Origin of the sequence: Bradyrhizobium sp. AUGA SZCCT0158, assembly GCF_018130065.1 — a bacterium.
Classification (GTDB): Bacteria; Pseudomonadota; Alphaproteobacteria; order Rhizobiales; family Xanthobacteraceae; genus Bradyrhizobium.
The window spans coordinates 223,151-278,278 of the sequence record NZ_JAFCME010000008.1 but is presented as its reverse complement, the minus strand read 5'-3'; the positions used below and the strand labels follow the sequence as shown (position 1 = coordinate 278,278).

At 63.6% G+C, this 55,128-nt stretch carries 57 protein-coding genes (2 of these 57 only partly in view); 34 read left to right on the top strand and 23 right to left on the bottom strand.

The window, feature by feature from the left end:
- Positions 1–283: the beginning of a LysR substrate-binding domain-containing protein gene (locus JQ574_RS14455; protein ID WP_212207205.1), read on the bottom strand. 623 nt of this gene lie to the left of the window's left edge; only the first 283 of its 906 coding nucleotides appear in the window; it begins with the start codon at positions 281–283; the stop codon falls past the left edge of the window.
- 90 nt (positions 284–373) lie between these two features.
- On the opposite strand from JQ574_RS14455, the gene JQ574_RS14450 reads away from it, so the two are divergent.
- The 4 genes from JQ574_RS14450 (at position 374) to JQ574_RS14435 (ending at position 3,012) form a co-directional block, all read left to right on the top strand.
- Positions 374–1,135 carry a sulfite exporter TauE/SafE family protein gene (locus JQ574_RS14450; RefSeq protein WP_212207206.1) on the top strand — a complete coding sequence of 254 codons (762 nt, stop codon included), beginning with the start codon at positions 374–376 and terminating at the stop codon, positions 1,133–1,135.
- A gap of 32 nt (positions 1,136–1,167) precedes the next feature.
- A complete protein-coding gene (locus JQ574_RS14445; protein ID WP_212207207.1) occupies positions 1,168–1,404 on the top strand; it encodes a hypothetical protein in 237 nt (78 codons plus the stop codon).
- A 141-nt stretch (positions 1,405–1,545) separates the two neighbouring features.
- A complete protein-coding gene (locus JQ574_RS14440; RefSeq protein WP_212207208.1) occupies positions 1,546–2,253 on the top strand; it encodes a glutathione binding-like protein in 708 nt (235 codons plus the stop codon).
- A gap of 144 nt (positions 2,254–2,397) precedes the next feature.
- Positions 2,398–3,012 (top strand): glutathione S-transferase family protein, encoded by a 615-nt coding sequence (locus tag JQ574_RS14435; RefSeq protein ID WP_212383611.1) that lies wholly within the window; start codon positions 2,398–2,400, stop codon positions 3,010–3,012.
- Positions 3,013–3,033: 21 nt separating this feature from the next.
- Here JQ574_RS14435 and JQ574_RS14430 read toward each other — a convergent pair whose 3' ends face one another.
- Positions 3,034–3,825, bottom strand: a complete 792-nt coding sequence (locus tag JQ574_RS14430; RefSeq protein ID WP_212207210.1) for a crotonase/enoyl-CoA hydratase family protein — start codon at positions 3,823–3,825, stop codon at positions 3,034–3,036.
- 86 nt (positions 3,826–3,911) lie between these two features.
- Here JQ574_RS14430 and JQ574_RS14425 point away from each other — a divergent pair, with 86 nt between their 5' ends.
- Positions 3,912–4,511 carry a TetR/AcrR family transcriptional regulator gene (locus JQ574_RS14425; RefSeq protein WP_212207211.1) on the top strand — a complete coding sequence of 200 codons (600 nt, stop codon included), beginning with the start codon at positions 3,912–3,914 and terminating at the stop codon, positions 4,509–4,511.
- 127 nt (positions 4,512–4,638) lie between these two features.
- Here JQ574_RS14425 and JQ574_RS14420 read toward each other — a convergent pair whose 3' ends face one another.
- Together JQ574_RS14420 and JQ574_RS35100 are read right to left on the bottom strand one after the other, a co-directional pair.
- Positions 4,639–5,355, bottom strand: coding sequence for an HAD family phosphatase (locus tag JQ574_RS14420; protein ID WP_212207413.1), 717 nt, complete (start codon positions 5,353–5,355; stop codon positions 4,639–4,641).
- On the bottom strand, positions 5,352–5,555 hold the full coding sequence (locus JQ574_RS35100; RefSeq protein ID WP_249119331.1) for a cysteine-rich CWC family protein: 204 nt from the start codon (positions 5,553–5,555) through the stop codon (positions 5,352–5,354). The genes JQ574_RS14420 and JQ574_RS35100 overlap by 4 nt, the downstream gene beginning before the upstream one ends.
- 102 nt (positions 5,556–5,657) lie before the next feature.
- Here JQ574_RS35100 and JQ574_RS14415 point away from each other — a divergent pair, with 102 nt between their 5' ends.
- Together JQ574_RS14415 and JQ574_RS14410 are read left to right on the top strand one after the other, a co-directional pair.
- Complete coding sequence (locus JQ574_RS14415) at positions 5,658–7,214, top strand: DUF1800 family protein (RefSeq protein WP_212207212.1); 1,557 nt, start codon at positions 5,658–5,660, stop codon at positions 7,212–7,214.
- A gap of 5 nt (positions 7,215–7,219) precedes the next feature.
- A complete protein-coding gene (locus JQ574_RS14410; RefSeq protein ID WP_212207213.1) occupies positions 7,220–8,458 on the top strand; it encodes a DUF1501 domain-containing protein in 1,239 nt (412 codons plus the stop codon).
- A gap of 193 nt (positions 8,459–8,651) precedes the next feature.
- Here the strand turns inward: JQ574_RS14410 and JQ574_RS14405 are convergent, their stop codons facing one another.
- From JQ574_RS14405 to JQ574_RS14395, 3 genes are all read right to left on the bottom strand, one after another.
- Entirely contained in the window at positions 8,652–9,593 is a 942-nt protein-coding gene (locus tag JQ574_RS14405) for an aldo/keto reductase (RefSeq protein ID WP_212207214.1), read from the bottom strand.
- Between the two features lie 286 nt (positions 9,594–9,879).
- Positions 9,880–10,341 carry a GNAT family N-acetyltransferase gene (locus JQ574_RS14400; RefSeq protein WP_212207215.1) on the bottom strand — a complete coding sequence of 154 codons (462 nt, stop codon included), beginning with the start codon at positions 10,339–10,341 and terminating at the stop codon, positions 9,880–9,882.
- A 130-nt stretch (positions 10,342–10,471) separates the two neighbouring features.
- Entirely contained in the window at positions 10,472–11,287 is an 816-nt protein-coding gene (locus JQ574_RS14395; RefSeq protein WP_212207216.1) for a PAS-domain containing protein, read from the bottom strand.
- 268 nt (positions 11,288–11,555) lie between these two features.
- Between JQ574_RS14395 and JQ574_RS14390 the strand changes: the two genes are divergently transcribed.
- Positions 11,556–11,906 (top strand): DMT family protein, encoded by a 351-nt coding sequence (locus JQ574_RS14390; protein WP_212207217.1) that lies wholly within the window; start codon positions 11,556–11,558, stop codon positions 11,904–11,906.
- A 70-nt stretch (positions 11,907–11,976) separates the two neighbouring features.
- Here JQ574_RS14390 and JQ574_RS14385 read toward each other — a convergent pair whose 3' ends face one another.
- The 4 genes from JQ574_RS14385 to JQ574_RS14370 all read right to left on the bottom strand — a co-directional run bounded on the left by JQ574_RS14385 (position 11,977) and on the right by JQ574_RS14370 (position 14,788).
- Positions 11,977–12,474 carry a hypothetical protein gene (locus tag JQ574_RS14385; RefSeq protein WP_212207218.1) on the bottom strand — a complete coding sequence of 166 codons (498 nt, stop codon included), beginning with the start codon at positions 12,472–12,474 and terminating at the stop codon, positions 11,977–11,979.
- 69 nt (positions 12,475–12,543) lie between these two features.
- Positions 12,544–13,704: a PQQ-dependent sugar dehydrogenase gene (locus JQ574_RS14380; protein ID WP_212207219.1), complete on the bottom strand. Its 1,161-nt coding sequence runs from the start codon at positions 13,702–13,704 to the stop codon at positions 12,544–12,546.
- Positions 13,705–13,773: 69 nt separating this feature from the next.
- Entirely contained in the window at positions 13,774–13,950 is a 177-nt protein-coding gene (locus tag JQ574_RS14375) for a hypothetical protein (protein ID WP_212207220.1), read from the bottom strand.
- Positions 13,951–14,134: 184 nt separating this feature from the next.
- Complete coding sequence (locus tag JQ574_RS14370; RefSeq protein WP_212207221.1) at positions 14,135–14,788, bottom strand: glutathione S-transferase family protein; 654 nt, start codon at positions 14,786–14,788, stop codon at positions 14,135–14,137.
- Positions 14,789–15,402: 614 nt separating this feature from the next.
- Between JQ574_RS14370 and JQ574_RS14365 the strand changes: the two genes are divergently transcribed.
- From JQ574_RS14365 to JQ574_RS14355, 3 genes are all read left to right on the top strand, one after another.
- A complete protein-coding gene (locus tag JQ574_RS14365; protein ID WP_212207223.1) occupies positions 15,403–16,605 on the top strand; it encodes a pyridoxal phosphate-dependent aminotransferase in 1,203 nt (400 codons plus the stop codon).
- Between the two features lie 237 nt (positions 16,606–16,842).
- Positions 16,843–17,373: a DUF992 domain-containing protein gene (locus tag JQ574_RS14360; RefSeq protein WP_212207224.1), complete on the top strand. Its 531-nt coding sequence runs from the start codon at positions 16,843–16,845 to the stop codon at positions 17,371–17,373.
- A gap of 153 nt (positions 17,374–17,526) precedes the next feature.
- A complete protein-coding gene (locus JQ574_RS14355) occupies positions 17,527–18,009 on the top strand; it encodes a DUF992 domain-containing protein (RefSeq protein WP_212383609.1) in 483 nt (160 codons plus the stop codon).
- Between the two features lie 49 nt (positions 18,010–18,058).
- Here the strand turns inward: JQ574_RS14355 and JQ574_RS14350 are convergent, their stop codons facing one another.
- Positions 18,059–18,802, bottom strand: a complete 744-nt coding sequence (locus JQ574_RS14350; protein WP_212207226.1) for an outer membrane protein — start codon at positions 18,800–18,802, stop codon at positions 18,059–18,061.
- Complete coding sequence (locus JQ574_RS35700) at positions 18,705–19,211, bottom strand: hypothetical protein (protein ID WP_212207430.1); 507 nt, start codon at positions 19,209–19,211, stop codon at positions 18,705–18,707. Before JQ574_RS35700 ends, JQ574_RS14350 begins: the two co-directional genes overlap by 98 nt.
- A gap of 104 nt (positions 19,212–19,315) precedes the next feature.
- On the opposite strand from JQ574_RS35700, the gene JQ574_RS14340 reads away from it, so the two are divergent.
- From JQ574_RS14340 to JQ574_RS14325, 4 genes are all read left to right on the top strand, one after another.
- Complete coding sequence (locus JQ574_RS14340) at positions 19,316–19,759, top strand: helix-turn-helix domain-containing protein (protein ID WP_212207227.1); 444 nt, start codon at positions 19,316–19,318, stop codon at positions 19,757–19,759.
- Between the two features lie 281 nt (positions 19,760–20,040).
- Positions 20,041–22,089 (top strand): elongation factor G, encoded by a 2,049-nt coding sequence (locus JQ574_RS14335; RefSeq protein ID WP_212207228.1) that lies wholly within the window; start codon positions 20,041–20,043, stop codon positions 22,087–22,089.
- A 254-nt stretch (positions 22,090–22,343) separates the two neighbouring features.
- A complete protein-coding gene (locus JQ574_RS14330) occupies positions 22,344–23,186 on the top strand; it encodes a shikimate dehydrogenase (RefSeq protein ID WP_212295363.1) in 843 nt (280 codons plus the stop codon).
- 98 nt (positions 23,187–23,284) lie between these two features.
- Positions 23,285–23,863 carry a hypothetical protein gene (locus tag JQ574_RS14325; protein WP_212207415.1) on the top strand — a complete coding sequence of 193 codons (579 nt, stop codon included), beginning with the start codon at positions 23,285–23,287 and terminating at the stop codon, positions 23,861–23,863.
- Positions 23,864–24,072: 209 nt separating this feature from the next.
- Here JQ574_RS14325 and JQ574_RS14320 read toward each other — a convergent pair whose 3' ends face one another.
- Positions 24,073–25,209 carry an alpha-hydroxy acid oxidase gene (locus JQ574_RS14320; RefSeq protein WP_212207229.1) on the bottom strand — a complete coding sequence of 379 codons (1,137 nt, stop codon included), beginning with the start codon at positions 25,207–25,209 and terminating at the stop codon, positions 24,073–24,075.
- Positions 25,210–25,312: 103 nt separating this feature from the next.
- On the opposite strand from JQ574_RS14320, the gene JQ574_RS14315 reads away from it, so the two are divergent.
- From JQ574_RS14315 to JQ574_RS14255, 13 genes are all read left to right on the top strand, one after another.
- Entirely contained in the window at positions 25,313–25,492 is a 180-nt protein-coding gene (locus tag JQ574_RS14315) for a hypothetical protein (RefSeq protein WP_212207230.1), read from the top strand.
- 210 nt (positions 25,493–25,702) lie between these two features.
- Positions 25,703–27,049, top strand: a complete 1,347-nt coding sequence (gene glmM, locus JQ574_RS14310) for a phosphoglucosamine mutase (protein WP_212207416.1) — start codon at positions 25,703–25,705, stop codon at positions 27,047–27,049.
- Positions 27,050–27,312: 263 nt separating this feature from the next.
- A complete protein-coding gene (locus JQ574_RS14305; RefSeq protein ID WP_212207231.1) occupies positions 27,313–28,572 on the top strand; it encodes an MFS transporter in 1,260 nt (419 codons plus the stop codon).
- A gap of 278 nt (positions 28,573–28,850) precedes the next feature.
- Positions 28,851–29,666, top strand: coding sequence for an outer membrane protein (locus JQ574_RS14300; protein ID WP_212207232.1), 816 nt, complete (start codon positions 28,851–28,853; stop codon positions 29,664–29,666).
- 312 nt (positions 29,667–29,978) lie between these two features.
- Positions 29,979–30,800: an outer membrane protein gene (locus JQ574_RS14295; RefSeq protein WP_212207233.1), complete on the top strand. Its 822-nt coding sequence runs from the start codon at positions 29,979–29,981 to the stop codon at positions 30,798–30,800.
- A gap of 115 nt (positions 30,801–30,915) precedes the next feature.
- The gene (locus JQ574_RS14290; protein ID WP_212207234.1) at positions 30,916–31,506 is read left to right on the top strand and encodes a glutathione S-transferase family protein; all 591 of its coding nucleotides are present in this window, start codon (positions 30,916–30,918) and stop codon (positions 31,504–31,506) included.
- A gap of 17 nt (positions 31,507–31,523) precedes the next feature.
- Positions 31,524–31,994 carry a GNAT family N-acetyltransferase gene (locus JQ574_RS14285; protein WP_212207235.1) on the top strand — a complete coding sequence of 157 codons (471 nt, stop codon included), beginning with the start codon at positions 31,524–31,526 and terminating at the stop codon, positions 31,992–31,994.
- 175 nt (positions 31,995–32,169) lie between these two features.
- Positions 32,170–32,382, top strand: coding sequence for a hypothetical protein (locus JQ574_RS14280; protein WP_212207236.1), 213 nt, complete (start codon positions 32,170–32,172; stop codon positions 32,380–32,382).
- 79 nt (positions 32,383–32,461) lie between these two features.
- Positions 32,462–33,634 (top strand): phosphoserine transaminase, encoded by a 1,173-nt coding sequence (locus JQ574_RS14275; RefSeq protein ID WP_212207237.1) that lies wholly within the window; start codon positions 32,462–32,464, stop codon positions 33,632–33,634.
- A 229-nt stretch (positions 33,635–33,863) separates the two neighbouring features.
- Positions 33,864–35,453: a phosphoglycerate dehydrogenase gene (gene serA / locus JQ574_RS14270; protein WP_212207238.1), complete on the top strand. Its 1,590-nt coding sequence runs from the start codon at positions 33,864–33,866 to the stop codon at positions 35,451–35,453.
- Positions 35,454–35,672: 219 nt separating this feature from the next.
- Positions 35,673–37,646: a methyl-accepting chemotaxis protein gene (locus tag JQ574_RS14265; RefSeq protein ID WP_212207239.1), complete on the top strand. Its 1,974-nt coding sequence runs from the start codon at positions 35,673–35,675 to the stop codon at positions 37,644–37,646.
- Between the two features lie 213 nt (positions 37,647–37,859).
- Positions 37,860–39,533 carry a mucoidy inhibitor MuiA family protein gene (locus JQ574_RS14260; protein ID WP_212207240.1) on the top strand — a complete coding sequence of 558 codons (1,674 nt, stop codon included), beginning with the start codon at positions 37,860–37,862 and terminating at the stop codon, positions 39,531–39,533.
- Positions 39,534–39,790: 257 nt separating this feature from the next.
- The gene (locus JQ574_RS14255) at positions 39,791–40,627 is read left to right on the top strand and encodes an enoyl-CoA hydratase-related protein (protein WP_212207241.1); all 837 of its coding nucleotides are present in this window, start codon (positions 39,791–39,793) and stop codon (positions 40,625–40,627) included.
- Between the two features lie 173 nt (positions 40,628–40,800).
- Here JQ574_RS14255 and JQ574_RS14250 read toward each other — a convergent pair whose 3' ends face one another.
- The 5 genes from JQ574_RS14250 to JQ574_RS35095 all read right to left on the bottom strand — a co-directional run bounded on the left by JQ574_RS14250 (position 40,801) and on the right by JQ574_RS35095 (position 45,391).
- Entirely contained in the window at positions 40,801–42,156 is a 1,356-nt protein-coding gene (locus JQ574_RS14250; RefSeq protein ID WP_212207242.1) for an esterase-like activity of phytase family protein, read from the bottom strand.
- Positions 42,157–42,309: 153 nt separating this feature from the next.
- Positions 42,310–43,110 carry a heme ABC transporter ATP-binding protein gene (locus tag JQ574_RS14245; RefSeq protein WP_212207243.1) on the bottom strand — a complete coding sequence of 267 codons (801 nt, stop codon included), beginning with the start codon at positions 43,108–43,110 and terminating at the stop codon, positions 42,310–42,312.
- Positions 43,107–44,201, bottom strand: a complete 1,095-nt coding sequence (locus JQ574_RS14240; RefSeq protein ID WP_212207244.1) for an iron ABC transporter permease — start codon at positions 44,199–44,201, stop codon at positions 43,107–43,109. The genes JQ574_RS14245 and JQ574_RS14240 overlap by 4 nt, the downstream gene beginning before the upstream one ends.
- Positions 44,198–45,151: a hemin ABC transporter substrate-binding protein gene (locus JQ574_RS14235; RefSeq protein WP_212207245.1), complete on the bottom strand. Its 954-nt coding sequence runs from the start codon at positions 45,149–45,151 to the stop codon at positions 44,198–44,200. Before JQ574_RS14235 ends, JQ574_RS14240 begins: the two co-directional genes overlap by 4 nt.
- Positions 45,152–45,184: 33 nt before the next feature.
- On the bottom strand, positions 45,185–45,391 hold the full coding sequence (locus JQ574_RS35095; protein WP_249119330.1) for a hemin uptake protein HemP: 207 nt from the start codon (positions 45,389–45,391) through the stop codon (positions 45,185–45,187).
- A 262-nt stretch (positions 45,392–45,653) separates the two neighbouring features.
- Here JQ574_RS35095 and JQ574_RS14225 point away from each other — a divergent pair, with 262 nt between their 5' ends.
- The 6 genes from JQ574_RS14225 to JQ574_RS14200 all read left to right on the top strand — a co-directional run bounded on the left by JQ574_RS14225 (position 45,654) and on the right by JQ574_RS14200 (position 51,140).
- A complete protein-coding gene (locus JQ574_RS14225; RefSeq protein ID WP_212207246.1) occupies positions 45,654–48,014 on the top strand; it encodes a TonB-dependent hemoglobin/transferrin/lactoferrin family receptor in 2,361 nt (786 codons plus the stop codon).
- 140 nt (positions 48,015–48,154) lie between these two features.
- The gene (locus JQ574_RS14220; protein WP_212207247.1) at positions 48,155–48,490 is read left to right on the top strand and encodes an antibiotic biosynthesis monooxygenase; all 336 of its coding nucleotides are present in this window, start codon (positions 48,155–48,157) and stop codon (positions 48,488–48,490) included.
- A gap of 12 nt (positions 48,491–48,502) precedes the next feature.
- The gene (gene hutX / locus JQ574_RS14215; protein WP_212207248.1) at positions 48,503–49,030 is read left to right on the top strand and encodes a heme utilization cystosolic carrier protein HutX; all 528 of its coding nucleotides are present in this window, start codon (positions 48,503–48,505) and stop codon (positions 49,028–49,030) included.
- Positions 49,031–49,062: 32 nt separating this feature from the next.
- Positions 49,063–49,857 (top strand): tonB-system energizer ExbB, encoded by a 795-nt coding sequence (exbB, locus tag JQ574_RS14210; protein WP_212207249.1) that lies wholly within the window; start codon positions 49,063–49,065, stop codon positions 49,855–49,857.
- A 3-nt stretch (positions 49,858–49,860) separates the two neighbouring features.
- Positions 49,861–50,310, top strand: a complete 450-nt coding sequence (exbD, locus tag JQ574_RS14205; protein ID WP_212207250.1) for a TonB system transport protein ExbD — start codon at positions 49,861–49,863, stop codon at positions 50,308–50,310.
- 5 nt (positions 50,311–50,315) lie between these two features.
- Positions 50,316–51,140: an energy transducer TonB gene (locus JQ574_RS14200; protein WP_212207251.1), complete on the top strand. Its 825-nt coding sequence runs from the start codon at positions 50,316–50,318 to the stop codon at positions 51,138–51,140.
- Positions 51,141–51,148: 8 nt separating this feature from the next.
- Here JQ574_RS14200 and JQ574_RS14195 read toward each other — a convergent pair whose 3' ends face one another.
- From JQ574_RS14195 to JQ574_RS14180, 4 genes are all read right to left on the bottom strand, one after another.
- The gene (locus JQ574_RS14195) at positions 51,149–52,051 is read right to left on the bottom strand and encodes a carbohydrate ABC transporter permease (RefSeq protein WP_212207252.1); all 903 of its coding nucleotides are present in this window, start codon (positions 52,049–52,051) and stop codon (positions 51,149–51,151) included.
- Positions 52,044–53,009, bottom strand: coding sequence for a carbohydrate ABC transporter permease (locus JQ574_RS14190; protein WP_212207253.1), 966 nt, complete (start codon positions 53,007–53,009; stop codon positions 52,044–52,046). The genes JQ574_RS14195 and JQ574_RS14190 overlap by 8 nt, the downstream gene beginning before the upstream one ends.
- A 162-nt stretch (positions 53,010–53,171) precedes the next feature.
- Positions 53,172–54,512 carry an ABC transporter substrate-binding protein gene (locus tag JQ574_RS14185; protein ID WP_212207254.1) on the bottom strand — a complete coding sequence of 447 codons (1,341 nt, stop codon included), beginning with the start codon at positions 54,510–54,512 and terminating at the stop codon, positions 53,172–53,174.
- Between the two features lie 157 nt (positions 54,513–54,669).
- Positions 54,670–55,128: the end of a C-terminal binding protein gene (locus JQ574_RS14180; RefSeq protein ID WP_212207255.1), read on the bottom strand. The gene runs 585 nt beyond the window's last position; the window shows 459 of its 1,044 coding nt (coding positions 586–1,044); its start codon lies beyond the right edge, outside the window; its stop codon occupies positions 54,670–54,672.

Sequence of the window (55,128 nt, the reverse complement as noted above, 5' to 3'; positions counted from 1 at the left end):
GCACGCGGACGGTGGAAGGCGCCGTGACCTGCGCGGTCAGGCTCGCCAGCGCGTCGAAGATCGGCGTCAGCCCGCTCTGATAGGCGCGCCCGGCCGCCGTCGTCACCAGGCGGTTGGCCTTGCGCTCGAACAGCGCCACCCCGAGCCGGTCTTCCAGAAGATGCACCATTCGGCTGACCGCCGCCGCCGATACGTTGAGCTCGCTACCTGCCGCCGCAAAGCTGCCGCTCCGCGCCGCAGCCTCGAACGCCTTGATGCCGTTGAGGAAGAGCAGCCGCCGCATTCGAACCCTCAGGAAAACTGATGCCAGGGCAAGATAACTCAGTTTGCACGCGCCGTCCAAGCGCGGCAGAAGTACGTTCGGAGATTCAAGATGACGCCGCTTTTGATCGCAGCTCTGGGTTTGCTGATGGTCGCGACAGCTTTCCTGTCGGGCCTGTTCGGCATGGCCGGTGGCATGATCCTGATCGGCGTGCTGCTGGCCCTGATGCCGCTGCCGACGGCGATGGTGCTGCATGCGATCACGCAGATGGCGTCCAATGGCTGGCGCGCCTTCCTGTGGCGCGCGCATATCCGTTGGCGGCCGGTCGCGGTCTATCTGATCGGCTGCGCGCTGGCGCTCGGGCTCTGGTCGCTGACCCGCTACGTGCCGGACAAGCCGATCGCGCTGCTCTTGCTCGGGGTCACGCCGTTCATGGCGCGGCTGATGCCGGCGAATTTGAAGCCGAACCCCGACAGCATCTGGCAGGGCAGTTTCTACGGCTTCATCTGCATGGGCCTGATGCTGATGACCGGCGTATCGGGTCCGCTGATGGATACGTTCTTCCTCGGCGGCAAGTTCGACCGCCGCGAGATCGTGGCCACCAAGGCGACCTGCCAGGTCGCGAGCCATCTCGTCAAGCTGGTCTATTTCGGCGGCATCATCGATCAGGCCGCGTCGCTCGATCCGGTGCTGGCGGCGGTTGCCATTGCAGCCTCGATGCTCGGCACCACGCTGGCGCGGCGCATCCTGGAAGCGATGAGCGACGCGCAGTTCCGCACCTGGGCCGGACGATTGATCACCACGGTGGCCAGCTATTACATCCTCTATGGCGGCTGGCTCCTGGTCACGCGCTCCAGCGCGATGGCATTTTGATAGCGACGGCATTTCGAACGACGGAGGGCCCGATGACGGAGACGACCGACGCACTGGTGCTCGATCTCGTCGAATGGGTAGGGCGCGAGCCGCGGCTTTATGCCGACGTGATCGAGACCTGGCGCACCTCATGCCCGCGGCTGACGATCTGGGAAGATGCGGTCGATCGCGGCTATGTCGCACGCCAGCACGTGGCCGGCCTCGGCGTGCGCGTCGCGATTACCGAAGGCGGCAAGAATTTCCTGCGGGAGCACGGCCGGGCGAATTGATCGTTTCGCGCGCGTGCGGGAAGTCATCACATTCGCTCGCGCGGGACCAATTCCATTGACTTCACGGCGTGACCCGACCACATTCATGCATCCGCATCCTTTTTGCGATGCGTGCAATCTCCTTAACGCGGGACCGTGCCAATGATCGACCTTCATTACTGGACCACGCCGAACGGCCACAAGATCACGATGTTCCTCGAAGAGACCGGGCTGAAGTACAAGATCTTCCCGGTGCAGATCGGCAAGGGCGAACAGTTCAAGCCGGAGTTTCTGGCGATCGCGCCGAACAACCGGATTCCGGCGATGATCGATCATGAGCCGAAGGGCGGCGGCAAACCGATCTCGGTGTTCGAGTCCGGCGCGATGCTGCTCTATCTCGCCGAGAAGACCGGAAAGTTCCTGCCATCAGGTCTCTATGGCCGCTATGATGCGATCCAGTGGACGTTCTGGCAGATGGGCGGGCTCGGGCCGATGGCCGGCCAGAACCATCATTTCCGCAACTACGCCCAGGAAAAAATCAAATACGCGATCGACCGCTATGTGAACGAGACCAACCGGCTCTATGGCGTGCTCAACAAGCGCCTCGCCGACCGCGAATTCATCGCCGGTGATTACTCGATCGCCGACATGGCGAGCTATCCCTGGATCGTGCCCTACAAGAACCAGGAACAAAACATCGACGACTTCCCGCATCTGAAGCGCTGGCTAGAAACCATCCGCGCGCGGCCCGCGACCGAGCGCGCCTACGCGCTGGCCAAAGAGGTCAATCCGAATTTCGGCCAGCCGGTCAACCGCACCGAGGAAGAGCGCCGGGTGTTGTTCGGGCAGACCGCTGCAGTGGTGCGGTAGGCTTGCGCGCCACTCCATCCACGTCATTGCGAGCGCAGCGAAGCAATCCATATCTCCACTCGGGGATAGATGGATTGCTTCGTCGCTTGCGCTCCTCGCAATGACGGTTAGTCTGGCAGCTGTGTTTCAAACCGGCGCGCAAGCATGACTCTCAAACTCTTCGAACTCGTCGGCACCGATCCCGCCCGCCCGTTCAGTCCGTACTGCTGGCGGACGCGGATGGCGCTGGCGCATAAGGGGCTTTGCGCGGAAACCATCCCGTGGTGTTTTACGGAAAAGGACGCGATCGCGCCGCACGGATCCGAAAGGGTGCCGGTGCTGTTCGGCGGCGAGGGCGGCCGCGCGATGGCGCGCATGCTGAACTGGTGGGGCGATGTCACCGTGATCGGCGGCATGTCTCCGATGATCGTCGCTGACATCCCCTTGAACCTGAAGCCGGTGGACGCCGCCTATTTCCGCAAGTCACGGGAAGTGCGCTTCGGCAAGCCGCTGGAAGAGGTGGTGGCGGGCCGCGACAAGGCGGTCGAAGGCTTTCGCAAATCGCTCGACCCGTTGCGGCTGACCTTGAAGACGCAATCCTATCTCGGCGGCGGGCAACCGAACTATGCGGACTACATCGTGTTCGGCGGGTTCCAGTGGGCGCGCGTGGTCAGCCCGTTCAAGCTGCTGGGGGAAGACGATCCGGTCTATGCCTGGCGCGAGCGGCTGCTCGACGCTTTCGACGGCATGGCGCGCAAATCGCCGGGATTTGCGGTGTAGGTACGCCGTCGAATCAATTGGTCACCGCCCGCGATAGCTCGGCGGCCGCCGCCCGATCCAGGCGGCCAGGCCTTCGCGGAGGTCGCTTGTCGGCACCATGGCGGCAAACTGCTCGCTCTCGACTTGCAGCCCTTCGCCGATGGTCATGTTCAAGCCGCGGGTAACTGATGTGATGATGCTGCCGACCGCAAGCGGCGAGTGACGCATGATGCGGCTTGCCAGTTCGCACGCCGCCGGCAGCAATTCATCATGCGGCACGACTGAATTGACAAGCCCGATCTCCAGCGCCCGCGCGGGCGAAAAGGCATCGCCGGTCAACAGCAGCTCCAGCGCGCGCTTGCGCCCGGCCAGCCGCGGCAGGCGCTGGGTTCCGCCGAAGGTCGGCGGCATGCCGAGATTGATTTCCGGTTTTGCAAATTGCGCCCGGTCGCTGGCGATGGCCAGATGCACCGCCTCGGTGATCTCGCAACCGCCGCCGAATGCCAGGCCATTGACCGCGGCGATCATGGGTTTTCGGAATGCTTCGAGGCGCGCGGTCATCGCCTGTCCGCGCCGGACGAAGTCGCGTATCGCCGCGTTCGGGCCCTGCCGAACGCTGCCCGAAAACTCCTTGATGTCGGCGCCTGCGGAGAACGCCCGCTCGCCGGCGCCTGTGAGGATCACCGCGCCAATGCCGGCATCGGTCTCGATCGTGTCGAGCGCGGCCATCAGGCGATCGATCAGATCGTAATTCAGCGCGTTGAGCCGGGCGGGCCGGTTGAGCGTGATCTGCGCAATCCCGTTTTTGATATCGAGCAGCACGGCGTCGGACATGATGGTCTCCGCAAATGTCGGTGTCGGTGGCACCTTAGGCGCGGCATCACATTGTGTATATTCACTGGTCGGTATACATTTAAGACATGGCGAAATCGGAAACTCCCACCCGCGAGCGGATCGTTTCGGCGGCAAACGCGCTGTTCTACGCGGACGGTATTCGCGGCGTGAGCGTCGACGCCGTGGCGGCGAAGGCCGGCGTCACCAAGCGGACGCTGTACTATCATTTCAAGAGCAAGGATGACCTCGTGGCGGCTTATCTCGCCGGCCGCGACCAGCCCAATCTCGCGCTGTTCAAGCAATGGTTCGCCGAGGCCGACGGCGGCTTGCCGGTTAAAATCGAACGGATTTTCCGCAATCTCGCCCGCTCGGCCCGGCATCCCAAATGGAAGGGGTGCGGCTTCCTGCGCACCTCGGCGGAGCTGGCCAACATGCCCGGCCATCCCGCGATGAAGATCGGCGCCGCCCACAAGAAGAAATTCGAGCACTGGCTGCGCGCCACGTTCGAGGCCGCCGGAATCGCCGAAGCATCACAGCTCGCCCGGCAGACATTGCTGTTGCTGGATGGATCGTTCGCCGTCGTCCTGCTGCATCGTGATCCCAGCTACATGGAGACCGCAGGTCAAGCCGCGCATGCGCTGACCAAGGCGGCGCTCCGGGGGCGGGGGAAGCCGCGAGCGCGGTAGGGGCCCCGCACCCTCACCGAGTCGTCCCAGCGAAGGCAGATGCGCAATTGCGCATCGGGGGATCCATACCGCGTGATCTCTCGATAATGCAGAGTGGCCGACGCCTTTCGCAAATAAGCGTTGGTGGCTATGGGTCCCGGCCTTCGCCGGGACGACGCAAGAATTTCGAACGCAACACGCCTCGTGTTCGCAACATCTCCACCACCTTGCCGAGATCGTCCACCACCGCCGCGCATCGCGCGCGAGACTCTTCGGTCGGCGGCACCATGTCCGGCACCATGACGGTGATCGTGCCCGCGGCATAAGCTGCGGCCACGCCGTGGTTGGAATCCTCGACGGCGACGCAGAATTCCGGGCGCACGCCAAGCGTTGACGCCGCCAGCAGATACAGATCAGGGCTCGGCTTGCCGCGCGTGACGTCGTCGCGGGTCAGGATATGGTCGAAACGGCTGCGGATCCCGGCCAGCGTCAAATGCGCGTCCGCCGTGCGACGCGACGACGAGGTCACGATTGCCATCGGACATTCGCTGCCCTGCAGCGCATCGAGCAGTTCGATGGCGCCGCGCTTCAGCGGCAGGCCGGCGCCAAGAATTTCGTCGCGCCGTGCGATGAAGGCCTCGTTGATCGCGGGCAGCGGAAAGCCCTCGCCATAGCGGGCATGGAGCATGGCCTCGCAATCCGGACCGGGCAGGCCGACCATCGCGTGGCACAGCGTCTCGACATCGTCGGTATAACCGAACGCGCCGAGCGCCGAAACCAGGCTGTCGAAGTAAACCCGCTCGGTGTCGAGCAGCGTTCCATCCATGTCGAGCAGAACGGCCCGGACGTCCCACCTCTCGGTCACGTTGCGGCCGCGCTGGAGGCACGCGCCGCCGCCCTGCGCAGGCAAGCCGGACACAGGCAATCGCTGCCGTCCAGCGGCATCGGCATACGGAAAGTTTCCTCGCTGCACCAGCACGGCCCGGACAGGCTGCAGGAGAACTCGGTGCCGCAGCCGGCGCAGGCGAGGCGCCGCGAGGGAGGATTGTCTGACCGATTTGTCATGAAACGAGGCGTTTTCTAACCGGGTTTTAATTCGGGCTTCATCCCGAAAGGCGTTATACTTGCCGGCAAATCATATACCGGGGACGTGCTGAGGGAAATCCGATGGCCCGCGATTCGCAAGCCGCATTGGTGGCGCTTAATCGCTTCGGATTCGGCGCGCGCGGCGGCGCATCGGGCGATTTCGTCAACGCGGCCTCCGATCCCAGAGGTTTCGTGAAGGCGGAAATGAGCCGGCCCAACGGCGTGCTGCTTGAGGTGCCGGGTTTGCAGTCGACCGCGGCGCTCGGCAAGGCGGTGTTCGACTATCAGTTCGAGATCCAGCAGGGCCGCGACGCGGCTGCCAAATCCGCGCCGGCAGCCGCGACCGAGGGACCGCAACCGCCTGTCGAGGCGAAAGGGCAACGGCGAAACCTGTCGCTGAACAGCATCGCCATGGACATGGCGCCGAAGGAGCCGCCGGCAAAGCCGCAGGAAAACGCCAATGCGTCGATGACGCCTCCCGAGACGATGCAGCCTGCCGCGCCGAGACCGCCGCCGCAACCGCTCAACATCATCCAGAAGACGTTTCGCGCCGAAGCGCTGGCGCGGCTGCAGCGGGCCGTCATCGCCGATTGCGGGTTCACCGAGCGGCTGGTCGTGTTCTGGTCCAATCATTTTTGTATCTCCGCCAACAAGGGCGGAGTGGCGCGGATGTGGGCGGGCTCGTTCGAGCGCGAAGCGATCCGGCCCTTCGTGCTCGGGCGCTTCGCTGACATGCTGAAGGCGGTCGAGCAGCATCCGGCGATGCTGTTCTTTCTCGACAACCAGCAATCGCTGGGGCCGGATTCGCGCGCCGGGAAAAACCGCAACCGCGGCCTGAACGAAAATCTCGCGCGCGAAATCCTGGAGCTGCATACGCTCGGCGTCGGCGGCGGCTATTCGCAGGACGACGTGACGTCGCTGGCGCGCATCATCACGGGGTGGACCTATGCCGGACGGCAGGGCCAGCTCGGCGCCCCCGGCAGCTTCGTCTTCAACGCCAATGCGCACCAGCCCGGCGCGCATGCCGTGATGGGCAAGATTTACGACGCCAATGGCGTGGCGCAGGGCGAGGCGGTGTTGGCGGATCTCGCGCGGCACCCCTCGACCGCAAAGTTCATCGCCAGCAAGTTCGTCCGTCATTTCGTCGCCGACGATCCGCCGCCGGCGCTGGTGGCGCGGCTGGCCGATGTGTTCGGCAAGACCGACGGCGATCTCAAGGCGCTGGCGACGGCGCTGGTTGATTCCGACGAAGCCTGGAAGGCGCCGCTGACCAAAGTGCGCTCGCCGTATGAATTCCTGGTCGCGTCCGGCCGGTTGCTGGCGCAAATCCCCGGCGACCCCGGCCGCTATCTTAACGGCCTCAACGTGCTGGGTCAGCCATTATGGGCGCCCGCCGGCCCGAACGGTTTTCCCGACAGCAATGCGGCATGGGCCGCGCCCGAAGGCATGAAGTTGCGGCTCGATATATCGGCGCAGATCGCCTCGCGCCTCGCCGATAGCATCGATCCGCGCGATCTGCTTGAACTCGTCGCTGCGGACGCAGCGTCGATCGAAACAAGGCGCACGGTCGAGCGCGCGGAATCGCGGCAGCAGGCGCTGGCGCTGCTATTGATGTCGCCGGAATTCCAGAGGAGATGACGCCAATGGAAACGACATTAGCGAAAACGGATTGCTGCGAAAGCCCGACATCTCCCTCGCGCCGCGCGCTGTTGCTCGGTGGCGCGTCCTTTGCGGCCTGGGCTTATTTGCCGAAATTCGCCCGTGCTGCCGATGGACGCGATCCACGTCTGGTCGTCGTCATCCTGCGCGGCGCGCTGGACGGCCTTGCGACAGTAGCCCCGATCGGCGACCCTGATTATGCCGGCCTGCACGGCTCGATCGCCCTGACGCCCGGCGGACCCAACGCCGCGCTGATGCTGGATTCGTTCTTCGCGCTGCATCCGGCGATGCCTGAATTCGCGCGGATGTACCGCCAGAAGCAGGCCGCGGTGATCCATGCGGTCGCGACCTCCTATCGCGAGCGCTCGCATTTCGACGGCCAGGATGTGCTCGAAAGCGGCTTTGCCGGACCGGGCCGGGTGCAATCCGGCTGGCTCAACCGCGCGCTGGAAAACTTGCCGAAAGGCGAACGCGTGACGAGCGCGCTCGGCGTCGGCCCGACCACGCCGCTGGTGCTGCGCGGCGCGGCGCCGACCGTCGGCTGGACCCCGGTCGCGTTGCCGCAGGCCGCCGAGGACACCGCAATGCGCCTGATCGAACTCTATCGCCACCGCGATCCGGCGCTGGCGGCGGCGTTGACACAGGGCCTTGCGCTCGACAAGGCGGCGCAAGGCGACGACATGAAACCAAAGCCGGGCACCAATGGTGTTGCCGCGATGCGGCTGGTGGCGCGCGGCGCGGCCAAGCTGATGGCGGCCGATGACGGTCCGCGGATCGGCGCGCTCGCCTTCGACGGCTGGGACACCCACGCCAATGAAGGCGGCCCGGTCGGCCGCCTGGCGCAGCTGTTGTCGGGCCTCGACGGCGCGCTCGCCGAGTTCGAAAGCGGGCTCGGCGCACGCTGGCGCGACACGGTCGTGGTGGTCGTCACTGAATTCGGCCGCACCGCGCGCATCAACGGCACCGCAGGCACCGACCATGGCACCGGCACCGTGGCGCTGCTCGCCGGCGGCGCGGTGAAGGGCGGCCGGGTGATCGCGGACTGGCCCGGCCTGAAGGTCGCCAATCTCTATCAGGCCCGCGACATCGCCCCGACCACGGACCTGCGCGCGGTCATGAAGGGTGTGCTGCAGGACCAGTTCGGGCTCGCCGAGCGCGTGCTGGCGGAGACGGTGTTTCCGGACAGCGCGTCAGTGAAGCCGATGAAGGGGCTGGTGGGGTAGGTGTGGCCCCACCGACAGTGTCGTCCCGGCCTTGAGCATCTAGCACTCGTCGTCCCGGCCTTGAGCCGGGACCCATACGCCGCGGCCCGCGTTGTTGGAAAAGGAAGACAACGTCCAGCGCGCAAAAACAATTACTGCCGGTGGCTATGGGTCCCGGCTCAAGGCCGGGACGACATCGTGGATATTTCGCGGCTCACCCCTTCGTAATCGCATCGATCTCCGCGAGCTCCTGCGGGCTCAACACCCAGCTGATCGCTTTCACGTTCTGCTCGACCTGTTCGACGCGGGTGGCGCCGGCGATGACGCTGGAGACTTGCGGGTGCGAGGCGAGCCAGGAGAAGGCGAGCTCGAGCATGGTGTGGCCGCTCTTGTCGGCGAAGGCCTGCAGCTTCTCGACGATGTCTTCATTGCGCGGCGTGACGTAACGCTCCTTCAGCGCCGGGGCTTTTGCAAAGCGCGTGTCGTCGGGCGCGGCGGCGCCGCGTTTGTATTTGCCGGTGAGCAGGCCGCTTGCCAGCGGGAAAAACGGCAGCAGGCCGAGCTTGTATTCCTTGGCTGCGGGCAGCAGATCCTGTTCGATGCCGCGCACCACGAGGCTGTATTCGTCCTGGCAGGAGACGAAGCGGTTGACGTTCATCTGCCGTGCGACCAGTTCGGCTTCCGCGATGCGCCAGGCCGGAAAATTCGAATTGCCGATGTAGCGGACCTTGCCCTGGCGCACGAGCTCGTCGAGCGCCCGCAGGGTCTCCTCGATCGGCGTCAAGGGATCGTAATCATGCTGCTGGTAGAGATCGATGTAGTCGGTCTTCAGCCGCGTCAGGCTTGCCTCGACCGCGGACATGATGTAGCGGCGCGAGGCGCCCTGCTTGGTGCCGTCCGTGCTCATCGGCTTGGAATATTTCGTCGCCAGCACGATGTCCTTGCGGCGGTCGCCGAGCACGGTGCCGAGCACGGTCTCGGAGCCGCCCATCCCGGCATAGATGTCGGCGGTGTCGAACAGGGTGATGCCGAGGTCGATCGCCTTGTGGATCACCTTGCGCGAAGTTTCGAGGTCGGTGCGCTGGCCGAAATTGTTGCAGCCGAGGCCGACGGCGGAAACGCGCAGGCCGGAGCCGCCGAGATTGCGAATTTGCATGGGAGATCCTGTGGGTGGGCGAGGAGGCCGCATTGTGGCCCGCGCACCCCAGAGCCCGCAAGATGCGGATTGACCGCGCACGGCATGCCTGAGCAGCGGTTCCGGCGTAGCTCGGCGTAAAGGGTCTGAAAGTGCTGCGAAAAAGATGCGGCCCCGGTCAGACGCGGCGACTGACGGGGGCCGCTTGGGGGCGCGTGATCTGAGACGGGGGGCCTGATCAAACGCAGGCGCAACCTAACCGGGCTTTGTTACGCCCCGGTGACATCTGGATTTATCCACAGGCCAGTCAGAACACCTTGCGATAGACGACAATCCCGGTCTTCTCCGCCACCTTGTCGTAAAGCTGCATCGCGGTGTGATTTGTGTTGTAGGTGAACCAGTACACGCGCGGCGAACCGGCGAGCCTGGCCTGTTCGTAGACGTCGTTGATCAGCGCGCGGCCGACTCCCTTGCCGCGCGCGGCTTCGCTGGTGAACAGATCCTGCATGTAGAACGTCGGCTCGATCGCGGTGGTTGAGCGGTGAAGCAGGTAATGCGCCAGCCCGAGCAGTTCGCCGTCGCGTTCGGCGACCAAAGCGTGCACCGGCTCGTAGGCATCGAAGAAGCGCGCCCAGGTCATCGCGGTGATGGCGGGATCGAGCGCGGTCGGTCCCGTCCGCTCGTAGAACGCGTTGTAGCCGTCCCACAAAGGCAGCCATTTTGCGTAATCCTGTCGTGTGACAAAACGAATCGTTACGTCGCCGGGCATGTTTGATTCCGTATTCGACAAGGGAGCTTCGGGAAGGGAGCGGCGTCGTCGACGCGCTGGCTGATGGCGCCAGCCTACAGGCGCCACCGCAACGGATCAATCGGGGAGGGGCGTTGCCGCGTCGCGGCTGCTATTCGGCGGCGCGCAGGTGCCGCGCCAGGCTGCGTTCGCCGCCGCCGCGCAGCGAGCGGTAATAATCGGCATTGCCGATGTCGTCGGTATGGCGGACGAGATCGGTGACCGGCGTATAGCTCAGCATGCGCCCGCCATCGGGCAGCGCCGTGCAGGAAAAGCGCAGCACCTGTCCGTCAGCCATCTTGATGTTGATCGGCGTGGAATCGCCGGCCCGCATCATCTCGGTGCGCTGCGCGATGAAGAGGCTCAATTCGTCTTCCGGCAGCTCGTAGGCGCCGGTGTCGCGGCCGTGATACATCAGCGCGATGAACGGCGGCTTGGCGTCGGCCTGCTCGTCGGACAGCGAAAAATAGTCGCGAAAGGCGCGGTTGATGAATTCGGCGCGGGTGTCGGAATCGAGCAGCACGATGCCGATATCGACCTGGTCGAGGGCTGCCGACAGCCGCATCGCGGTGGCATGGTGCTTCTGCTCCCAGGCGAAGGCGTCGATCCATTTTTGCCGCAGCATCCCGGTGATCACGGCGGTTCCGACCGCGGTCGCCGCCAGCAGCAGCATGCGCATCAGGTCGGAGGCGTCATAGCCCGGCACGGCGCGATGGTTGAGGAAGAACAGCGCCGAGGACACCACGGCAATCGCGGCGCTGGTCAGGCCGGAGGCGAGCCCGCTGACGGAACTGGCCAATGCCACGATGCAGACGAACAGCGGTGCGGGGTTCGGGACCGCAATGACATAACGGTCGACCAGGAAGGCGGCGAGCGCCGTCGCTGTCGTCAGAGCCGGACCGGAGATGGCGCGCCAGTCGAACTGCATGCCGATTCTCGCTGCCTCCCAAGGCGTTGACCAAGGCGTTGACCAAGGCGTTGATCGAGCGGCCGTTTGAGGCCGTTCCCGTTGCGTCGAGAATAAGGCACGCAGTGTGACGGATGTTTCGTTTTGCGGCGAACTATCTTTTTCTGTCGTTAAGACGGACTTGAGCGCGCACGCAGAGCTTTCGCGATTTTGAATTCAAATGCTAATCAAAACCGATGGAACGGGTTCTGCCCGGGTCGCTAGCGCACCAAATTCACAAGAGGACATCATGCCGACCGTCTCCCCGCAGATCCTGCCGATATTGATGCTGTTCGCCTCCAACGTCTTCATGACCTTTGCCTGGTACGGCCATCTCAAATTCAAGCAAAGCCCGCTGGTGCTGATCATTCTGGCGAGTTGGGGGATCGCGTTCTTCGAATACTGGCTGGCGGTGCCGGCCAACCGCTGGGGCAGCGCGGTCTATTCGGCGGCCCAGCTCAAGACCATGCAGGAAGTGATCACGCTGGTGGTGTTCGCAGGCTTCTCGACGCTGTACCTGAAGGAGCCGCTGGCCTGGAATCACGCTTTGGGTTTTCTCTTGATTGCCGGCGGGGCGTTTTTGATTTTTCACAAATGGTAGCAAAGCGTTTTCAAAGCGAAGTGGGCACCGGTTCGCGTCAAGAAAACGCGTCAAAACAAAAAAAGCAATCCTAGCCGCCGGTGATGCTTCGGTAATGATCGAGCAGGCTCTTGCCGGAATCATAGATGATGTTGGCAATGCGCCAATCGTCGTCCGGGCCGATGACGTGAACCAGGATCCGGTGCGGCTGGCCGCGATGCTCGATCTCGACGCGGATGGTGGCCGGCCCCATCTCGTCGCCGGAATGGTGCTCGACCTTGCCGACCTTGATCTCGGCGCCCGGCAGCACGCCCCAGCCGAAGAAGGCGTTGAGCAGCGGGCCGATCGTCTGGTTCTTCGGATATTGCCGCGGCGCCTGCATCAACCGGCGCATGCCGGGCGAGAACAGCGCGTAGAAGTCGTCGTTGCCGAGCGGCGTTCTGGCGGCGTGCAGGCGCGCCTGCTTGTAATAGGTGGTTTCGACGAATTCCCTGACGCTGAGGCCGCCGCATTCGGCGCGGCCGGGCCGCGTGGCGGCGAGCAGTGTCAGGGCCCCTGACAGGGCGAAAACAAACTGGCGCCGGTTCATGCGTTGCGTTTCCGAAAACGGGGAGCCCTGAAGCTTGGTCGCAGCTTTCCGTTCACGCGTTCATTTCATTCACTTTGCAGAAGGCGTCACCCGCAGGATCCGTCCGTTGGAGCTGTCGGTCAGCAGCCACAGGGCGCCGTCCGGGCCTTGCCTGACGTCGCGAATCCGCTCGTGCAGATTTTGCAGCAGGCGCTCTTCGCCCGCGACGCCGTTGCCGTTCAGCGACAGCCGCACCAGCATGCTGCCGGACAGCGCGCCGACGAACAGGCTGCCGGACCATTTTGGAAACAGCTTGCCGGTATAGAACAGCATGCCGGACGGGGAGATCGACGGCACCCAGTATTTGACCGGCTGCTCCATGCCGTCCTTGGCGGTGCTTTCATGGATCTTGCCGCCGCTGTATTCGAGGCCGAAGCCGATCACCGGCCAGCCGTAATTCCTGGCCGCCCTGATGATGTTGAGCTCGTCGCCGCCGCGCGGGCCGTGCTCGACTTCCCAGACGTCGCCCGACGCCGGGTTGATCGCCAGGCCCTGTCCGTTGCGGTGGCCGTAACTCCAGATTTCCGGCTTGGCGCCGGCGCGGCCGATGAACGGGTTGCCGGCGGCGGCCGATCCATCCGGTGCGATCCGGATCACCTTGCCGAGATGATTGCCGAGCTCCTGGGCCTGCTCGCGATGTGAACCATGGTCACCCAGCGTCACGAACAAATTGCCGTCGTCGGCCTGCACGATGCGGCAGCCATAATGAATTCCTGACGACAGCGGCCCTTCCTGGCGGAAGATGATTTTGGTTTCGTCGAGGCGGCCGCCGCTGTCATTGAGTTTGGCGCGCGCGATCGCGGTGCGGCCGCCGCCGCTGGTCCGCTCCGCAAAGCAGAAATAGATCGTCTTGTTTTGCGCATAGGATTTATCGATCGCGACGTCGAGCAGGCCGCCTTGGCTGGACGCCCACACGTCGGGCACGCCCTTGAGCGGCGGCGACAGCTGGCCTTCCGCGGACACGATTCGGATTCGGCCGGGCCGTTCGGTCACCAGCATCCTGCCGTCGGGCAAGAACGCCAGCGACCACGGATTGGCCAGACCCCTTGCGAAGGTGCGCACTTCGAGTCCGCCGGCGGATGACGGAAACTCCGTCTCTTCGCCGCGGGTGCCGGTGGCGATCACCAAGGTCGCGGTCAGCAGGATCGCTGCCGTCAGCGCCACGGTTACAAGTCCGACAGGTGTCTTCATCTTCGTCCGCCCGCGATGCCAATCATCGCGCGTTGCGCTCGGAAAAGGTCCAATCAGGAAATGCCGGAGTCACGCCGGAATCGGCATGGCCATGGTCACCTTGATCGAGAGCACTGTCAGCGCGACGACAAGGCACAGCGACAGCGTACCGATCGCCAGAGAGGCGGCAATGGCGTTGGTCAGTCGGGCGGAAGCGACTGGCGCTGGGCGGGTTTCGAAGCCGGCCGTGCCGGGCGACCGTGTCATGGGTCTAAATCCTTCAGGACGCGGGCGAATCACCCGCGGCATCCGGGAATTTCACAATCGTGGCCGGCAATATTGGGGCACGCGAGTGCCAAAAATGGCGAAATCACGGCAAAGGTTAACGTTATTCCCGCTGTCCTTAACCTTTGGACGCCTCTTCCAGCGAACGTGAATCGCGACCCGTGCCTTAAGCTCCGGCGGCGACGCTGGCGGGATCATCGACCTCGGCATCCGGCCGCCAGTCCATGGTCACGAAACCGGGGGTCTGTTCGACCCGCCGCAGCCAGGCGCGGATCGCGGGGAAGGTCGCGAGGTCATAGTCGCAGCGGTCGGCGACATGGGTGTAGCCGTACAGCGCGATGTCGGCGACCGTGAGCTGGTCGGAGGCGAAATAGGCCCGGGTCTTGAGATGGTTTTCCATCACCTGAAGCGCGGCGTAGCCACGCTCCATCCAGTCCTCCAATGCGTGGGTCTGCAGGTCGCGGCCGCCCTTGACCAGCGACAGCCAGAAATAGGCCGCGCCGAGATTGGGCTCGAGCGCATGCTGTTCGAAGAACATCCACTGCAGCGCCTCGGCGCGTTCGACCCGCGACTCCGGCGCCAGCGAGGTGCCGCCGGCGACGTACCAGAGGATGGCGTTGGACTCGGCGAGGTAGCGTCCCTCGGCGACTTCCAGCAGCGGCACCTGTCCGCTCGGATTCATCGCCAGAAAATCCGGCGTCCGGCTTTCACCGCGCAGGATGTCGACTTCGATCGCGCAATACGGCGCCTTGAGCAGCGACAGCGCAAGGCGGACCTTGTAGCTGTTGCCGGAGCGCTGCATCGAATAGAGCTTGTACATCGTATGAATTTCAATCGATCAGTTGCACGTCTTTCGCGCGCGGATCGCCGCAACGCGGTTAAACAATGATGCCGTTAGGGTTGCGTCGCAAGACCCGCATTATGGAAAAAGTCGAAAACCTCTACCGCACTGCACGCGCGCAGAACGTCATGCCTCGACGCAGGGATCACGTGGTCGGGATTTGTGATCAAAACGCTTCAAGCTTTCGCGATGTCGTCGATACGTGCAGGCCCGGATTTTGAAATCTCTGCGAGATGGATCGACGTCTATTCTGAATTGACCTCGGAGCAATCCATCGCGGCACCTGATCGCGTCGGAGAGCCAGATCCCGGCGCGGCGTGCGGGCCGGGGATGATCGCCGTCAACACCATCGCGGCCGCGCCGGTTTCCGTCGCGGGTTTCCTTGGCCAGATATGAGTCATTTCGGCGTAGAATTTGTCCAAATATTGCGCCGGTCGCGCCTGCGGCCCCGTAAAATTTGAGCCTTTCGGGCCAAGCTTCTTGCGATGCGGCGCTGAGCGCTCTAGGGTGCGCCGATCCCAACATTGAGAATCGCGGATCATTCCCGAAACGGGCACCAGGTGTGCCCACACATGCCATTCCAGGAGATGATGATGCCTTTTCTGTCCGCTGCGCTCGACCGTGTGAAGCCGTCCGCGACGATCGCGGTCACGGATAAAGCACGCGCGCTGAAAGCGGCCGGCCGCAACGTCATCGGCCTTGGCGCCGGCGAGCCCGATTTCGACACGCCCGCCAACATCAAGCTGGCGGCGATCCACGCCATCGAGGCCGGCAAGACCAAGTACACCGCGGTCGACGGCATTCCCGAGCTGAAGGAGGCGATCATCGCCAAGTTCCAGCGCGAGAACGGCCTGACCTACAAGCCGAACCAGATCATCATCGGCACCGGCGGCAAGCAGGTGCTCTACAACGCGCTGATGGCGACCATCAATCCGGGCGACGAGGTCATCATCCCGGCGCCCTATTGGGTGAGCTATCCGGAAATGGTGGCGCTGGCCGGCGGCGTGCCGGTGTCCGTGGTGTGCACGGCGGAGCAGGGCTTCAAGCTGCAGCCCGACGCGCTGGAAAAGGCGATCACGCCGAAGACCAAATGGATCATCCTGTGCTCGCCGTCGAACCCGACCGGCGCGGCCTACTCGCGCAGCGAGTTGCAGGCGATCACCGACGTGCTGGTGAAGCACCCAAGCGTCTGGGTGATGACCGACGACATGTACGAGCATTTGGTCTATGACGACTTCGTGTTCACCACGCCGGCGCAGATCGAGCCGAAACTGTACGACCGCACGCTGACGGTGAACGGCGTGTCGAAGGCCTATTGCATGACCGGCTGGCGCATCGGCTATGCCGGCGGCCCGGCCGAACTGATCAAGGCGATGGCGACGATCCAGTCGCAGTCGACCTCGAACCCGTCGTCGATCTCGCAGTGGGCGTCAGTCGAGGCGCTCAACGGTCCGCAGGACTTCATCCCCGCGAACAACAAGGTGTTCAAGGAACGCCGTGACCTTGCGGTGTCGATGCTGAACCAGGCCAAGGGCATCGAATGCCCGCGGCCCGAGGGCGCGTTCTACGTCTATCCGTCCTGCGCCGGCACCATTGGCAAGACCGCGCCGTCGGGCAAGGTGATCGCAAATGACGAGGACTTCGTCACGGAACTGCTGGAGAGCGAAGGCGTCGCCGTGGTGCAGGGTTCCGCGTTCGGGCTTGGCCCGGCGTTCCGGATTTCCTACGCCACCAAGACTTCCGATCTCGAGGACGCCTGCAAACGCATCCAGCGCTTTTGCGGCAATCTGAGATAACGCGTTTTGAAGCGAAGCCTGTTCCGCTCATGATGCGGGACAGGTTCCGGTTTGTTTCCAAAAATTTCTGTCAAAGAAACGCGCAAAGAAAACGCGTCAGAAAAAAGGCGTGTCAAATCACATCACGCGTGAACCGCATGATGTTTTGAAGTCTTCTTTTTGCAAAGCGCCATGTTTTGGACACGGCGCTTCCTTCCTGTCCCCCCGCACATTCAGTTCATCAAGTGGGGACGACTCATGCTCTTCGGAAAACGTTTTACGACCTTCGGCATCGCGATCGCGGCGCTCGTTGCGCCGATCGCGAGCGCGGATGCAGCACCGGCGGTTCGCGCCGGCGTCCTGCAATGCCAGGGCGGCCAGAATGTCGGCTATGTCGTCGGCTCCGTGACCAGCCTCGAATGCGTGTTCAAGAGTGAAGGCCGTCGGCCGGAGCCTTACATTGCCACCGTGCGCCGCTACGGCCTCGATCTCGGCATCACCGCACAGACCCAATTGGCCTGGGCGGTGAACGCGCCGAACAGCCGCGTCAGCCGCGGCGATCTCGCCGGCAGTTACGGCGGCGTCGGCGCCAACGCGTCGGTCGGTATCGGCGGTGGCGGCAACTTCCTGGTCGGCGGTCCTGCCAATTCCTACGCGCTGCAGCCGCTCAGCGTGCAGGGCCAGACCGGGTTGAACGTCGCCGCCGGGATTGCCGACATCCAGCTGGAGCCGTTCCGCGGCTATGCCCCTCCGCGCCGTCACCACCGCCGGCATCATCGCCGCGGTTGAAGATAGTTCTTGTGAAAGAGGCCCGCGAGAGCGGGCCTTTTTTATTTAGGGCACGTCAATTGCTGTTATGCCATAGAATGGCTCGCGCGCCCTTGGTCCGTGCTTTTCTCGATCCTCTGCCCGCATTACATCGTTTCAGCTGGAGATTTCTTCATGCGTCGCTCCCTTCTCCTTGCCGCTGCCGTCATCGCCGTGTGGGCCAGCTCGATCGCCGGCGCCAATGCGCAGCAGGTGGCGCGGGTGCAGGTCGGCATTCTCGAATGCCGCGGCGGCGCCAGCATCGGCTTCATCGTCGGATCCGTGACCAATCTCGGCTGCGTGCTGCGTGCCGACGGCATGCCGGAAGACCGTTACGTCGCCACCATCCGTAAAGTCGGCCTCGATCTCGGCATCACCCAGGAATCCGCGCTGGCGTGGGGCGTGTTCGCGCCGTCGGCGCAACTTGGGCCGGGCGGCCTCTCCGGCAATTATGTCGGCGCGCAGGGCAGCGCCACGCTCGGCATCGGCGTCGGCGGCAACGTGCTGGTTGGCGGCTCGGCGAACTCGATCGCGCTGCAGCCGCTCAGCCTGCACGGCCAGGTCGGCGTCAGCATCGCTGCCGGATTGGAAAGCCTGGAACTTCGGCCGGGACGATAATTCGGTCAGCCGACGTAAAAAGGGCCCGTGCGCTGCGGGCCCTTTTTCTTCAGTCAGTATTTGGCGACGACGCCGTAATTGCCGAGCCTGTAATTGACGCCGAGCTTGACGGCATGAATATCCAGGTTCGTTTCGACGGGGATCCCGGCGGAATTTGACAGGGTGCTCGTGTGCTGATCGTCGTGGTGCTGTCAAACCTCATGAAATTGTACTCCGCTTTCCAAGACCAGTTGCCGAGGAAGGCGTTCTCGATGCCGGCGCCCACGGTCCAGCCGGCCCGGGTCGCATGGGCGTCGTTACGTATGCCGCGCACCGGAGCTGTCAGCCCGTAAGTCTCGCGCATCAGCGCCCCGCCGCCCTTGCCGTAAGCCATCCAGCGCTCCCAGGCGTAACCCACGCGCCCCACGAGCGTGGCGGTCCAGTCGACCTCGACATTGTAGGTGAAGGAGCCGGACTGGTTTGATTCGACGGAGGTTGTTGCACCAAGGTTTGCGCCTGAAACGTCTGCCTCTAACCCGACGACCCAATTGCCCGCCTGTCGATTGAAGCCGACCTGCCCGCCACCCACGAAGCCGTTGGATTTTTGCGCGAACGGCGGCATGACGATATTTTCGATCCCTGCGAAAGAAGTGGCATGGAAGTTCCGCTCGGCGCTTGCCCAGCCGGTGTGCCCGCCAACGTACAGCCCTGTCCAATCATACGCGGTTATTGCCGGAGCCTTGTGAGGCAGCGATGGCCGAACACCTGCAGCGGGGCCGCCAAACCTGTAGTTTATTCCCGCCTTGGCCGCCACCGGCAAAGCCGCTTGGATGCTGCGAAAAGCCGGGATTGATAACCACTGTGACCACCCCGTTGCCGATAAACGTTCGCTCGAACGAGCGGTCGGCGCCGGCCCAACCGGCGTGGGCACCGACGTACAGACCGGTCCAGTCATAAACGGTGGCGACCGGCATTGCCTTATAGGCCGGGCGCGGTCCGAGATCTGCCGCGAATGCAGCAGAGAGACTGCCCAATGAAATGGCTGCGGCTGCAAACGTCGTCCGCGATAGATGATACATGGTCGCCCCCGAACAATTCTGCGGATGAGTCTTGATCCCTGAATCGTCCGGTCCGGATTCATCAGGTCGTATTTCATCAAGTCCTGTTTCATCCTTACCAAGGCACGCCAAATTGGCTTGTCCCGGCTGGCCCTCGATTTGCACCGCGTGGCATCGCCTCGCGATTGCTGGCGAGCGTTGCAATCGCGCCACGGGTTGCGAAACTGGCTGGCACAATTGGTTTAACTGGCACTGTCTGGATCGTGCCGATGCAGCTATTTTGTCTTGATCGGGATCTGCTTGAAGCGAAGCGAGTTTTCAGGGCATCGCAGGCGATGGACGTTGACCAGTTGGGCATAAAGGCCGTTGGCGGGCGCGCGGCACGATTGCACGACGTTCTTGCGGCCATCAAATCGGGCTTTCACGACCCGGCGTTCTCGTCGCAGAACGTCGCGCAGCGTTTGGGCCTGTCGCGTCGTTACGTGAACGATTTGCTGGCCGAAAGCGGATCTGGTTTCGCCGAGCGCGTGCTTGAGATGCGGCTGCATGAGGCGAGGGTGATGCTGACGGATGCAGCCCACGATCGATTGAAGGTGAACGAAATTGCATGGACCTGCGGGTTCAACGAGGTCCCTTACTTCAATCGCCGCTTTCGCCGCCGTTTCGGCACGACGCCGACCGAACTGCGCGAAGCGTCGCGACGAACAAAATAAGGTGACGAGCCACCGTTCCGCGAATTTCGATCGCGCCACCGCCGTTGAGCTTACGCTACCCAAGCCGGCACGGCATCGTTGGGTTGGAAAGCCTGGAACTCGCGCCAGGAGCGTTAACTTTTCTCGCTCGCCCGCTGCCGCGGGGGCGGTTGAGCCGGCCGCCGCCGCGCCGGTCACGATGCACCGCAGCAACTTTTTCTGACTTGCCAAATCGCACGCGCGGGCGGAGCATCTGATCCGCCGACCCAATCATGGGCCGAGCTCCAAACAAGGAGGCGGCAATGGGACAAGACGTCAGAAGTCCCCGAGGTCCACGGTGCATTGCGCTGGTGGGCCCTTTCCAGAGCGGTAAAACTACACTTCTTGAAGCCATATTGGCGCGTACAGGCGCCATCCACCGCGCCGGCAGCGTCGATGCCGGAACTTCGGTCGGCGATTCCAGCCCCGAGGCGCGGCACCACAAGATGGGCGTGGCCTTAAGTGCAGCCACCACCAGTTTCATGGGCGACAGCTATACCTTTATCGATTGTCCCGGCTCGATCGAGTTCGCGCAAGACATGCGCGCCGCGCTGCCGGCGGTCGATGCCGCGATCGTGGTCTGCGAAGCCGATGAGAAGAAGCTGCCGCAACTGCAGATCATCCTGCGCGAGCTCGAGGAAATGGGCATTCCGCGCTTTTTGTTTCTGAACAAGATCGACAAGGCCAACAAGCGCATCCGCGAAACGCTGGCGACGCTGCAGCCGGCCTCGCGCGTGCCATTGGTCCTGCGCCAGATTCCGATCTGGAACGGCGAATTGATCGAGGGTTTTGTCGATCTCGCGCTGGAGCGCGCCTTTGTCTACCGCGAACACAAGCCCTCGGAAGTGATCGCGCTGGACGGCGGCAATCTCGACCGCGAGAAGGAAGCGCGCTTCTCGATGCTGGAAAAGCTCGCCGATCACGACGACGTGCTGATGGAGCAACTGCTGGAAGACATCCAGCCGCCGCGCGACGCGGTGTTCGACGATCTCGCGCGCGAACTGCGCGAAGGCCTGATCTGCCCGGTATTGCTGGGTGCCGCAACTCGCGAAAACGGCGTGCTGCGGCTGATGAAGGCGTTGCGGCATGAAGCGCCCGGCGTGGCCGAGACCGCCAAGCGCCTCGGCGCGTCTTCGCCCAAGGATGCGCTGGGCTATGTGTTCAAGACCGTGCATCAGCCGCATGGCGGCAAGCTGTCGCTGGTGCGGCTGCTCGCCGGGCACCTCGATGACGGTGCGACGCTGCAATCCTCGTCTGGCGAGGCGGGCAGGGTCTCCGGCATCCTCGCGGTCAGTGGCGGGCACGACAGCAAACGGGCGGCGGCGGAAGCCGGCGAAACCGTGGCGCTGGGCAAGCTCGACGCCATCAAGACCGGCGACACGCTCTCGAGCGGCAAGACCGCGCCGGCCTCGCTCGCCCGCGTCGAACCGACGCCGCCGGTGCTGGCGATGTCGCTGGCAGCGAACGATCGCAAGGACGACGTCAAGCTCGGCCAGGCGCTGCTGCGGCTGAACGAGGAGGATCCGTCGCTGACGATGATCCACAACACCCAAACCCACGACATCGTCCTGTGGGGGCAGGGCGAGATGCATCTGCGCGTCGCGCTCGAGCGGCTCAAGGATCGTTTCGGCGTCAACGTCAAATCGCAGGCGCCGGCGATCGGCTATCAGGAGACCATCCGCAAATCGATCACGCAACGCGGGCGCCACAAGAAGCAGTCCGGCGGCCATGGCCAGTTCGGCGACGTCGTGCTGGAAATCAAGCCGATGCCGCGCGGCTCGGGTTTTGAATTCCACGAAAAGGTCGTCGGCGGTGCGGTGCCGCGCAACTATATCGGCGCGGTGGAAGAAGGCGTGGTCGACAGCCTCGCGCGCGGGCCGCTCGGCTTTCCCGTGATCGACCTCCACGTCACCCTGACCGACGGCTCCTATCACAGCGTCGATTCCTCCGATCTTGCCTTCCGCACCGCGGCGCGGATCGGCATGGGCGAGGCGCTGCCGCAGTGCCAGCCGGTGCTGCTGGAGCCGATCCACATGGTGGAGATCGTTTGCCCGACCGAGGCGACGGCGAAAATCAACGCCATCCTGTCGGCGCGGCGCGGCCAGATCCTCGGCTTCGACACCCGCGAGGGCTGGGCCGGCTGGGATTGCGTCCGCGCCACCATGCCGGAGGCCGAGATCGGCGACCTGATCGTGGAGCTGCGATCAGCCACCGCCGGCGCAGGCGGCTTTACGCGGCAGTTCGACCGCATGGCCGAAGTGACCGGCCGCGCCGCCGACCAGATCATCGCCGCGAACCGGGTCGCGGCGTGATGGTTTGATGCTCTGCTCCCTCGCCCCGCACTTGCGGGGAGAGGGTCGGGGTGAGGGGCTCTTCTATCCGCTGGCTCAGAATTCGCGACGGGTATGGTGCCATGCCCCTCACCCGGATTGCCTCGCAATCCGACCTCTCCCCGCATAAGAGCTGGGAGAGGTTAGTCGCACCAGTTGCTGCACTGGCCGCAAGCGACATCCCGGCACCCCGCCCCGGCATTGACTCGGCCGCCGGCATGGCCGAATTGACTGCGATGACCCGTGCAATCAGACCTCCCGCCGCATGCCTGATCGGATGGCCGGCTGCGCATTCGCGCTCGCCGTTGATCCATCATTACTGGCTGCGGACGCTGGGCATCGAAGGCGGCTACGTCATCGAGGCCGTGCCGCCCGACGAGTTTCAGGACTTTGTCTTTCGGCTTTCGCTGCGCGGCTTTGTCGGCGCCAACGTCACCATTCCGCACAAGGAGCGCGCGCTGGCGCTGTCGAAGCCGGATGACCGCGCCCGCGCGGTCGGCGCCGCCAACACCTTGTGGTTCGAGAACGGCGAGTTGTGTTCGACCAACACCGATGTCGAGGGATTTATCAATAATCTCGACGCCTGCGCGCCCGGATGGGAGCGTGCCGAGGAGGCGCTGGTGCTGGGCGCCGGTGGTGCGGCGCGCGCCGTGCTGTTCGGGCTGATCGAACGCGGCGTCAAGCGCGTGCATCTGGCGAATCGGACCGGGGAGCGCTCGCAGGCGCTGGCGGATCAATTCGGCGCGAGCGTGTTGCCGGTGGCGTGGGATGCATTGAGTGAGTTGCTGCCGCGCGCCGGGCTGCTGGTGAACACGACGTCGCTCGGCATGCACGGCCAGCCGGCGCTCGAACTCGATATCGCCCGGCTGCCGTCGAACGCCGTGGTTACCGATCTCGTTTACGTGCCGCTGGATACGCCATTGCTTGTCGCCGCGCGCCGGCGCGGGCTGCAGACCGCCGACGGGCTCGGCATGCTGCTGCACCAGGCGGTGCGCGGATTCGAATTGTGGTTCGGAAAGCGCCCCGAGGTGACATCAGAACTTCGTGCGATCGTCGAGGCCGATCTCAACAAAGTTTGAGTTGGAATATTGGGGGCAATGGCTATGTGGAGCTCCACCGGAGATCTCCCATGCCCCAGCATCGTTATCTGCTCATCCGCCCGCTGTTCGCCGCCGCGATGGTGGCCGCGTCCACCATCTATGCCATCGCCCAGCAGCCGCCCACGCCGACGCGGGTTCGCGGCACCATTGAAGGTGTCGAGGGCGACATACTTGCGGTCAAGTCGCGCAGCGGCGAAGATGTCAAGCTGCACATGACCGGCGATATCAGGGTGGTCGGGATTACCAAGATCTCGCTGTCCGACGTCAAGGTCGGCTCCTTCATCGGTGCCACCACGGTGCCGGGACCGGACGGCAGCCAGAATGCGGTCGAGGTGCACGTGTTTCCCGAGGCGATGCGCGGCACCGGCGAGGGCTCGCGGCCGTATGATCTGCGTCCCAACAGCACCATGACCAATGCGACGGTGGATCAGTCGGTAGCCGGCAATGACGGTCACACGCTGTTGATCAAGTACAAGGGCGGCGAGAAGAAGGTTGTGGTCTCGCCGGAGACGCCGGTCGTGACCTATGTCCCCGCCGACAAGTCCGACCTCAAGGCTGGCGCCAAGGTGATCGCGTTCATGAAGAAGCTGCCGGACGGCTCGTTCGAAACCAACCGCGTCAGCGTCGGCCGCGACGGGCTGACCCCGCCGATGTGACTTTCTTCCCTCTCCCCTTGTGGGATCGAGACGAGCGAAGTCGATGTGAGGGGTGGGCGAACTCTCAACGAGTCGTCCCGGCGAACGCCGGGACCCATAACCACCGTTGTCTGTTGTTACACCGAGCAGTAGCTCCAGCTGTGCCTTACAGGTCCGCCTGTGGTTATGGGTCCCGGATCGCGCTTCGCTTGTCCGGGACGACAGCGGGGCTAAATCGCCAGCACGTGATCGTCGATTTCGGCGATGGTGTTGACGCCGCACAGGCCCATCGTCACCAGCATTTCGTTGCGGATCAGATCGAGCGCCTTGGCGACACCCTGTTGTCCGCCGGCGCCGAGGCCGTGGACGAAGGCGCGGCCGATCATGCAGGATTTGGCCCCGAGCGCGAGCGCGCGCATCACGTCCTGGCCCGACCTGATGCCGCCGTCGAACATGATCTCCATCTTGTCGCCGACCTCATCGACGATCTCCGGCAGCACCTCGATCGACGATGGCGCGCCGTCGAGTTGGCGGCCGCCATGGTTGGAGACCACCATCGCATGCGCGCCGGTCTTGACGGCCTCCTCGGCGTCCTCGACGTCGAGAATGCCCTTGAGGATCAGCTTGCCCGGCCAGATCGAACGGATCCAATCGACATCCTTCCAGCTCAGCGTGGTGTCGAACTGCGCGTTGGTCCATTGCGAGAGCTGGGTGATATCGTCGGTGCCTTTGACGTGGCCGGCGATGTTGCCGAAGGTGCGGCGCTTGCCGCGCATCACGCCGGCGACCCAGGCCGGCTTGGTCGCGAAGTCGATCAGTTTCGACAACGACCATTCCGGCGGAATCGTCATGCCGTTCTTGATGTCCTGGTGGCGCTGTCCCATCACCTGCAGGTCGACGGTCAGCACCAGCGCGCTGCATTTCGCCGCGATCGCGCGCTCGATCAGGGATTTGATGAAGCCGCGGTCCTTCATCACGTAAAGCTGGAACCAGAACGGCTTGTCGACATTGGCGGCGACGTCCTCGATCGAACAGATCGACATCGTGCTCAGCGTGAACGGAATGCCGGCGGCCTGTGCGGCGCGGCAGGCGGCGATTTCGCCGTCGCCGTGCTGCATGCCGAGCAATCCGACCGGGGCGAGGCTTAGCGGCAGCGCGGCCGGCTCGCCCAGGATCGTCGTCGACGTATCGCGCCTCGACACATCGACCAGGATACGCTGGCGGAACTTGATCGCTTCGAGATCGGCGCGGTTGGCGCGCAGCGTGTCCTCGGAATAGGAGCCGCGATCCGCATAGTCGAAAAACGCCTTCGGCACCCGGCGCTTGTGCAGCTGGCGCAGATCTTCGATGCAGGTAATGTGCTTCATGAACGTTCCGGCCCCTTCTTGAATTTCTTTTCTGTGTCGTCATCTAGCATGGTTGATACGTCAGCCAAATCAGGCCTGCGGAACCCTGCGGTGAGGACATTCCATGACCGGATCCGATCGTCATCCCAAGCCTGTTCGCACGCCCCGCGAGAGCGCCGAGAAGCGCCGGCTGGACGAGGCCCTGGAGGAGGGGCTGGAGGAGACCTTTCCGGGTTCGGACGCCGTGAATGTGACCCAACCGCCGCAGTCGAAGGGCGACCATCGCATCAAGCGACGCGATTAAGGGGTACCCAGGCAGCGTATGGATTGAAAAATATCATGTTTTTCAATGGGTTGCGCGCCGATCGCGACTCCCGGCGCCGGTAATGATTCATCATATTTTTTGAAGCCATTTTAGCGCTTTGGAGACTATAAGGCCGGTGCACGCTATGGTGCGCGTTCGCTGCTTCTTGCCGGATGGCTTTAAGAGAGGCGCGGAATGGCTGGGGGTTATATGAGCCGCAAATATTTCGGTACCGACGGAATTCGGGGCCGTGCCAATGGTCTGATCACGCCGGAGCTCGCGCTCAAGGTGGGGCAGGCGGCCGGTTTGGTGTTTCAGCGCGGCGATCACCGCCATCGCGTCGTCATCGGCAAGGACACGCGGCTGTCCGGCTACATGATCGAGTACGCCATGGTCGCGGGCTTTACTTCTGTCGGCATGGACGTGCTGCTGCTCGGCCCGATGCCGACGCCGGCGGTCGCGATGCTGACCAAGTCGATGCGCGCCGATCTCGGCGTGATGATATCTGCCTCGCATAATCTGTTCGAGGACAACGGCATCAAGCTGTTCGGCCCGCAGGGTTTCAAATTGTCCGACGAAGTCGAGAAGCAGATCGAGCAATTGCTCGACGAGCCGATCGACCGGCGTCTGGCGCAGAGCGCCAGCCTCGGGCGCGCTCGCCGCATCGACGGCGTCCATGACCGCTACATCGAATTCGCCAAGCGCACGCTGCCGCGCGAACTTTCGCTCGACGGCCTGCGCGTCGTGATCGATTGCGCCAACGGCGCGGCCTATAAGGTGGTGCCGGAAGCGCTGTGGGAACTCGGCGCCGACGTCGTTGCCATGGGCGTCGAGCCTGACGGCTTCAACATCAACAAGGAATGCGGCTCGACCTCGCCGGAGGCATTGAGTCGGAAAGTGCGGGAAATGCGCGCCGATATCGGCATCGCGCTCGACGGCGACGCCGATCGCGTGATCCTGGTCGACGAGCGCGGCCATGTGGTCGACGGCGACCAGCTGCTCGCGGTGATCGCGCAGAGCTGGAAGGAAGATGGCCGCCTCGCCAAACCCGGCATCGTCGCCACCGTGATGTCCAATCTCGGGCTGGAGCGTTTCCTCGAAGGCATTGGGCTGGAGATGGTGCGCACGCCGGTTGGCGACCGCTATGTGCTCGAGCAGATGCTCAAGCAGGGCTACAATCTCGGCGGCGAGCCGTCGGGCCACATCATCCTGTCCGACTATGCGACCACCGGCGATGGTTTCGTCGCGGCGCTGCAGGTGCTGGCCGTGGTGCAAAAGCTGCGCCGCCCGGTGTCGGAAGTCTGCCACAAGTTCGATCCGCTGCCGCAGATCCTGAAGAACGTACGCTATCGCAGCGGCAAGCCGCTTGACGATGCCGAGGTCAAATCCGCGATCGTCGACGGCGAAAAACGCCTCAACGGCTGCGGCCGCCTGCTGGTCCGCTCGTCCGGCACCGAGCCCGTGATCCGCGTGATGGGCGAGGGCGACGATCGCATCCTGGTCGAGGAAGTGGTCGATCACATCGTCACCGCCCTCGGCCACGCCGCCGCGGCGTGATGCTTTCCTTCTCCCCTTGTGGGAGAAGGTGGCACGCGAAGCGTGCCGGATGAGGGGTCTGTCTCCTCAAGCGCAAACTGCTCCTGTGGAAACAGACCCCTCATCCGGCACTTCTTCCCTTCTCCCACAAGGGGAGAAGGGAAGAAGTGCCTGCCAGCGCACCCCAACGCATCGCAGCCATTAGCTATTGATGCTGGTCGCAGCACCGCGCGCGGCGTAGGAACGGGCATTATTCACCAGTCGGTATTTCGGGAATCTCGCCCTTGAACAAGCCGGTCACCGTCTCCGAGGAAGCCCTCATTGCGCCCGTGGTGGTGCCCGACGTGTCGCCGGCGCTCGCCGCGAAGGCGGCCGCCGCGGGGCCGGCCTATGTCGTGCTGGCCGGGATCAGCTTCTCGCACTTTCTCAACGACACCATGCAGTCCCTGATCGCGTCGGTCTATCCGATCCTGAAGGACAATTACGCGCTGGACTATGCGCAGATCGGTCTGATCACGCTGGCGTTCCAGTTCACCGCGTCGCTGCTGCAGCCGCTGGTCGGGCACTACACCGACAAGAAGGCGCAGCCGTTCTCGCTCGCGGTCGGCATGGGGTTCACGTTCTTCGGCCTGCTGCTGCTCAGCGTCGCGCATCAATACGCGGTCATCCTCATAGCAGCGTCGCTGGTCGGATTGGGATCGGCCGTGTTCCATCCGGAATCGGCGCGGATCGCGCGGCTTGCCTCGGGCGGGCGCTATGGCTTTGCGCAATCGGTGTTTCAACTGGGCGGCAGTTTCGGCACCTCGATGGGGCCGGTGCTGGCGGCGTTGATCGTGGTGCCGTTCGGCCAGCCCAGCATCGCCTGGTTTTCCTCGATCGCGTTTCTGGCGATCGTGATCCTGTGGCGGATCGGCGTCTGGTACCGGCCGCAGATCACGACGAAGAAGTCCGCCGTAGTCGAGCGGCATCCGGATGCGCCGGACGCGCGCCGCGTCAAGATCGCACTCGTGGTTCTGGTGGCGCTGCTGTTTTCAAAACAGCTCTACGTGTCGAGCCTGTCGAGCTATTACATCTTCTATCTGATCGACAAGTTTGGCGTCTCGACCCAGGCAGCCCAGCTCTATCTCTTCATCTTTCTCGCCGCCAATGCCGCAGGCGCGTTCTTCGGCGGGCCGCTCGGCGACCGCTATGGCCGCAAATACGTCCTCTGGTTCTCGATCCTCGGCGCGCTGCCGTTCACATTGGCGCTGCCCTATGCCGGCCTGTTTGGCAGTGCGGTGCTGACTGTCATCATCGGGTTGATCCTGTCCTCGGCGACGTCGTCGATCATCGTGTTCGCGCAGGAGCTGATGCCGCATCGCTTCGGAATGATCTCCGGCGTGTTCTTCGGCGTCGCCTTCGGCATCGGCGGGCTCGGGGCGGCGGTGCTCGGCAAGCTTGCCGATCACACCGGCATCGCCTTTGTCTACCATCTCTGCGCCTTCCTGCCGGCGCTCGGGTTGCTCGCCGTGTTCCTGCCGAAGATGCCGAAGCTCGCGCGTTAACGAAGCGTTTGCAAACGACGCGGGCAAGCAAGCGGGTAGGTCAGCATCCGTGTCGTTTTCAGCAACACATCGTTAGGATGTATGGCGGTTTCGCCATTTTCTGTGCCGAAATGCATCAGGTTGCATGCTGCATAAACGCCCGCGCAAAAATTGTTCGGAGATTATCAACCTTAAAAATTAGGGTTAAGCGCCGCTTAAGCATTTGCTGGCATCGTCCGCCCGTGAGTTTTTGATGTGAGGCCTCCGCAGTCGCCTCACCGGACAAAAGGACGAAGCCAATGCGTAGCGTTAAGTCTCTTCTTGCCGCCGGAGCGGCATCCCTGTTGTCGTCGGTGGCCTTCGCCGCGGACATGGCCATCGCGCCCCCGCCCCAGTATGCGCCGCCCCCGGTGGTCGAAGACTTCGGTGGCTGGTATCTGCGCGGCGATATCGGGTTCAGCAATCAGCGGGTCGAGCGTCTCAACAACGTCCTGGATTCGGATGCCATCGCATCGCGCCAGAACAACAGCTTCGGCACCGCCGGCATCTTCGGGCTCGGCGTCGGTTACAAGGTCAACAACTGGTTCCGCGCCGACGTCACTGGTGAGTATCGCGGCAATTCGCAGTTCTTCGGAACCGATCACCTCACCTACCTGGGCCCTGCGTACGGTGTCGACACGTATAACGCGACCAAGTCGGAATGGGTCGTTCTCGCCAACGCCTATGTCGATCTCGGTACCTGGTGGTGCGTGACACCGTTCATCGGTGCCGGTGTCGGCGGTGCGCGGGTCTCCATCGCCAACTTCACCGACACCAATACGCCCAACGCAGGCGTAGCCTTCGGTGACAATGTTGCGAAGTGGAATTTTGCCTGGGCGGCGCACGCCGGTCTCGCCTACAAGGTCACGCCGAACTTCACGGTCGAACTGGCCTATCGCTATCTTGACATGGGCGACGGTCTGACCGGCGATCTCCGCCGCTTCGACGGCGTCAACGCCATCAACAACCCGACCACCTTCAAGAACATCACCTCGCATGACCTCAAACTCGGCGTGCGCTGGAACCTGGAAAGCCCGCAGGTCTATGCGCCGGCGCCGCTGATGCGCAAAGGTTAATTGCGGCTGCCATCCGTTAAGGATTGAGAACGGCGCGGGATCTTCCCGCGCCGTTTTGCTTTTGGCGCGGCCGCACCTAGAGTTTCGCTTCTGATTGAATCGGAACCGAAGCTCTAGAATCTTGTTTTGACGCGTTTTCTTCACGCGAACCGGTATCCACTTCGCTCGAAAACGCTCTGACGCCCGTCGCGAGCACGCGATGCGTTTGGCTTTTTCCCGCAAGATCACGTCGCATCGGAGCCCGCGATAACGATTGGTTAGGGTTAACGAGCCATGATCAACGCAAGTTAGAGTGTGCGATGGAGCGTTGCGATGCGTCGTTTTTTGCTGGTGGCGGTGATGTGTGGCGCGGCGGCTGGCGCGCAGGCGGCCGATATGCCGGACTTGCCGATTCTACGCGGCAGTTTCACGGACGGGTTGAGCAGAACCACCGTCACCTGGTCGGGCGTCTATGTTGGCGGCCACGTTTCGCACGGTGCGGCGGACATGAACTTCACCAATTCCGGCCAGGACCTGCTCGCCAAGCTCCTCAACAATCTCGATCTGGAATCGCAGTTCAACATCTCGCAATGGCCTCTGCTCGGGAAGTCCCATATGCAGGGCAGCGGCTACGGCGGGTTCGTCGGTTATAATTTTCAGTGGAGCGACGCCGTCATCGGTGTCGAGCTGAACTATACCCACGGCAACTTCTTCGGTGCCAACAGCGGTTCCCAGGGTCGCTCGTTCCAGTACCCCACCGATTACATATCGACAGCGCGCGTGTCCTCGAGCGCCTCGATGAAGATCACCGATTACGGCTCGTTGCGGGTACGTGGCGGATACGCCATCGATGGCTTTCTGCCATATGGATTCGTCGGCGTTGCGATGGGGCAGGCGAATATTAATCGCAGGGCCGATGCCAACATTGATTATCTCTATGTCGGCACGCAGGGACTCCCCAATCTATCGGCGGCCGGGTTCCTGACGGACAACGCCAACTCCAAGTTCATCACGGGGTTCGCCGGCGGTCTCGGCATCGACGTGATGCTGTATGCGGGTCTCTTCCTGCGCGCCGAGTGGGAATATCTCCGCTTCACCTCCAGTGTCGATACCACCGTCAACACGGTGCGCGCGGGCCTCGGCTACAAGTTCTGACGGGCTGCAAGCTCTGATCTGGCCTCAGACTTGGCCTCGTCCGTCGTCGATCCTGATACCGTTGACAGATTTGCCGCGGGCTGTTGCACTGTCGCCATAACGAGGGCGGCCGCTCATGAAAATCTACGGCGATACCAATTCCGGCAACTGTCTGAAGGTGAAGTGGGTGTGCGACAAACTCGCGCTGCCCTATAGCTGGATTGCAATCGACACGCTCAAGGGCCAAACCCGCACGACCGAGTTCCTCAAGCTCAACTATGCCGGCCAGGTGCCGGCGGTCGAATTCGACGACGGCCGTACGCTGGCGCAGTCCAACGCCATCATCCGCTATCTTGCCCGCGGCAGCGATCTCATTCCGGCGGATGCGTTCGCCACCGCGAAGATGGACGAATGGCTGTTCTGGGAACAATACAGCCACGAGCCCTATATCGCGGTCTGCCGTTTCCAGATGTTCTATCTCGGCAAATCTGCCTCCGATCTCGACCCCGACAAGGTCAAGCGCGGCTATGCGGCGCTGGCGCGGATGGAGCATCAGCTCGCCATCACGCCGTTCCTGGTCGGCGACGCCGTCTCGCTCGCTGACGTCTCCCTGCTGGCCTATACAAGGCTGGCGCATGAAGGCGGCTTCCATCTCGACGGCTATGCCGCCGTGCGCCGCTGGATCGGCGAGACCGAAAAATCGCTCGGCCTGCCGCCGGCGCGCTGAATTCACCGGAAAACCCCATGGTCACCGTTTCGCAAGTCACCATCCGTCGCGCGCGCCGTGACGACGTCGGTCCCATCGTCGCCATGCTGGCGGACGATCCGCTCGGTGGCCCGCGCGAGCGGCTCGAAGATCCGCTGCCGCAGGCCTATTTCGACGCGTTCGAACGCGTCGCGGGCGACCGGAATATCCATCTGGTGGTCGCCGAGGACGGCGAGGGCGCTGTCGTCGGCTGCCTGCAGCTGTGCATCCTCCCTGGATTGAGTTCGCAGGGCGCCTCGCGCGGTTTGCTCGAGGATGTCCGCGTCGCCAGCCATTGCCGCAGCCGGGGCATTGGCGAGCAACTGGTGCAATGGGCGGTTGCAGAAGCGCGCGCCAACGGCTGCAAGCTGGTCGAGCTGCTGACGCATCATACGCGCGTCGATGCGCAACGGTTTTATGAACGGCTTGGGTTCGCGCGCAGTCATGTCGGCATGACCTTGAGATTCTGAGCTTTATTCTTGTGCAAAGTTGAGTCGCGGCGCAGGCAATTGCCTAGAGTAGTCGTGACTCTGCAATCCCATTAACAGGCGATAAACTACCTCGGCCTCCGTGATTTTACGGAGAGGAACGTCTCCGCTATGTCAGCGTCTCCCATGGGGCCGTGGGCAACTCTGGGGATTTTCGATGAAGGATTTTTCGATCGTGCGGATCGGCAACGAATATGTCGTGCAGGCTGGCGAGAAAAGCGTTTTGAAAACTTCGAGCCGGCGAATGGCCGCCAGGCTGATCAACGATGCGGCCGGACTACTGGAGCAGCAGCCGGTCTCGTCCACAGCTGTCGATGCTTCAATCACCTGTGATGTCAGGGACATATCGGAAGCGCCCGAAGTTCCTTGACGATCGGGCGCGATTCCCCTAATCACCGCCGCGGGACACCTCCCCCCAACGGGAGGCTTGCTATCTGGAAGGATAGAATATGACCGTAGCGAAGCCCGCTTCGCGGCCCAATGTGCCGCATTTCTCCTCCGGCCCCTGTGCCAAGCGCCCCGGCTGGAACCCCGCAAATCTCAAGGACGCCGCGCTCGGCCGTTCGCATCGCGCGAAGGTCGGCAAGGCCAAGCTCAAGCTCGCGATCGAATTGACGCGCGAAGTGCTTGAAGTGCCGGCCGGTTACAAGATCGGCATCGTGCCGGCGTCCGATACCGGCGCGGTGGAAATGGCGCTGTGGTCGCTGCTCGGCGCGCGCCCGGTCACCACCATCGCCTGGGAATCCTTCGGCGAAGGCTGGGTCAGCGATATCGTCAAGGAACTGAAGCTCAAGGACGTCACCAAGCTGCACGCCGGCTATGGTGAAATCCCCGATCTTTCCAAGGCCGATCCCGCCTCCGACATCGTCTTCACCTGGAACGGCACCACTTCCGGCGTGCGCGTGCCCAATGCCGACTGGATCAAGGCCGATCGCGAAGGCCTCACCATCTGCGACGCAACGTCTGCCGCTTTTGCGCAGCCGCTCGATTTCGCAAAGCTCGATGTGGTGACGTTCTCCTGGCAGAAGGCGCTGGGCGGCGAGGCCGCGCACGGCATGCTGATCCTCTCGCCGCGCGCGGTGGAGCGGCTGGAGACCTACAAGCCGGCGTGGCCGCTGCCGAAAATCTTCCGCCTGACCAAGGGTGGCAAGCTCAACGAAGGCATCTTCGAAGGCGAGACCATCAACACGCCGTCGATGCTGTGCGTCGAGGATTATCTCGATGCACTGAATTGGGCGAAATCGATCGGCGGCCTCAAGGCGCTGATCGCGCGCGCCGACGCCAACACCAAGGCGCTGGCCGACTGGAAAGCCAGGACGCCGTGGATCGACTTCCTGGCCAAGGATCCGGCGATCCGCTCCAACACTTCGGTGTGCCTGAAGTTCGTCGATCCCGCGATCACCTCGCTGACGGCGGACGCGCAGGCCGACTTCTCCAAGAAGCTGGTAGCGCTGGTGGAGAAGGAAGGCGCCGGCTACGACTTCGCCTATTACCGCGATGCGCCGGCGGGCCTGCGGATCTGGTGCGGCGCCACCGTGGAAGCCTCCGACGTCGCGCTGCTGACGCAGTGGATCGACTGGGCGTTCGCCGAGACCAAGGCCGCGTTGCCGAAGGCGGCTTGAGTTTTCTTTTTAACCTCTCCCCGTTCTTACGGGGAGAGGTCGGATCGCTCGGCAGCGCAATTGCGCGCCTGAGCGATCCGGGTGAGGGGCTCTCTCCGCTGGCACCTTGCCCGTAGCTGCCCCTCTCCCCCGTAAGAACGGGGAGAGGGAGAAGAAATCGCTCCGAGACATTCACCCATTCCGGCCCCGCAGGCCGACCCTCCCTATAGGGAAGGCAAGGATCACACCAATGTCCAAACCCAAAGTTCTCATCTCCGACGCTCTCTCTCCGGCAGCCGTGCAGATCTTCAAGGACCGCGGCATCGATGTCGACTTCCAGCCCAATCTCGGCAAGGACAAGGACAAGCTCGCCGAGATCATCGGTAATTATGACGGGCTTGCGATCCGCTCCGCGACCAAGGCGACTGCCAAGATCATCGAGAAAGCCAAGAAGCTGAAAGTGATCGGCCGTGCCGGCATCGGCGTCGACAATGTCGAGATTCCCGCCGCGACCGCCAAGGGCATCATCGTGATGAACACGCCGTTCGGCAATTCGATCACGACCGCCGAACACGCGATTACCCTGATGCTGGCGCTGGCACGCGAGATTCCGCAGGCCGACGCCTCGACGCAGGCCGGCAAGTGGGAGAAGAACCGCTTCATGGGCGTCGAGATCACGGCCAAGACGCTCGGCGTGGTCGGCTGCGGCAATATCGGTGCGATCGTCGCCGACCGCGCGCTCGGCCTGCGCATGAAGGTGATCGCCTTCGATCCGTTCCTGTCGCCGGAGCGCGCCAAGGACATCGGCGTCGAGAAGGTCGAGCTCGACGATCTCTTGAAGCGCGCCGATTTCATCACGCTGCATACGCCGCTGACCGAGAAGACAAAAAACATCATCGACGCGGGAGCCCTCGCCAGGATGAAGAAGGGCGTGCGCATCATCAACTGCGCCCGCGGCGGCCTGGTCGACGAGCAGGCACTGGTCGATGCCCTGAATTCCAAGCATGTCGCGGGCGCCGCCTTCGACGTTTTCATCGAGGAACCCGCTACCTCGAACGTGCTGTTCGGCCATCCCAACGTGATCTGCACGCCGCATCTCGGCGCCTCCACCACCGAAGCGCAGGAGAACGTCGCACTGCAGGTCGCCGAACAGATGTCGGATTATCTTTTGACCGGCGCGATCTCCAACGCGGTCAATTTCCCTTCGATCACCGCCGAAGAGGCGCCGAAGCTGAAGCCGTTCATTGAACTGGCCGAGAAGCTCGGCTCGTTCGCGGGCCAGCTCACCGAGAGCGGCATCCTCAAGGTGCAGATCACCTATGAGGGCCATGTCGCCGAAATGAAGATCAAGGCGATCACCTCGGCGGTGCTATCCGGTCTGCTGCGGCCGATGCTGGGCGACGTCAACGTGGTCTCGGCGCCGGTTGTCGCCAAGGAACGCGGCATGGTGGTCGACGAAATCGTGCGCGCGGCGCAGAGCGATTACGAAAGCCTGATCACCGTCACCGTCATCACCGAACGCCAGGAGCGCTCGGTGTCGGGCACCGTCTATCACGACGGCAAGCCGCGGCTGGTCGATATCAAGGGCATCCGCGTCGATGCCGAGTTCGGCAAGTCGATGATCTATGTCACCAATGAGGACAAGCCCGGCTTCATCGGCAGCTTTGCCGGTTTGCTCGGCGACGCCAAGATCAACATCGCGACCTTCCATCTCGGCCGCGTCAAGCAGGGCGGCGACGCCATCGCGCTGGTGGAAATCGACGGTGAAATTCCGGCCGACGTGCTCGCCAAGGTGCAGGCGTTGCCGCAGGTCAAGCAGGCCAAGGCGTTGGTTTTTTAAGAGACGCTGGTCTTTCGAGAGGCGTTGGTATTCCCGGAGGTGCTCGTTTCGCTCTTCCGGGCGACCTCGGAAGTTCAACGCTTTTGCACTGTAGCGTGCATAGCTTCCAAATTGCGCGTAATTTTACGTATCCGGAAATTTACCGAAAGTTGCACAACTGAGCGCTATCCCTGATGGGCGGGTTTACGTTTTTGTAACCATGCCCATCAGGGGATCAGGATGCGGATTATCTCTCTGCGGTTAACTCACAAGATTACCGCGATCGGCGTCGTGGGTGTGTTCGGTGTCGTTCTGATCGGCGGCATCCATATGTATGGCGAAAAGGCCATGGCGGTATACCGCGATGCCGCCGACAAGGCGCGCACCATCGCGGAGTTGAACAGCAAGATCGAAGTCGAATTGCTGGAAGGCCGCCGCGCCGAAAAGGATTTCCTGCTGCGCAATGACGCGAAGAAGGCGGACAGCCAGATCGAGATTGCCAAAGCCGTTGCTGCCGATATCGATGCGTTGCACGGCAAGATCGTCGCCGTCGGCAAGCCCGAACTGGCCCGCCAGATCGAGGCGATGAGCGCCTCGCTGAAAAAATACCAGACGCATTTCACCGCGGTCGTCGAGCAGAAGCGCCAGCTTGGCCTCGACGAAAAATCCGGGCTTGAAGGCCGGCTGCGCGCCTCGGTCCACGATATCGAATCGCGGATTGAGCCGCTGAATGAGTCCGCGCTGCTGATCACCATGTTGAGGATGCGCCGGCTCGAGAAGGATTTCATGCTGCGGCGTGACCGTAAATACGGCGACGACATGAAGAAGCGGAACGTGGAATTCCTCGCAGGGCTGGAGGCTACGAATATTCCGCAAGCGGCGAAGGCCGAGCTGAAGCAGAAGCTTGCCGACTATCAGCGCGATTTCGAGGCCTGGATGGTGCAGGCCCTGATGCTTGCCGGTGAACTCAAGGCGATGTCGGAGGCCTTTGCGGCGGTCGAGCCGGTCATCGATGAGGTATCGAAATCGGTCAACGGCATCAAGGCCGAGGCCGACCGCCTGAACGTCGCCGAACGCGACAGCATTCAGCGGATGATCGAGATTGCCATCCTGATGATCGCCGTGTCGGTTCTGGCGGCGGGCTTCTTCATCGGCAGGTCGGTTTCAAAACCGCTGTCGGCGATGAGGGCGGCCATGATTGAGCTTGCCAAGGGTAATTTCGCCATCGTGCTGCCGGGTCTTGGCCGCGCCGACGAGATCGGGGAAATCGCCCAGGCCGTGGAAACCTTCAAGGTCAACGCCGAGCAGAAGGCACGCGACGAGGCGGATGCCAAGATCAGGCAGGACCAGATCGCCGCCCAGGAGCGCAAGGCCGACATGATCAAGATGGCGGACGCGTTCGAAGGCGCGGTCGGCGAGATCGTCGAGACGGTGTCGTCGGCATCGACCGAGCTGGAAGCTTCCGCCGGCGTGTTAACGTCGACTGCCATCCGTTCGCAGGAATTGACCACCATGGTCGAGGCCGCTTCCGAAGAAGCCTCCGCCAATGTGCAGTCGGTGGCCTCCGCCACCGAGGAACTGACCTCCTCGGTCAACGAGATCAGCCGCCAGGTGCAGGAATCGGCGCGGATCGCCAATGAGGCCGTCGGCCAGGCGCACCAGACCAATGATCGCGTCGGCGAATTGTCCAAGGCCGCCGCGCGTATCGGCGATGTCGTCGAACTGATCAACACCATCGCGGGACAGACCAATTTGCTGGCGCTGAACGCGACGATCGAGGCGGCGCGGGCGGGCGACGCGGGGCGCGGGTTTGCCGTGGTGGCGTCCGAGGTCAAGGCGTTGGCCGAACAGACGGCGAAGGCAACCGGCGACATTGGCCGGCAGATCGCGGGCATCCAGTCTGCGACCGAGGATTCGGTAAGCGCCATCAAGGACATCAGCGGCACGATCGAGCGGCTGTCGGAGATTTCGTCGACGATCGCTTCCGCCGTGGAAGAGCAGGGTGCGGCGACGCAGGAAATTTCGCGCAACGTGCAGCAGGCGGCACTGGGAACGAGCCAGGTCAGCGCCCACATCACCGACGTCCGGCAGGGCGCCAGCGAGACCGGGGCGGCCTCGGAGCAGGTGCACTCGGCGGCGCAATCGCTGTCGGGCGACAGCAACCGCCTGAAGCTCGAAGTCGGCAAATTCCTGAACTCGGTGCGGGCGGCCTGACACCGCCACCGATTTCAGCAGTGGACGATCGCGGCGGGCCCTGAACCGGCCGCTCGCGGCGATCGTCAGCCCCATCAGCCGCGATCCCGCCGCGGCGCTGCCTCACCGAAACCCCAATCGAACCAGTTCCTCGCTCGCAACGTCTCATCACCAGGGGTGGTGGGAGTTTTTTTGCGTCGCCGGTCAGCAGGCGGCCTTAGGAGAGGGAAACCAATGCGATTTTCAGCCAAGTGTTCAGCCAAGTGCCTTGTGACGACCAGCCTCGTCGTGGTTGCGGCGTTGGCCGCAGCACCGGTGCGGGCGGCCGATGTATCAGCCAGTTCGGCCGTCGATGCCGTCACCGTCTATCCCGACGGCGCCAGCATCACCCGGGTCATCACCGTCGATCTTCCGGCCGGCGACCACTCGGCCGTGCTGAAGGATTTTCCGCTGACGCTGGATCCGTCCTCGCTGCGGGTCGAGGGCGAGGCGGGGGCAAAACTCACCATTGGCGCCATCGATGCCAAGCCGCCGCGCGCGGCGCCGCCGGTCAATCTGCCCGAACTCGACAAGCGCATCGAGGCGTTGAAAGACCAGCGCGCCGATCTGCAGGGCGCGATCAATTCAGCCGCGGCGCGACGCAAATTCGCCGAGCGGTTTGCCGATGCCTCGCCGGCCGGGATCGGTGACAAGGGCGAGGCGCGTCCCATTGCCGAATGGCGCGCGGCCTTTGCCGCCGTGGCCGAGGAAGTCGCTACCGCCGACAGCGCGATCCGCGACGCCGAACGCAAGCAGCGCGAGCTCGACCGCGAAATCGCGCGGCTGGAAGCCGACCGGGCGCAGAAGCCGCCGAGCAAGCTCGAGGTCCGGATCGAGCTCGCCGCCGCGGCTGCGACCAAGGCCACGCTGCGGGTGACCTACGCGGTGCGCAACGCGCGCTGGACGCCGCTGTACGATGCCCGTCTCGACACCGGCGCCAGAGACCGCAAGCCCGCGCTCGAACTGGTGCGCCGCGCCGAAATCACCCAGAACACCGGCGAGGACTGGTCGAATGTCGCGCTTGCCGTTTCCACCGTGCGCACCGCGCGCGGCGGCAAGGCGCCGGACCTGAATTCGCTGATCGTGCAATATCCGCCGCCGCCGCGGGCTGCCGCATCCGTCAGCGGCGGCATGGATGCCGCCAAGCCATTGGTACGCGCGGCGCCCGCGCAACGGGCGCCAGAGGCAATGTCCGAGCGTGCCGACGAGCAGCAGGCCGCCGCCGAAGTCAGCGGCTTCCAGGTGGTGTTCAAAATTCCGGGCCGTGTCAGCCTCGGCGCCAGCGAGGGCGCAAAGAGCCTGCGCGTCTCCTCTGCGATCATCGCGCCCGATCTTGCGGTCCGCGCGGTGCCGGTGCTGGATCCGACCGCGTTCCTGGAAGCCAGCTTCAAGCAGACCGAAGACGCGCCATTGCTGCCCGGCCGTGTCGCGATCTATCGCGACGGCGTGTTCGTCGGCCGCGGCCAGATGGCCGCCGCCGGCAAGGACGAAACCGTCCGCCTCGGCTTCGGCGCCGACGACAAGATCAAGATCGAGCGCACGACAATCAAACGCAACGAGGGTTCGGCCGGCCTGATCGTGACCACGTCGAAGACCGACGAGCGCTCGTTCAAGACCACCATCCGCAACGGCCACGACTTCCCGATCAAAGTCGCGGTCGAGGATCAGCTGCCGGTCAGCGAGAACGAAGACATCCAGGTCGAAATGCTGTCATCCTCGACGCCGCCGACCACGACCAACCTGCGCGACAAGCGCGGTGTGCTGGAATGGGCCTTCGAGGCCAAGGCCGGCGAAGTCCGCGACATCGGCTTTGCCTGGCGCGTGCGCTGGCCCAAGGACAAGGGCGTGGTCATGAACCCGGCGGGCTAGCTCGTCATGGCCGGGCGTAGCCGTCTGAAGCACGGCGTCGCTTCCGCTCGCCTATGTCCCGGCCATCCACGTCTTCGTCATGGAGGCAAGCAAGACGCGGATGCCCGGCACAAGGCCGGGCATGACGGAAGGTGAGCAAAGGCCGTGGGGTGCTGGTCTGCATCCCGCGGCCTTGCCGCAGCTTGCGACTTCCTCTCTGATATCGGCATCAAGCTAAGGACCGCCCAACAGGTCCCGCGAACAGGGAGAAGCCACCGATGCCATACCAACACATTCTCGTCGACGATCCCCGGCCGCGGGTCCGGCGCATCACGCTCAATCGTCCCGAAAAGCGCAACGCGCTCAACAACCACCTGCGGGCGGAAGTGTTCGAGGTGCTGGAACAGGCCGATCGCGATCCTGACATTTCGACCTCGATTATTCGCGGCGCTGGTCCCTGCTTTTCCGCAGGGTACGATTTGTCGGCGGATAACCGCGTCGATCAGCCCTATCACTCGGCTGCCGGCCCTGGCCAATGGTCGCGGCACGTCGTCGAGGGCTGGTTCGGGATCTGGGATCTTGCAAAACCCGTGGTGGCGCAGGTGCACGGCTATTGCCTTGCCGGCGGCACGGAGCTCGCGACCGCCTGCGATATCGTCTATGTCGCGGACGATGCGCAAATCGGCTATCCGCCCGTGCGGCTGATGTCGCCGCCCGACATGCAATATCACCCCTGGCTGGTCGGCATGCGCCGCGCCATGGAGCTGATGCTGACCGGGGACGCGATGTCCGGCCGCGAGGCCGCCGAATGGGGCTTTGCGACGCGGTCGTTTCCGCTCGAAGAGTTAGATACGCGCACGCTGGATTTCGCCGAGCGCGCCGCCAAAGTGCCGATTGAATTGCAGCAGCTCAACAAGCGCTCGGTGCACCGCGCGATGGAGATCATGGGCGCCCGCGCCGCGATGCGCGCCGGCACCGAAATCCAGGCGCTGGCGTTCACGACGGAAGCTTCGCGCAACTACATGTCGACATTCCGCCGCGACGGATCGAGCGTAAAGTCACAGCTCGACCAGCGCGACACGACGTTTGGTGATTATCGGACGCGGAAGGAGTAGGTCTCTTCTTACCTCTCCCCGCTTGCGGCCCGCTTGCGGGGAGAGGTCGAAATTCGCGATAGCGGATTTCGGGTGAGGGGGTACAGGTCTATCAACTGACACTGCTTTCGCGGTGAGAGCCCCTCACCCCGACCCTCTCCCCGTGAAGAACGGGGAGAGGGAGACCAGAGAGCTCACTTCGCCTTCAAAAACTCACCGACTTCCAGCAGCACGAACTCGTTGTCGTCGGCCTTGTTGGGATCGCGGCTCGAGGAGAACGGCAGATTGTTGTCGTTGCCGACGATGATGTGGGTGTCGTCGACGCGGTCGACGTTCTCGATGGTGAAGAACGGGAACGTCAGCACGCCGTCATTGAGCGGCTTCTTTGCCTTCTTGTCGGGATCCTTGATCTTCATCAGGTCGATATAGGCGATCTTGCGCACCGGCTTGCCGGCATTGGCGTCGTTAAGTTCGACTTTGTAGACGCGCTTGAACTTCGCCAGATCCGGGAAGCAACTCTCGCCGCGGGTGCCTTGCGGGCAGGCCTTGTCCGCGGTGCCTTCGCCATTGTCGCGCTCGATGATCAGGCCGGAGGAGGCGTCGATCATGTTGAAGTCGCCGATGGCGTGGCCGTTGGCCTCGAACACATAGTGCCAGTAGCGCCCGGTGAATTTTTCCGCCGCGACGTCGAATTCGAGAATCCGCGCGGCTTCCTTGCCGTCGACCTTTTCAACGTCCTTTTTCTCGGCGTCCCACAGCGGGCCTTCCAGCAGGCCGTAGAGGAACTTGCCGTCCTTCGATCCGCCAAAGCCTTCATAACCCTTGGAGCGGCGCAGGTTGACGGTGGTGTAGCTGGCGCCCGGCGCGCCCGGCGACTGCACCGACCAATGGTCCGGCGAACGCACCGGCTTGCCGTCGGCGCTGGTGTCGAACACGGCGAGCACTTTTCCGGTCTTGTCGGCCTTCAGGATGTAGGGACCGAATTCATCGCCGATCCAGAAAGTGTCGCCGATGATCTGGAAACCTTCGGTGTCGAAGTCGGCGCCGGTGAGGTAGCGCTTGGCGGTGGCTTCGTGGACGATGCGGAACGGCACCTTCTTGTCGGGGTCATGCAGGAAGACGGTTTCCTGGCGCTCGATCGTGCCGGTCGCCCAGTCGATCTTGTGCCGGTTCAGGTACAGCATCGAATCCGGCGAGTTGTAGCGCGAGCCCATGCCGTTGTCGGTGAGCACCCAGAACGAGCCGTCAGCCATCACCTTGATGCCGGAATGGCCCTGCAGCGGCTGGCCCTTGAACGGCAGCGAGACGCCGGTCGGGCGCTCATAGGATTTTCCCATCACGCTGCCCAGCGCATCGATCCGGCGGCCGGTGGTGTATTTGCCGGCATTCTTGAGGTCATCCGGCGCGTCGGCGGGGGCCTCGACAAAGGATTGCGCTGATAGCACGGCGTGGCCCTTCAGCGTGGCCGGAAACTCGCCTTCGCCTTGCGCAAACGCGGCACCTGTAACCAGAAAGACCGAGGCGACGGAACAGAGCAGTGACATGCGCATGGTAATATCTCCTGTGAGAAACGATGCCGTGTTCTCCGGGGAGCGTGTAACAGCCACCTGACAGTTTTATGAAACACCGGTGATGCCGTTGGATAAAGTTGCGGCCTTACGCCGCCCGCGCGAACGAGGATACTTGGGCGGATCCTTGGGCGGCTACCGGGTCGCGACCGGCCGCATGGTCTGCGGCAGCAGGAACGGCACGCCATGGTCGGTATACTCGACGGTGACGTCCACTTCGAAGATGCGGCGGATGGTTTCGGCCGTGATGGCGTCGGTGCGGCCGCCGTCGATCGCCAGCCTGCCGCGGTGCAAGAGCACGATCCGGTCGGCGAAACGCATCGCGAGATTGAGATCGTGCAGCACCGCGATCACGGCAGTGCCGCCCCGCGCGCGCAGCTTGGCGGTTTCCACCAGGTCGATCTGGTGGCGCATGTCGAGGCTCGAGGTCGGCTCGTCCAGGAGCAGCAATCCCGGCCCGTGCTGCGCCTCGCCGCAGGCGAGCTGCACCAGCACGCGGGCAAAATGCGCGCGCTGTTGCTCGCCGCCGGACAAGGTCGGCAATTGCCGGTGGCTGAACCGCTCCAGCCCGACCTCATGCAGCGCCGCATCGACCAGCCGCTGCGCGGCGGCGCGGCTGTTGTCGCCCGCGCCCATCGCGACGATCTCCCCGACCGTGAACGGGAAAGTGACGTTGACGTGCTGCGACAGCATGGCGCGATGCTGGGCCAATTGGCGCGGTCTGTAGGCGTCGATGCCGCGCTGCTTGAGTTCGACATGGCCGCGGGTCGGCCGGAGGTCGCCAGACAGCATCCGCAACAGCGTTGATTTACCCGCACCGTTGGGCCCGACGATCGCGACCATCTCGCCGGCGGACACGCGCAGGTCGATGGCATCGACCAGGGTCGCGTCGCCGATCCGCAGCGACACCGACCGTGCTTCGAGCATCGGATTCATAGTCCGACCAGCCCGCGCTGGCGCAGCAGCATGGCGAGGAAGAATGGCGCGCCGACCGCAGCAGTCAGGATGCCGATCGGCAATTCGGCAGGCGCAACGATGGTGCGCGCCAGCGTATCGGCCCCGACCAGCAGGATCGCGCCTGATAATACAGAGGCGGGCAGCAGCAGCCGGTGCGCCGGCCCGATCACCAGCCGCAGCAGATGCGGCACCACGATGCCGATAAATCCGACGACGCCGCAGATCGACACCGCAACGCCGGTCATCGCCGATACCAACACGATCGAAATCCGCTTCAGCCGCTCGACATCGACGCCGCTGTGAAACGCCTCGGCCTCGCCGAGCACGAGCACGTCGAGCCCGCGGCCGATCCACAGGCAGGCGATCAGCGCAAACAGCAGCACCGGCGCCAGCGTGGCGACCTTGGGCCAGGTCGCGCCGCTCAGCGATCCCAGTAGCCAGAAGGTGATGTCGCGCAGCTGGCGGTCGTCGGCGATGAACACCAGGAGCCCGATGCCGGCATTGGCGATGGCGGCGATCGCCAGCCCCGCCAGCAGGAAGATCGCAATCGAGGTCCGTCCCGAACGGCTGGCAATGCCGTAGAGCACGATGGTGGTCGCCAGCGAGCCGAAGAAGGCGGCGAGCGGCAGCAGCTGGTTCTGCATGAAATGCAGGCTTTCGCCAAGATGGCTGTTGGTGAACACGATGGCGCTGGCCGCCGCAAACGCGCCGCCGCTGGAGACGCCGACGAGGGCGGGATCGGCCAGCGGATTCCGGAACAGCCCCTGCATGATGGTGCCGGACGCGGCGAGCAGGCCGCCGACCATCGCCGCCGCCGCGATCCGCGGAATCCGGATCGACCACAGCACGAGCTGATCGCGCGCCGCCAGCGGATGCGGCGATGCATCGCTCCACAGGCCGAGCGCTGCCGGAAGCCGCGACAGCGGAATTCCCGCTGCGCCCATCGTGAGCGCGATCAGGGCCGCACCGGCGAGCGCCAGCAGCAATCCAGCCAGCGTCAGCGTGGCGGCGGGCCGCAAAGCGGAGCCGCTGCGGCGCTTCGCGCTCTCCGCCTCGGCCACGGCGGTCATTGCCGGCAGTTCGCCGTCAGCGCGGCCGGCGTGAATTTTTCCGCCTGCGGCGCCAGCGACGGATAGAGCTTGACCGAGAGGTCGCGCGCGGCGGCCGCGGTGCGCGGACCGAAGCCAAGCAGATAGAGGCCTTCCATTGCAATGAAGGCCTTGTTCGCCACCACAGGCGTCATCGCGAAGGCCGGATGGACAAAGACGGCGTCAGCTTCCAGCGAGCCCTTGCTGCGCTCGATCGAGAGCACCACGTCGGGCCTCGCCGCGACGATCGCCTCGTCATTGATGATCTTGTAGCCGTCATAGCTGTCGATCGCGTTGACGCCGCCGGCCAGCGCGATGATTTCATTCGCCGCGGTCTTCTGGCCGGCCGCCATGGCGCGGCCGTTGAGCAGCGACATCACGAACATCACGCGCACCGGCCTTGTCACCTTGGCGCGCAGCTCGCGCAGTTGCGCCAGGTCGCCGGATACCGCTTTGGTCAGGCATTCCGCCCGCGCGTCGGCGCCCATGGCGTGGCCGACCAGCTTGATCTTGTCGAGCAGGCCCTGTTCGGAAAAGGTTTCAGGCACCAGCACCAGCGGCACCTTCGCCGCCTCCAGCACATCAATGGTTTCCTTCGGCCCCGAGCCCTGCACGGCAAGCACGAGCGAAGGGTTGAGCCCGAGCACGCCCTCGGCCGAGAGCTGGCGCATATAGCCGACATTGGGTTTGTCGCGCAGCGCCGACGTCGGATAGAGGCTGGTCGCGTCGACGCCGGCCAGCCGGTCCTCGAAGCCCAGCGCGTAGAGGATCTCGGTGATGGCGCCTCCGATCGAAACGATCCGCGCCGGATCCGAAATCGTGACGTCGCGGTTGCGCGCGTCGTGCACCGTAATGCCCGCCGCCAGCGCCGCGCCGCCAATGGCGAAGGCGCAGGTCGTGGCGAGCAAAGCGAGCGTGCGGGAAATTGTCATCTAGGTATCACTTGCAGGGATCACTTGCATGCATCACTTGGTCAGGATCAGCTTGTTTTGCGACGTCAGCCGCAAGCGGTAATTCTCTTCGCCGTGCGCAATGATGATCTCGCGTTCGGTTGCAAACAGCTCGCGGCTGTCGAGCCGGTTGCCGATCATGGCCACCGATCGTCCCGCAACAGGTGGATTCCCCGCGCTTCGCGCGGCGCCTCCGAGTTTGTCTCCGGAAGGTGCGGCCATCTAATTCTGTTGTGCCCCAAAAGAAGTTCTTATGTTCCAACCTTGTATAGTTGGGCCGAAGCGCAATCCAACCGCGGCAATTTACAATAGATATAAAGTGCGCGCCCCAGTCATTGACCGCCCCGACGCCACCGCTTAACCAATTGTGACAGAATGCGGGCCGGGGGGCCTGCGTTCGAAAAGTGGTAGCCAGCAAGCAGCTCGCACGTCGCGTAGCGCCCGCCAGCCAAACCCAGGAAATAGCTAACAGTTTGGGGTTGTTATGGCTGACGGGGCTAGGTATCCGCGCGCCCTTCTTTTGGGCGCGTCGGTAATGTCATTTGCGTTGCTGATGGGCGATGCCGCGGTTGCGCAGACCGCGGACACGCAGGAGACCGGTCGTTCGTCGGAACGGAAGAAACAGGCCAAGCGCAAGCCCGCCAAACCGCAAGCGGAGCAGCAGGCAGCCGCGCCGGTGTTGAACGCGTACGCGCAGATCGGCCGCGCACCCGTGCAGTCGCTCGACACCATCACCGTTGCCGCATCGAAAACCGAAGAGCGCGCGATCGACGCGCTGGCGCCGGTCAGCGTCGTGACGCTCGAACAGATCCAGGGACTGCAGCCGAAGCGGCTCGCCGACATCTTCTATAACGTGCCTGGCGTATCGTTCCAGGATCGCGGCGACGATCCGTCGACTTCGATCAACATCCGCGGCTTGCAGGATTTCGGTCGCGTCGCTGTGGTCGTCGATGGCGCCCGGCAGAATTACCAGCGCACCGGCCACAATGCCAACGGATCGTTCTTCCTCGATCCCGAACTGGTCGGCGGCGTCGATGTCGTGCGCGGTCCGACCGCGAACATCTACGGCTCCGGCGCGATCGGTGGCGTGGTCTCGTTCCGCACCAAGGATATCAATGACGTCGTGCGCCCGGGCGAACGCTGGGGCGTCGACCTGACCGGCTCCGGCGGCACCAACAACAGCCGCGGCCTCGGCTCGATCTTCGGCGGCGTCCGCGCCGATCCCAATGTCGATATTTTCGGCGGCGCGGTTTACCGCACGCAGGGAAATTACAAGGACGGCAGCGGCACCGAGATCGGCAATACCGGCAATGAAATCGCCGCCGGGCTGTTGAAGCTCACGGTGCGGCCTGCCGATGGCCATGAAGTCAAGTTCGGCACCATGTTCCAGGACTACAAATACTCGATCGGTCAGCCGAACCGTGGGCCGACCACCACGGCAGCCCCGCTGGCGGCAATTGCAGGCTCGTCGGTCTATGCATCCGATGCCAAGAACTACCTCGGCACCCTAAGCTGGAAATACTCCAAGCCGGACGACAATTGGTTCGACTGGAATGCGACGGTCTATGGCAACCGGGTCGAGAACGACCAGGTCAAGACCTACAACAACCGCATCACCACCGGCGGCGGCGTCTGCACGCTCGCCAATCCCGGCAACAACATCTCAGGCTGTGTCGGCGACAGGCGCGGCTATCTGCTCGACACCGTCGGCATCGACGTCAACAACACCACGCGTTTCAACGTCGCCGACTGGCGCAACGCGGTGACCTACGGCTTCGACGCGTTCAAGGACGATGTCAGCACGTCCGACAGCCGGGGCAATTCCGAGATCACCACACCGGGCGGCCACCGCAAGGTCTCCGGTGCCTTCATCCAGTTGAAGCAGAATTATTCGACCTGGTTCGAAGCGGTCAGCGCGATCCGCTATGACCGCTACGAGCTTCAGTCGTCCACGGTATCGACGGGCGGCGATCGATTCTCGCCCAAGATCACCCTTGGTGTGACGCCGGTGGCCGGCTTCACGCCCTATGTCAGCTATTCCGAAGGTTACCGCGCGCCCTCGATCACGGAGACGCTGATCGCCGGCGAGCACGCGACCGGCGGCGGTCCCACCCTGTTCCCCTGTCCGGGCGGCACCGCCGGACTGTTCTGCTTCCTGCCCAATCCGGGCCTCCGCCCCGAAGTCGGCAAGAACAAGGAAGCCGGCGTCAACCTGAAGTACAACGGTATCTTCGCGGCCGATGACAGCTTCCGGGGCAAGTTCAACGTATTCCGCAACGACGTCTCTGATTATATCGACCTTGTCGGATCGACGCCGAGAACCGCTATCCTGGTTCCGGTCCCCGGCCTGTTCTCACAATTCTTCCAATACCAGAATATCGCCAGTGCCAGGATCGAGGGCTTTGAGGCCGAGGCGCTGTATGACGCCGGAACCTGGTATCTCGGCGTTGCCGGCCACCTGATCCGCGGCAAGAACACCCAGACCAATGTCGGGCTCTCCACCATCACGCCGCGCAAGGTGACGACGACGGCCGGCGTCCGCTTGCTCGACCGCACGCTGATCCTGGCTGCGCAGTGGGCGTCGTTCGGTGCCAACAACGATCTTCCGGCCGGCTACCTGCCGTCGACGTCGTATGAACTGGTCAATCTGTACCTGACCTGGAATGCGACAAAGGATATCGTGTTCTCGGCGTCGATCGACAATCTCTTGAACCAGTACTACCGGCCCTATGCGATCCCCGGCAGCTCGACCGACGGCACCACGCAGAACGACGTGCTGTTCTCGAGCCCCGGTCCGGGCAGAGTCTATAAGGCCGGCTTGAAAATTCACTTTGGCGGAGCGTAACCAGAGCGTTAGCTGACGTTTCAAACTTTAATCTCCACCGGGCCGCGTTGATGCTCCAGCGCGGCTGCGGTGCGTTCGTGTTTTCGTCAAATTCAACTGGTTCGCTCGCAACAGAGACGGACCGCAACAAGGAGATTTCCATGTTTATCGCGATGAACAGGTTTCAGGTGAAACTCGGCCAGGAGCAGGCTTTCGAGACGGTGTGGGCAACGCGGGAGTCCTATCTCGGCAACATGGCCGGCTTCGTCGAATTTCATCTGCTCAAAGGTCCGGTCGCCGACGACCACACGCTGTATTCGTCGCACACCACCTGGGTCGACAAGGCCGCGTTCGAGGCCTGGACCCGCTCGGAAGAATTCCGCCGCGCCCATGCCCGCGCCGACAACAAGACCGGCGAAAGCCTCTACCTCGGCCATCCCAAGTTCGAAGGTTTCGAGGTGATCCAGTCCGAGCGCAAAACCAGCGCCGCCGCCTGACGGGAGGCCTGCATGTCGAGCACGCAGAGCGCCGATCTCACGGCGTATATGGCGGAAAATCCGGGCGCCGTGATCGAGGACGTTGCGCGCGAGCGCAACGTCACGCCGCGCGCGGTGATCGAGGCGATGCCCGAAACGATGGTACGGATCGGTGTCGGCAGCCATTTCGCCGCCGCGATGCAGGACATCGCGCAATGGGGCGAGGTGACGCTGATCGTCCATACCGTTGATGCGATCTTCGAGTTCACCGGAGCGATCCCGGCGGGCGAGGTTGGCCGCGGCTATTTCAACCTGATGCAGCCCAAGGGCTCTAACAAGGGATTGCACGGCCATCTCAGGCATGAACGCTGCGACGCGGTCGCCTTTGTCGAGCGTCCCTTCATGGGCAAGTCGTCGGCCTTCGTCGCCTTCATCAATGTCGATGGCGGCATCATGTTCAAGGTGTTCGTCGGCCGCGACGAGACCCGCGCGTTGCGCGGCGATCAGCTGAAGCGTTTTCAGTCGCTTGCGGACAGCCTTGCTTCGGCAAAGGCGGCCTGACCATCCGCAGTGTTGTCCGCCGGGAGGTGACCATGCAGCAGAATGTGCGCAAGTCGGGATCGAGAAAGCTGGCGGCCTCGATAGCCGCTTGCGTGGCAGTAATTCCGGGGGCGGCGCTTGCCGCCACCGACACCGCGTTGCTGCCGCGCAATCTCTCGCCATGGAACATGTTCGTCAATGCCGACATCGTGGTGCAAGCCGTGATGGTCGGATTGGCATTTGCCTCGCTGGTGACCTGGACGATCTGGCTCGCGAAAACGCTCGAGATCAGGCGCAAGACTGCGACCGCCAGGCGGCGGATCTCCCTGCTCGAGACTGATACGGTGCTCGCCGACGTCGAAAAGCAGTGCCGCAACGGCGGCGACGCGGTGGCGCAGATCGTGCAGTCTGCCGCGCGCGAAACCAGTCTTTCCGGCGGCATCAATGATGACGGTTTCAAGGAGCGGATCGCGCTGCGGCTGGAGCGGGTCGAGGCCGCGATGTCGCGGCAGATCGCGCGCGGCACCGGCGTGCTGGCGACCATCGGCGCCACCGCGCCGTTCGTCGGCCTGTTCGGCACGGTGTGGGGCATCATGAATGCCTTTATCGGCATTTCGGAAGCCCACACTACCAACCTCGCGGTGGTCGCGCCCGGCATCGCCGAGGCGCTGCTGGCGACCGCGCTGGGGCTGGTGGCCGCGATCCCGGCGGTGGTGATCTACAACCACCTGACGCGCACGATTTCGGCCCACCGCGCGCTGCTCGGCGACGCCTCTGTCATGGTGATGCTGCTGATCAGCCGCGAGGGCGATCACGGCTCGTTCCGGCTGGCGCGCGCCGCGGAGTGAATCATGGGCGCTGGATTGGGCACACGCGCAAGCTTCGGCGGCCGCTCGCGCGGCGGCGACGACGATCTCGCCGAGAACCACGAGATCAACGTCACGCCGTTCATCGACGTGATGCTGGTGCTGCTCATCATCTTCATGGTCGCCGCGCCGCTTGCCACCGTCGATCTCGGCGTCGATTTGCCGGCCAGCGCGGTCGAACCCGCGCCGCGTCCGGACAAGCCGGTGTTCGTCACGGTGAAGCCGGACCTGTCGGTCGCGGTCGGCGAGGACATCATCGCGCGCGACACACTGACCGCGACGCTTGATGGCGCCACCAAGGGCCGCAAGGACGAGCGGATCTATCTGCGCGCCGACAAGGCCGTCAGCTATGGCGAGCTGATGGAGGTGATGAACCTCTTGCGCAACGCCGGCTATCTCAAGGTCGCACTGGTCGGCCTCGACGGGCGAAGCTGACCGCGATGAACGCGTTCGCGCTGCATGATGCCACCGACCACGCCGGGGTGCGGCGCTGGAGCGCGTCGAGCATTGCGATACTCGCCGCGCATGCCGCGCTGATTGCGCTGTTCATGAATTGGTACACGCCGCGGCCGCCGCCGGGCGCCACCTTGCCCGCGATCATGGTCGAGATGGCGCCGGTATCGGCGGCGCCGCAATCGACTGAGCTCGAGCGCGCGCCTGACCAGTTGATGGAGCAGGCCGACGCCTCGCCGCCGGAGCCGGTCAAGCAGCAGGAGGTGGTCGAGGAGCAGATCGCGCCGACCCCGCCGCAGGAGAAGCCGGACGTGGTGGCGCCGCCCGAGCAGAAGGTGGAAATGAAGCCGGCGGCCGAGCCCGCCAAGCCCGTCCCGGCCGCCACGCCGACACCGGTCAAGCCAAAGGTCGTCCGGCCCGACGCGAAGAAGCCGAACCAGGCGACACCCGCGCCACGCACCGCGGCGCCGCCGCGTGTTGAACGCCAGGCCCAGGCCGCCTCCGCGGCCAGCGCCGGTGCATCGGCCTCGGCGCTCGCATCCTATAATCAGCGCGTCCGCGCCCACCTGATGCGTTTCCACCAGTACCCGTCGGCAGCCAACGGCCAGCGCGGCGTCGCGCGGCTGTCCTTTACGGTGAGCCGCAGTGGACAGGTCAGCGGAGGCCGCCTCAGCGGTTCGTCAGGCGTTGCCGCGCTCGACGCGCAGGCCTCGGCGATGATCCGCCAGGCTTCACCCTTTCCGCCGATCCCGTCCGAAATCCCGCAGGGATCGATCAGCTTTACGATCCCTGTGGCGTTTACGGTCAGATAATCGGTCGTCTATTCCTTCACCGCGCCGGTCAGCGACGAGACGTAATAGTCGACGAACAGCGAGTAGAACAGCGCGACCGGCAGCGAGCCGAGCAGCGAGCCCGCCATCAGCGCGCCCCACTGGTACACGTCACCGGTGACGAGTTCGGTCAGGATGGCGACCGGAACGGTCTTGTTGGCGCCGCTCTGGATAAAGGCGAGCGCGTAGATGAACTCGTTCCACGACAGCGTGAACGAGAAGATGCCGGCCGAGATCAGGCCGGGCACCGCCAGCGGCAGCGTGATACGCCGCAGGATCTGCAGCCGCGTCGCGCCGTCGACCAGCGCGCATTCCTCCAGCTCATAGGGAATCGACTTGAAGTAACCGATCAGCAGCCAGGTGCAGAACGGCACCAGGAAGGTCGGATACACCAGGATCAGCGCCATCGGCGAGTCGAACAGGCCGAATTGCACGATCACGGTGGCCAGCGGAATGAACAGGATCGAGGGCGGCACCAGATAGGCGAGGTAGATGCCGAGGCCGACATAGGGGCTGCCCTTGAAGCGCAGCCGTTCGATCGCGTAAGCGGCCAGTGTCGAGGCAAACAGCGACAGGAAGGTCGAACAAACCGCCACGAACATCGTGGTCTTCAGCCAGGTCGGATACGCCGTGTTGAACAGCAGATGCTTGATATGCGCGATGGTCGGCGAGGTGATCCAGAACGGATTGTGTTCCTTGTAGTTCAGCAGTTCCGCGTTCGGTTTGAACGAGGTGATCGCCATCCAGTAGAACGGGAACAGCAGGATCAGCACGAAGCACGACAGCGGCAGATAGATCATCATCACCCGCCGCGCGCGGGAATCCCACGACATGGTGTCCGGCGTGGCGCTGGCGACATTGCTGTTGCCCGGTGAGGCAGCTACGTCAGTCATTGGCTTCTCCTTGCTGCCATTTGCGGCGGGCGAGGCCGAAGTAGCTGAACAACGTCGCGAAAACCAGGAACGGGATCATCGACACCGCGATCGCCGCACCTTCGCCGAGCTCGCCGCCGGCGATGCCGCGCTGGAACGCCAGCGTCGCCAGCAAATGTGTCGAATTGACCGGCCCGCCGCGGGTAATGGCATAGACGAGCTGGAAGTCGGTGAAGGTGAAGATGATCGAGAACGTCATCACAATGGCGAGTATGGGCATCATCATCGGCAGCGTGATGAAGCGGAAGCGCTGCCAGGCGGTGGCGCCGTCCAGCATCGCCGCCTCATAGAGCGAGGGCGAGATGGTCTGCAGGCCGGCCAGCAGCGAGATCGCCACGAACGGAATGCCGCGCCAGATATTGGCGACGATCAGCGAGAACCGCGCCGCCCAAGGCGTGCCCAGAAAGTCGACATTGGTGGTGCGGACGTGCAGCACGTCGACCAAAAGATAGGAAATGATCGAGAATTGCGGATCGTAGATCCACCAGAACGCCAGCGCCGACAACACCGTCGGTACGATCCACGGCAACAGGATGATGGCGCGGAGCAGGCTCTTGAGCGGGAAGTGGTTGTTGAGCAGCAGCGCCAGCCAGAAGCCGAGCGCAAACTTTCCGATGGTCGCGATCGCCGTGTAGAAGACGCTGTAGAATACCGCGCTCCACCACAGCGGATCGGTAAAGAGGTACTGGAAATTCTCAAAGCCGATAAAGACGCCACGCTTGCCGATGGTGGTGTCGGTAAAGGCGAGCCAGACGCCGAGGCCGAGCGGGTAGGTGAGGAATACGCCGAGCAGACCGAGCGCCGGCGTCAGGCACATCACGATCAGGAATGGCTTGTAATCGAACAGGCGTGCGATCCAGCTTGGTTGCCGCTGCTCAATGATGCGTCGAGGTCGAGAAGGTAGGGTCGTCACAGACATCAATATTATCCCGATGCGAGCTATGTGAGGCCGTCATTGCGAGCCAAGCGACTTGTCCGCCGAAGCTTTAGCGAAGGCGGAAGCAATCCATGTCTCCATGGAACGAAAGAATGGATTGCTTCGTCGCTATGCTCCTCGCAATGACGGTCGCTCTGTTCGGCGTTACCGGCCCTGTCGCCGGAAATAACGCTTCGCACGCTGCTCGGCTTCCGCGGCTGCGGCCTCCGGCGTCGAGGCGCCGGTTGCCACCGCGGCGAACATCTGCACCGTCACATAGTCCGCACGAACCGCACCGGTGGCAGTCGAAATAGGACCCTTGTAGCCGGCGTAATACTTGCTGTTCATGGTGTTCTTGAAGATTGCGACTTTGGGGTCGCTCGACCACACCGCTGCGTCGGCATAGGCCGCAAGCGGTTGCGACCAGTAGCCGCTGTTGGCGTTGAGCCAGGGCTCGTACTGGTCCTTCTCCAGCATGAACGTCAGGAAGGCCTTCGCAGCGTTCGGATACTGGCTGTGCTTGAACAGCATCGCGTTCAGCGTCAGTCCCGACATCGGCGAGACCGGTGCAAGGAACTTCGGCAACAGCTGATGTTCGGAATCGTCGGCGATCGCCTTGGTTGCCGGATCGTTCTTCAGCGAAAAATACAGCGAGACGCCGTTCGCCGTCAGCCCGAGTTCCTGCGAAGAATAGGCGCGGTTGTTGCTGACGTCGTTCCAGGAAGGCGTGCCGGCGATGAAGGTCGGATAGAGTTCCTTCACGTAGTTCAGCGCCGCGATGGTCTCCTTGCTGTTGATGGTAACATTGCCTTCTTCATCCAGAAGCGCGGCGTTGTGCGACCACAACATCCAGTCCGCAAAGCCGTTACCGTCGCCGACGGCATTACCAAGCGCAAAGCCCGCGGGCTTACCGGCCTTCTGCAGCTTCTTGCAGAGGTCGAGGAATCCGGCAGGGTCTTCCGGCGCCTTGTCGAATCCGACGGACTTGAGAATCGACTTGCGATAGATCAACGGGCCGGCGGTAGCACCGAACGGGAGCCCGATCCAGGCGTCGCTCTTGGCTTTCTTGCCGTAAGCCTTCGCAAGGTTCAGCCAGCCGCCGTACTTCTTGCCGATGTAATCGGCGACGTCGCTCAGTTCGACCAGCTTGTCGACATAGATGTGCGGCGCGTCGGAGAAGCCGATGATCATGTCGGGGCCGGCGCCGGAGTTCGAGGTCACCGCGGTCTGCTGGTTGATGTCTTCCCAGCCGACGAAGTCGACCTTGACCTCAACCCCGGTCTCCTTGGTGAACTTGGCGGCATTGGCGCGGAACACGTCCTCGTCCGCCTGCACGAAGCGCACCGGGCGCAGCATGCGCAAGGAGGCACCTTTCTCGATCGCAAACTTCGGCGCCGGAACATCGGCGGCCTTGATGGGTGATTGCGCCGATGCGCCGGTGGCGGCGAGCGCGGCGGCGGAAACACCCAGTGCCAGCGCCTCGCGGCGGGTAATGTCGTTCTTCATTATAATCGTCTCCCTGTTTTTCCTGCTCCCGGCGTTGATCGCCGATGAACTCGCGGCCTCCGGTTCCCAGCGGAACCGAAGGGTATTGTTTTCTTCCTGGTGCGCTTTCCCGGGCGCGGACCGCTCTCCGCTTCGCCCGACAACGCGTTCGGCCGTCCTAGCTGTTGGGACCGCGATCCATGCTGACAGGTTGCCAGCGACGAAGCGAGGTGTTTTGCAGCACCGACGGATTGACGCAGCTTACCGGCCACATACCGGACAATACCAGTGACAATTCGTAGCCCACACGGCGCTTGCGCGCTTCGTCGAAACGTGCCGATGCCGAGGCGACATGCGCTGTCAGCGTGACGTTTTCCATCGAGAGCATCGGGTTGTTGTGCGACGGCGGTTCGGTTTCCAGCACGTCGAGGGCGGCGTGCGCGATCCAGCCCTCCTGCAGCGCCTTGATCAGCGCTTCCTCGTCCACGGTGGCGCCGCGGCCGGTATTGATGAAGATTGCGCTCTTCTTCATCTGCTTGAAGTGCTTCTCGCCGAGCATGTGATGCACCTCCGGCCGCGCCGGGGCGTGCATCGAGAGGAAATCCGACTGCGACAGCACCTCCGACAGGGTCGCCGG

Bases quoted from the DNA above. Each gene is read 5' to 3' on its own strand.
- JQ574_RS14450 (WP_212207206.1), top strand. From the start codon at position 374: ATGACGCCGCTTTTGATCGCAGCTCTGGGTTTGCTGATGGTCGCGACA.
- JQ574_RS14445 (WP_212207207.1), top strand. From the start codon at position 1,168: ATGACGGAGACGACCGACGCACTGGTGCTCGATCTCGTCGAATGGGTA.
- JQ574_RS14440 (WP_212207208.1), top strand. From the start codon at position 1,546: ATGATCGACCTTCATTACTGGACCACGCCGAACGGCCACAAGATCACG.
- JQ574_RS14435 (WP_212383611.1), top strand. From the start codon at position 2,398: ATGACTCTCAAACTCTTCGAACTCGTCGGCACCGATCCCGCCCGCCCG.
- JQ574_RS14430 (WP_212207210.1), bottom strand. From the start codon at position 3,825: ATGTCCGACGCCGTGCTGCTCGATATCAAAAACGGGATTGCGCAGATC.
- JQ574_RS14425 (WP_212207211.1), top strand. From the start codon at position 3,912: ATGGCGAAATCGGAAACTCCCACCCGCGAGCGGATCGTTTCGGCGGCA.
- JQ574_RS35100 (WP_249119331.1), bottom strand. From the start codon at position 5,555: ATGACAAATCGGTCAGACAATCCTCCCTCGCGGCGCCTCGCCTGCGCC.
- JQ574_RS14415 (WP_212207212.1), top strand. From the start codon at position 5,658: ATGGCCCGCGATTCGCAAGCCGCATTGGTGGCGCTTAATCGCTTCGGA.
- JQ574_RS14410 (WP_212207213.1), top strand. From the start codon at position 7,220: ATGGAAACGACATTAGCGAAAACGGATTGCTGCGAAAGCCCGACATCT.
- JQ574_RS14405 (WP_212207214.1), bottom strand. From the start codon at position 9,593: ATGCAAATTCGCAATCTCGGCGGCTCCGGCCTGCGCGTTTCCGCCGTC.
- JQ574_RS14400 (WP_212207215.1), bottom strand. From the start codon at position 10,341: ATGCCCGGCGACGTAACGATTCGTTTTGTCACACGACAGGATTACGCA.
- JQ574_RS14395 (WP_212207216.1), bottom strand. From the start codon at position 11,287: ATGCAGTTCGACTGGCGCGCCATCTCCGGTCCGGCTCTGACGACAGCG.
- JQ574_RS14390 (WP_212207217.1), top strand. From the start codon at position 11,556: ATGCCGACCGTCTCCCCGCAGATCCTGCCGATATTGATGCTGTTCGCC.
- JQ574_RS14385 (WP_212207218.1), bottom strand. From the start codon at position 12,474: ATGAACCGGCGCCAGTTTGTTTTCGCCCTGTCAGGGGCCCTGACACTG.
- JQ574_RS14380 (WP_212207219.1), bottom strand. From the start codon at position 13,704: ATGAAGACACCTGTCGGACTTGTAACCGTGGCGCTGACGGCAGCGATC.
- JQ574_RS14375 (WP_212207220.1), bottom strand. From the start codon at position 13,950: ATGACACGGTCGCCCGGCACGGCCGGCTTCGAAACCCGCCCAGCGCCA.
- JQ574_RS14370 (WP_212207221.1), bottom strand. From the start codon at position 14,788: ATGTACAAGCTCTATTCGATGCAGCGCTCCGGCAACAGCTACAAGGTC.
- JQ574_RS14365 (WP_212207223.1), top strand. From the start codon at position 15,403: ATGCCTTTTCTGTCCGCTGCGCTCGACCGTGTGAAGCCGTCCGCGACG.
- JQ574_RS14360 (WP_212207224.1), top strand. From the start codon at position 16,843: ATGCTCTTCGGAAAACGTTTTACGACCTTCGGCATCGCGATCGCGGCG.
- JQ574_RS14355 (WP_212383609.1), top strand. From the start codon at position 17,527: ATGCGTCGCTCCCTTCTCCTTGCCGCTGCCGTCATCGCCGTGTGGGCC.
- JQ574_RS14340 (WP_212207227.1), top strand. From the start codon at position 19,316: ATGCAGCTATTTTGTCTTGATCGGGATCTGCTTGAAGCGAAGCGAGTT.
- JQ574_RS14335 (WP_212207228.1), top strand. From the start codon at position 20,041: ATGGGACAAGACGTCAGAAGTCCCCGAGGTCCACGGTGCATTGCGCTG.
- JQ574_RS14330 (WP_212295363.1), top strand. From the start codon at position 22,344: ATGACCCGTGCAATCAGACCTCCCGCCGCATGCCTGATCGGATGGCCG.
- JQ574_RS14325 (WP_212207415.1), top strand. From the start codon at position 23,285: ATGGTGGCCGCGTCCACCATCTATGCCATCGCCCAGCAGCCGCCCACG.
- JQ574_RS14320 (WP_212207229.1), bottom strand. From the start codon at position 25,209: ATGAAGCACATTACCTGCATCGAAGATCTGCGCCAGCTGCACAAGCGC.
- JQ574_RS14315 (WP_212207230.1), top strand. From the start codon at position 25,313: ATGACCGGATCCGATCGTCATCCCAAGCCTGTTCGCACGCCCCGCGAG.
- glmM (WP_212207416.1), top strand. From the start codon at position 25,703: ATGAGCCGCAAATATTTCGGTACCGACGGAATTCGGGGCCGTGCCAAT.
- JQ574_RS14300 (WP_212207232.1), top strand. From the start codon at position 28,851: ATGCGTAGCGTTAAGTCTCTTCTTGCCGCCGGAGCGGCATCCCTGTTG.
- JQ574_RS14295 (WP_212207233.1), top strand. From the start codon at position 29,979: ATGCGTCGTTTTTTGCTGGTGGCGGTGATGTGTGGCGCGGCGGCTGGC.
- JQ574_RS14290 (WP_212207234.1), top strand. From the start codon at position 30,916: ATGAAAATCTACGGCGATACCAATTCCGGCAACTGTCTGAAGGTGAAG.
- JQ574_RS14285 (WP_212207235.1), top strand. From the start codon at position 31,524: ATGGTCACCGTTTCGCAAGTCACCATCCGTCGCGCGCGCCGTGACGAC.
- JQ574_RS14280 (WP_212207236.1), top strand. From the start codon at position 32,170: ATGAAGGATTTTTCGATCGTGCGGATCGGCAACGAATATGTCGTGCAG.
- JQ574_RS14275 (WP_212207237.1), top strand. From the start codon at position 32,462: ATGACCGTAGCGAAGCCCGCTTCGCGGCCCAATGTGCCGCATTTCTCC.
- serA (WP_212207238.1), top strand. From the start codon at position 33,864: ATGTCCAAACCCAAAGTTCTCATCTCCGACGCTCTCTCTCCGGCAGCC.
- JQ574_RS14265 (WP_212207239.1), top strand. From the start codon at position 35,673: ATGCGGATTATCTCTCTGCGGTTAACTCACAAGATTACCGCGATCGGC.
- JQ574_RS14260 (WP_212207240.1), top strand. From the start codon at position 37,860: ATGCGATTTTCAGCCAAGTGTTCAGCCAAGTGCCTTGTGACGACCAGC.
- JQ574_RS14255 (WP_212207241.1), top strand. From the start codon at position 39,791: ATGCCATACCAACACATTCTCGTCGACGATCCCCGGCCGCGGGTCCGG.
- JQ574_RS14250 (WP_212207242.1), bottom strand. From the start codon at position 42,156: ATGCGCATGTCACTGCTCTGTTCCGTCGCCTCGGTCTTTCTGGTTACA.
- JQ574_RS14245 (WP_212207243.1), bottom strand. From the start codon at position 43,110: ATGAATCCGATGCTCGAAGCACGGTCGGTGTCGCTGCGGATCGGCGAC.
- JQ574_RS14240 (WP_212207244.1), bottom strand. From the start codon at position 44,201: ATGACCGCCGTGGCCGAGGCGGAGAGCGCGAAGCGCCGCAGCGGCTCC.
- JQ574_RS14235 (WP_212207245.1), bottom strand. From the start codon at position 45,151: ATGACAATTTCCCGCACGCTCGCTTTGCTCGCCACGACCTGCGCCTTC.
- JQ574_RS35095 (WP_249119330.1), bottom strand. From the start codon at position 45,391: ATGGCCGCACCTTCCGGAGACAAACTCGGAGGCGCCGCGCGAAGCGCG.
- JQ574_RS14225 (WP_212207246.1), top strand. From the start codon at position 45,654: ATGGCTGACGGGGCTAGGTATCCGCGCGCCCTTCTTTTGGGCGCGTCG.
- JQ574_RS14220 (WP_212207247.1), top strand. From the start codon at position 48,155: ATGTTTATCGCGATGAACAGGTTTCAGGTGAAACTCGGCCAGGAGCAG.
- hutX (WP_212207248.1), top strand. From the start codon at position 48,503: ATGTCGAGCACGCAGAGCGCCGATCTCACGGCGTATATGGCGGAAAAT.
- exbB (WP_212207249.1), top strand. From the start codon at position 49,063: ATGCAGCAGAATGTGCGCAAGTCGGGATCGAGAAAGCTGGCGGCCTCG.
- exbD (WP_212207250.1), top strand. From the start codon at position 49,861: ATGGGCGCTGGATTGGGCACACGCGCAAGCTTCGGCGGCCGCTCGCGC.
- JQ574_RS14200 (WP_212207251.1), top strand. From the start codon at position 50,316: ATGAACGCGTTCGCGCTGCATGATGCCACCGACCACGCCGGGGTGCGG.
- JQ574_RS14195 (WP_212207252.1), bottom strand. From the start codon at position 52,051: ATGACTGACGTAGCTGCCTCACCGGGCAACAGCAATGTCGCCAGCGCC.
- JQ574_RS14190 (WP_212207253.1), bottom strand. From the start codon at position 53,009: ATGTCTGTGACGACCCTACCTTCTCGACCTCGACGCATCATTGAGCAG.
- JQ574_RS14185 (WP_212207254.1), bottom strand. From the start codon at position 54,512: ATGAAGAACGACATTACCCGCCGCGAGGCGCTGGCACTGGGTGTTTCC.